The organism is Amycolatopsis sp. NPDC004378 (assembly GCF_053602455.1).
On the sequence record NZ_JBSGDR010000003.1, the window covers coordinates 1 to 44,330 of the forward strand.

The 44,330-nt window shown below is 71.5% G+C and carries 32 protein-coding genes and 1 riboswitch; of the genes, 20 read left to right on the plus strand and 12 right to left on the minus strand.

The genetic code is table 11. From position 1 onward, the window contains the following. Nucleotides 1-61 precede the first annotated feature (61 nt). From ACWEN0_RS11630 to ACWEN0_RS11645, 4 genes are read right to left on the minus strand one after another with little or no spacing between them, the layout of a single operon-like run. The gene (locus ACWEN0_RS11630; RefSeq protein WP_451972041.1) at nt 62-1,474 is read right to left on the minus strand and encodes a GH1 family beta-glucosidase; all 1,413 of its coding nucleotides are present in this window, start codon (nt 1,472-1,474) and stop codon (nt 62-64) included. Next, entirely contained in the window at nt 1,471-2,328 is an 858-nt protein-coding gene (locus tag ACWEN0_RS11635) for a carbohydrate ABC transporter permease (protein WP_451972044.1), read from the minus strand. The genes ACWEN0_RS11630 and ACWEN0_RS11635 overlap by 4 nt, the downstream gene beginning before the upstream one ends. After that, the gene (locus ACWEN0_RS11640; protein WP_451972047.1) at nt 2,325-3,314 is read right to left on the minus strand and encodes a carbohydrate ABC transporter permease; all 990 of its coding nucleotides are present in this window, start codon (nt 3,312-3,314) and stop codon (nt 2,325-2,327) included. Before ACWEN0_RS11640 ends, ACWEN0_RS11635 begins: the two co-directional genes overlap by 4 nt. Before the next feature lie 4 nt (nt 3,315-3,318). Then, nucleotides 3,319-4,617 carry an ABC transporter substrate-binding protein gene (locus tag ACWEN0_RS11645; RefSeq protein WP_451972049.1) on the minus strand — a complete coding sequence of 433 codons (1,299 nt, stop codon included), beginning with the start codon at nt 4,615-4,617 and terminating at the stop codon, nt 3,319-3,321. Nucleotides 4,618-4,867: 250 nt separating this feature from the next. Here ACWEN0_RS11645 and ACWEN0_RS11650 point away from each other — a divergent pair, with 250 nt between their 5' ends. From ACWEN0_RS11650 to ACWEN0_RS11670, 5 genes are all read left to right on the plus strand, one after another. Then, complete coding sequence (locus ACWEN0_RS11650; protein ID WP_451973286.1) at nt 4,868-5,863, plus strand: LacI family DNA-binding transcriptional regulator; 996 nt, start codon at nt 4,868-4,870, stop codon at nt 5,861-5,863. Nucleotides 5,864-6,204: 341 nt separating this feature from the next. After that, nucleotides 6,205-9,150 (plus strand): glycoside hydrolase family 48 protein, encoded by a 2,946-nt coding sequence (locus tag ACWEN0_RS11655; protein ID WP_451972051.1) that lies wholly within the window; start codon nt 6,205-6,207, stop codon nt 9,148-9,150. Between the two features lie 10 nt (nt 9,151-9,160). Beyond that, nucleotides 9,161-10,681 carry a cellulase family glycosylhydrolase gene (locus ACWEN0_RS11660; protein ID WP_451972053.1) on the plus strand — a complete coding sequence of 507 codons (1,521 nt, stop codon included), beginning with the start codon at nt 9,161-9,163 and terminating at the stop codon, nt 10,679-10,681. A 26-nt stretch (nt 10,682-10,707) separates the two neighbouring features. After that, a complete protein-coding gene (locus tag ACWEN0_RS11665; protein ID WP_451972055.1) occupies nt 10,708-12,507 on the plus strand; it encodes a glycoside hydrolase family 6 protein in 1,800 nt (599 codons plus the stop codon). An 82-nt stretch (nt 12,508-12,589) separates the two neighbouring features. Then, complete coding sequence (locus tag ACWEN0_RS11670; RefSeq protein ID WP_451972057.1) at nt 12,590-13,351, plus strand: GH12 family glycosyl hydrolase domain-containing protein; 762 nt, start codon at nt 12,590-12,592, stop codon at nt 13,349-13,351. Here ACWEN0_RS11670 and ACWEN0_RS11675 read toward each other — a convergent pair. Together ACWEN0_RS11675 and ACWEN0_RS11680 are read right to left on the minus strand one after the other, a co-directional pair. Further along, entirely contained in the window at nt 13,348-13,887 is a 540-nt protein-coding gene (locus ACWEN0_RS11675; RefSeq protein ID WP_451972059.1) for an N-acetyltransferase family protein, read from the minus strand. The genes ACWEN0_RS11670 and ACWEN0_RS11675 overlap by 4 nt on opposite strands. Nucleotides 13,888-14,031: 144 nt before the next feature. Continuing rightward, complete coding sequence (locus tag ACWEN0_RS11680) at nt 14,032-15,303, minus strand: ABC transporter substrate-binding protein (RefSeq protein WP_451972061.1); 1,272 nt, start codon at nt 15,301-15,303, stop codon at nt 14,032-14,034. Nucleotides 15,304-15,440: 137 nt separating this feature from the next. Between ACWEN0_RS11680 and ACWEN0_RS11685 the strand changes: the two genes are divergently transcribed. Continuing rightward, complete coding sequence (locus ACWEN0_RS11685) at nt 15,441-16,448, plus strand: LacI family DNA-binding transcriptional regulator (RefSeq protein WP_451972063.1); 1,008 nt, start codon at nt 15,441-15,443, stop codon at nt 16,446-16,448. 31 nt (nt 16,449-16,479) lie between these two features. Here ACWEN0_RS11685 and ACWEN0_RS11690 read toward each other — a convergent pair whose 3' ends face one another. Further along, on the minus strand, nt 16,480-17,532 hold the full coding sequence (locus tag ACWEN0_RS11690) for a lytic polysaccharide monooxygenase auxiliary activity family 9 protein (protein WP_451972065.1): 1,053 nt from the start codon (nt 17,530-17,532) through the stop codon (nt 16,480-16,482). 156 nt (nt 17,533-17,688) lie between these two features. Here ACWEN0_RS11690 and ACWEN0_RS11695 point away from each other — a divergent pair, with 156 nt between their 5' ends. Further along, nucleotides 17,689-18,882: an AGE family epimerase/isomerase gene (locus ACWEN0_RS11695; protein ID WP_451972067.1), complete on the plus strand. Its 1,194-nt coding sequence runs from the start codon at nt 17,689-17,691 to the stop codon at nt 18,880-18,882. 26 nt (nt 18,883-18,908) lie between these two features. Further along, nucleotides 18,909-19,904, plus strand: coding sequence for an L-glyceraldehyde 3-phosphate reductase (gene mgrA / locus ACWEN0_RS11700; RefSeq protein ID WP_451972069.1), 996 nt, complete (start codon nt 18,909-18,911; stop codon nt 19,902-19,904). Here the strand turns inward: mgrA and ACWEN0_RS11705 are convergent. Continuing rightward, complete coding sequence (locus ACWEN0_RS11705) at nt 19,901-21,025, minus strand: cellulose-binding domain-containing protein (protein ID WP_451972071.1); 1,125 nt, start codon at nt 21,023-21,025, stop codon at nt 19,901-19,903. The two genes, mgrA and ACWEN0_RS11705, sit on opposite strands and share 4 nt — an antisense overlap. A 421-nt stretch (nt 21,026-21,446) precedes the next feature. On the opposite strand from ACWEN0_RS11705, the gene ACWEN0_RS11710 reads away from it, so the two are divergent. From ACWEN0_RS11710 to ACWEN0_RS11740, 7 genes are all read left to right on the plus strand, one after another. After that, a complete protein-coding gene (locus ACWEN0_RS11710; protein WP_451972073.1) occupies nt 21,447-22,916 on the plus strand; it encodes a cellulase family glycosylhydrolase in 1,470 nt (489 codons plus the stop codon). A 264-nt stretch (nt 22,917-23,180) separates the two neighbouring features. After that, nucleotides 23,181-24,638 carry a hypothetical protein gene (locus ACWEN0_RS11715; protein WP_451972075.1) on the plus strand — a complete coding sequence of 486 codons (1,458 nt, stop codon included), beginning with the start codon at nt 23,181-23,183 and terminating at the stop codon, nt 24,636-24,638. After that, a complete protein-coding gene (locus ACWEN0_RS11720; protein ID WP_451972077.1) occupies nt 24,635-25,477 on the plus strand; it encodes an AfsA-related hotdog domain-containing protein in 843 nt (280 codons plus the stop codon). The genes ACWEN0_RS11715 and ACWEN0_RS11720 overlap by 4 nt, the downstream gene beginning before the upstream one ends. Nucleotides 25,478-25,512: 35 nt before the next feature. Continuing rightward, entirely contained in the window at nt 25,513-26,313 is an 801-nt protein-coding gene (locus tag ACWEN0_RS11725; protein WP_451972079.1) for a carboxymuconolactone decarboxylase family protein, read from the plus strand. Continuing rightward, the gene (locus tag ACWEN0_RS11730) at nt 26,310-27,011 is read left to right on the plus strand and encodes an HAD family hydrolase (RefSeq protein WP_451972081.1); all 702 of its coding nucleotides are present in this window, start codon (nt 26,310-26,312) and stop codon (nt 27,009-27,011) included. The genes ACWEN0_RS11725 and ACWEN0_RS11730 overlap by 4 nt, the downstream gene beginning before the upstream one ends. A 26-nt stretch (nt 27,012-27,037) precedes the next feature. Then, nucleotides 27,038-28,039 carry a zinc-dependent alcohol dehydrogenase family protein gene (locus ACWEN0_RS11735; protein WP_451972083.1) on the plus strand — a complete coding sequence of 334 codons (1,002 nt, stop codon included), beginning with the start codon at nt 27,038-27,040 and terminating at the stop codon, nt 28,037-28,039. A 638-nt stretch (nt 28,040-28,677) separates the two neighbouring features. Continuing rightward, entirely contained in the window at nt 28,678-30,063 is a 1,386-nt protein-coding gene (locus ACWEN0_RS11740) for a sugar porter family MFS transporter (RefSeq protein WP_451972085.1), read from the plus strand. Nucleotides 30,064-30,111: 48 nt separating this feature from the next. Here the strand turns inward: ACWEN0_RS11740 and ACWEN0_RS11745 are convergent, their stop codons facing one another. Beyond that, nucleotides 30,112-30,972, minus strand: a complete 861-nt coding sequence (locus ACWEN0_RS11745) for a TIGR03619 family F420-dependent LLM class oxidoreductase (protein WP_451972087.1) — start codon at nt 30,970-30,972, stop codon at nt 30,112-30,114. A 295-nt stretch (nt 30,973-31,267) separates the two neighbouring features. Continuing rightward, a riboswitch (S-adenosyl-L-homocysteine riboswitch) is annotated at nt 31,268-31,346 on the plus strand. 14 nt (nt 31,347-31,360) lie between these two features. Here ACWEN0_RS11745 and metH point away from each other — a divergent pair. Then, entirely contained in the window at nt 31,361-34,993 is a 3,633-nt protein-coding gene (gene metH / locus ACWEN0_RS11750; RefSeq protein ID WP_451972089.1) for a methionine synthase, read from the plus strand. Here metH and ACWEN0_RS11755 read toward each other — a convergent pair. After that, nucleotides 34,975-36,132, minus strand: a complete 1,158-nt coding sequence (locus tag ACWEN0_RS11755; protein WP_451973288.1) for an FAD-dependent monooxygenase — start codon at nt 36,130-36,132, stop codon at nt 34,975-34,977. The two genes, metH and ACWEN0_RS11755, sit on opposite strands and share 19 nt — an antisense overlap. A gap of 216 nt (nt 36,133-36,348) precedes the next feature. On the opposite strand from ACWEN0_RS11755, the gene ACWEN0_RS11760 reads away from it, so the two are divergent. After that, complete coding sequence (locus tag ACWEN0_RS11760; protein WP_451972091.1) at nt 36,349-38,238, plus strand: hypothetical protein; 1,890 nt, start codon at nt 36,349-36,351, stop codon at nt 38,236-38,238. Nucleotides 38,239-38,242: 4 nt separating this feature from the next. On the opposite strand, the gene ACWEN0_RS11765 is transcribed toward ACWEN0_RS11760, so the two are convergent. Next, a complete protein-coding gene (locus tag ACWEN0_RS11765) occupies nt 38,243-39,649 on the minus strand; it encodes a hypothetical protein (RefSeq protein WP_451972093.1) in 1,407 nt (468 codons plus the stop codon). 130 nt (nt 39,650-39,779) lie between these two features. On the opposite strand from ACWEN0_RS11765, the gene ACWEN0_RS11770 reads away from it, so the two are divergent. The 3 genes from ACWEN0_RS11770 (at nt 39,780) to ACWEN0_RS11780 (ending at nt 43,580) form a co-directional block, all read left to right on the plus strand. Further along, a complete protein-coding gene (locus tag ACWEN0_RS11770; RefSeq protein ID WP_451972095.1) occupies nt 39,780-40,208 on the plus strand; it encodes an LppU/SCO3897 family protein in 429 nt (142 codons plus the stop codon). Between the two features lie 3 nt (nt 40,209-40,211). Next, on the plus strand, nt 40,212-40,805 hold the full coding sequence (locus ACWEN0_RS11775; protein WP_451972097.1) for a hypothetical protein: 594 nt from the start codon (nt 40,212-40,214) through the stop codon (nt 40,803-40,805). A gap of 201 nt (nt 40,806-41,006) precedes the next feature. After that, on the plus strand, nt 41,007-43,580 hold the full coding sequence (locus ACWEN0_RS11780) for an AAA family ATPase (RefSeq protein WP_451972099.1): 2,574 nt from the start codon (nt 41,007-41,009) through the stop codon (nt 43,578-43,580). A gap of 139 nt (nt 43,581-43,719) precedes the next feature. Here ACWEN0_RS11780 and ACWEN0_RS11785 read toward each other — a convergent pair. Then, a partial coding sequence (locus ACWEN0_RS11785) for a hypothetical protein (protein WP_451972101.1) occupies nt 43,720-44,330 on the minus strand: 611 nt, incomplete at its 5' end.

Consider the following 44,330-nt stretch of genomic DNA (forward strand, 5'->3'; position numbering starts at 1 on the left):
CCCGAGTTCAAGTTCTGCGCGGTGCAGGCCCACCGCCCTCAACACCCACGACCGGGCCTGCTCAGCCGAGGCCGTTCTGCCCGATCACCCGGGAGTACCAGTGGGCGCTGCGCTTCGGCGTCCGGCGTTGCGTCGCGTAGTCGACGTGGACCAGGCCGAACCGCTTCGCGTACCCCTCGGCCCACTCGAAGTTGTCCAGCAGGGACCAGTAGAAGTACCCGCGCAGGTCGACCCCGGCCGCGAGCGCGTCGTGCGCCGCCCGCAGGTGGGAGTCGAGGAACGCCACCCGGTCGGTGTCGACGATATCGCCGTCTTCGCCCACCACGTCCGGGTACGCCGCGCCGTTCTCGGTGATGTACAGCGGCACCTGCCGGTACCCGCGGTGGACCTGCAGCAGCGACTCCGTGAGCCCGGCCGGCTGGACCTCCCAGCCGGAGTCGGTCCGCGGCGCCGCCGGGTCCGGGACGAAGTGGACGTCGCCCGCGCCGACCCACTCCGGGCCGGCCGGCTCGCTGCCCGGCACCGGCCGGCCCGCGACGCGGTAGTCGCGGTAGTAGTTCACCCCCAGCCAGTCGACGTGCGCCGCGATGATCGCCGCGTCCTCCTCGCGGACGACGTCGCCGAGGCCGAACGGCGCGAGGTCGGCGACCAGGTCGTCCGGGTAGCCGCCGCGCAGCACCGGGTCGAGGAACAGCCGGTTCTGCAGGCCGTCGATGCGCCGGGCCGCCGCGACGTCGGCGACGTTCGCCGGGTCGTGCGGGGCGACCGGGTACAGGTTCAGCGTGATGCCCGCCGGGACGCCCGGCGCGTGCCGCCGGATGATGTCCATCGCCAGCCCGTGCCCGAGCAGCAGGTGGTGCGTGGCGGCGACGGCGGCCGGGTGGTCGGTGCGGCCGGGCGCGTGGATGCCGCCCGCGTAGCCGAGCATCGCCGCGCACCACGGCTCGTTGAGCGTCGACCAGCTGGCGACGCGGTCGCCGAGGCGCGCCAGCACCGTCTCGGTGTACTCGGCGAACCGGTAGGCCGTCTCGCGCGAAGTCCACCCGCCCTGGTCCTCCAGCACCTGCGGCAGGTCCCAGTGGTAGAGCGTCGCCCACGGCTGGATCCCGGCTTCGAGCAGCGAGTCGACCAGCCGGTCGTAGAACGCGAGCCCGGCGGCGTTCGGCGCGCCGCCGTCCGGCCGGACGCGCGGCCAGGCCAGGGAGAACCGGTAGGCGCCGAGGCCGAGGCTGCGCATCAGGGCGACGTCCTCGGCGTACCGGCGGTAGTGGTCGGCCGCCGGGTCGCCGGTGTCGCCGCCCACGACCGCACCCGGACGGCGTGCGAAGACGTCCCAGACCGAGTCGGTGCGACCGTCGGCCGTGGTGGCCCCTTCCACCTGGAACGCCGCGGTGGCGGCGCCCCAGACGAATCCGGGCGGGAACTCGCAGGCTGTCTCCGCCCGAACGCTGTCGGGATGTACGGACATGTTCACCCTTTCACGGCACCTTGCATGATCCCGGCCACGATCTGGCGGCCGAGGAGGACGAAGACGATGAGGATGGGGATGGTGGCCAGGGTCGTGCCGGCCAGCACCAGCGAATAGTCGACGTAGTAGCCGCTCTGGAGCTTCTCCAGCGCGACCTGGACGGTCGGGTTGCCCGCGTCCAGGACCACCAGCGGCCACAGGAAGTCGTTCCAGGACATCATGAACGTGAACATCGCGAGGATCGCCGCGGCCGGGCGCACGGCGGGCAGGCAGACGTTCCAGAAGATCCGGATCATGCTGCAGCCGTCGACGCGCGCGGCCTCGATCAGCTCGTACGGCAGGGCGTCCACTGTGTACTGGCGCATCCAGAAGACGCCGAACGCGGTGACCAGGTTCGGCACGATCACCGACTGCAGGCCGCCCGCCCAGCCGAGCTTCGACATGGCGATGAACAGCGGGATGATGCCCAGCTGCGTGGGGACCGCGAGGGTCACCACGATGAACACGAACAGCCCGTTGCGGCCCTTGAACCGCAGCTTGGCGAAGGCGAACCCGGCCAGCGACGAGAACAGCACCGTGGTCAGCGTGACGGTGCCGGACACGATGACGCTGTTGGCGAGGGCCTTCCAGAACGGCACGGTGTCGAACACCCGCGCGGCGTTGGCGAAGAAGTTGCCGCCGGGCAGGAACGGGGGGATGCGCTCGGTGAGCATCCCGCTGTCGCGGCTGGCCACCAGGAACGACCAGTAGAACGGGAACAGCGAGCCGAGGACGAAGATCGCCAGCACGATGTAGGTCGCCTTGCGCGGCCTGCCGAGCGTGGCGACTCTCTTGCGCAGGCCACTCTGGAGGGTCGTCATTTCTTCTTCACCGCCGGGGTGCGGGCCAGCCGGCCGGTGAGGAAGAAGTTCACCAGCGCGATGAGCACGATGATCACGAACAGCACCCAGGCGATCGCCGAGGCGTAGCCGAGGTTGTAGTTCTCGAACGCCGACTGGTAGAGGTACAGCGTCACGGTCTGGAACTGGTTGCTGGAACCGCCGTTGTTCGACCCCGGCAGGGCGTCGAACAGCTTGGGCTCGGTGAAGATCTGCAGGCCGCCGATCGTCGAGGTGATGGTGACGAAGATCAGCGTGGGCTTCAGCAGCGGCAGCGTGACGTTGAAGAAGCGGCGCCAGGTGCCCGCGCCGTCGATCAGCGCCGCCTCGTGCAGCTCCTTCGGGATGGCCTGCATGGCCGCCAGCACGATCAGGGCGTTGTAGCCGGTCCAGCGCCAGTTCACCATGATCGCGATCGCGACGTGGCTGCCGAACCGGCTGGCCTGCCAGTCGACCGGGTCGAGCCCGAGGGTCTGCAGCACGCCGTTGATGAGTCCGTACTTGGGGCCGAACAGGTTCGCGAAGATGATGCCGATCGCGACGAGGCTCGCCGCGTACGGCAGCAGGATGCCGACGCGCCAGCCGGTCGCGCCGCGCAGCCGGGCCCCGAGCAGGGCCGCAAGCAGCACCGCGATGATGATCTGCGGGATGCTGGAGAGCAGGAAGATGCTGATCGTGTTGGTCAGCGCGTTCCAGAACTGGCCGTCCCCGAACAGCTCCTTGTAGTTGTCGAGGCCGATGAAGTCCGGGTCGTCGTCCCCGGCCTTCCACTTGAACAGCGAGACGTACGCGGTGTAGAGCAACGGGAACAGCCCGACGATCCCGAAGACGATGAAGAACGGCGCGACGTAGAGGTACGGCGATACCTTGACGTCCCACCGGCTCAGCTTGTGCCGGAAGGTGGGCCGGGGAGACGTTCGCTCCCCGGCCTTGCTCCCTTCCGGCGCGACTTTGTCGATGACCGTCATCAGCTCAGCGCGTGATCTTCTTCGCCGCGTCGACCAGTTGCTGCCAGCCGTCCGCCGCCGACTTGCCCTGTTCGACCGCCTGCAGGGCCGGGCTGGACGCGTTCTCCTGGATCTGGCCGTCACCGGGGCCCTTGTACTGCGGCTTCTGGACCTTCTTGGCCTGCTCGGCGAACAGCTCGCCGACCTTCGCCCCGCCGAAGTAGGCGTCGGTCTGGCTCAGCAGCGTGGGGTCGGACAGCGCCTTGACCTGGCTGGGGAACGTGCCCTTGGCCTGGAAGGCCTTGATCTGCTGCTCCGGCGCGGTCAGCCACGCGGCCAGCTCGGCGGCTTCCTTCGGGTGCTTCGACTGCGTCGGCACGGTCAGGTACGACCCGCCCCAGTTGCCGCCGCCGCCCGGGAAGGCCGCGGTGACCGCCCACTTGCCCGCGTTCTCCGGGCCGGCCTGCTCCTTGATCACGCCGAGCATCCACGCGGGGCACACCTTCGTCGCGAACGCGCCCTGCTTGAAGCCGGTGTTCCACTCGTTGCTGAACGCGGTCAGCTTGGCCGACTCGCCCTTGGCGACGGCGTCGGTGACCTTGGTCCAGGCGTCCTTGATGCCCTGGTTGCTCTCGACGGCGAGCTTGTCGTCCGTGCCGATGTAGCCCTGGGGGAGCTGGTTGACCATGGCGTTGAAGTTCTGCGCGGCCGAGTCGAACCAGGCCTTCTTGGTCTTGGCGGAGTAGTCGGCCCCGGCCTGGAAGTAGCTGTCCCAGGTGGCGAACAGCGGCTTGACGGCCTCGGGGTCGGTCGGCAGGCCCGCGGCCTGGAACATGTCCTTGCGGTAGCACATCGCGAGCGGCCCGATGTCCGTGCCGTAGCCGATGACCTTGCCGTCCTTGGTCTTGGCGGCGTCGTACTTCCAGCCGAGCCAGCGGTCGGGGGAGGCGTCGGCGGGGCCGATCTTGCTCAGGTCGTTGAACTTCGAGCCCTTGTCGAGGACGTCGGAGAGGTGGCCCTCCTCGACCGCGGCGACGTCGGCGAGGCCGGAGCCGGCGGCGAGCTTGGTGATGAGGTCCTGGTGGTAGGGGCCGCCCTGACCGGTCTTGCGGTGGGTGATCTTGATGTTCGGGTGCAGTCGCTCGTACTCCGGGATGAGTGCCTCGTAGCCGAACTCGGTGAACGTCGACAGCGTCAGGTCGACGTGCTCGTTCGGGCCCGCCGCGGCCGGGGTGTCGTCACCGCCTCCGCCGCAGGCTGTGGCGCCGAGCGCCGTCATCGTGATGCCCAGTGCGAGGACCAGGCCGTTCCGGATCGTTCTCACGTGTCCAACCACCTTGTTGACGGGAATGAGCGCTCTCACTGCTGGGAGCCCGACTGGGAGCGCTCCCAGGTGTCGCAGAGTCTGCTGGGGGCCTTCACCGGTGTCAAGAGGTCGTGACCGGAGTGTTTCCTCCGAGGAGCGCTCCCGGACATCGCCCTGGGTGACGGTTAAGCTGTGGTCGTCCGGGTGGTCGTGGTGATTGAGGGCGGTAGGCGTGGGGCCTCGAGCAGGGGATGAAGAACGGCCGACGCTGGAGGACGTCGCGGCGTTCGCCGGCGTGTCGCGGTCGACGGCGTCACGCGCGTTGAACGACGACGCGTACGTCAGTGCGACGGCGCGCGAGAAGGTCCTGGCCGCGGCCCGTGACCTGGGCTATTCCCCGAACCAGGCGGCCCGGTCGCTGGTCACCCGCCGGACCGGCGCGGTCGCCGTGGTGCTCTCGGAACCCGAGTCGCGGCTGCTCGACGACCCGTACCGCGCCGCCGTCATGCGCGCGGGCTACCGCGAGCTGGCCGACGTCGGCCGGCAGATGGTGCTGATCTTCAGCGACATCCGCGAGGACCTGAGCCGGACCGTCCGGTTCCTGGAAGGCGGGCACGTCGACGGCGCGCTGGTGTTCGCGCCGCACCGCGCCGACCCGCTGCCCAAGGCGCTGCGGCTGCTGCGCATCCCCGTGGTGTTCGGCGGCCAGGCGGCCGGCATCCGCCGGGGCGTCCACGTCGTCGACTTCGACAACGAAGGCGGCGCGCGGCTGGCCGTCGAGCACCTGGTCGCGTCCGGGCGGCGCCGGATCGCCACGATCGCCGGGCCGCAGGACCAGAGTGCCCCGATCGACCGGCTCGCCGGCTGGCGCAAGACCCTCCTCGACGCCGGGCTCGACCCCGCTGACCTGGTCGAAGAGGCCGACTTCACGCTGTCCGGCGGGGCTTCGGCGATGACGGCCCTGCTGGACCGCCGTCCCGACCTGGACGCGGTGTTCGTCGCGAGCGACATGATGGCGGTGGGCGCGTTCCGCGTGCTGGGCGCGGCCGGCCGCCGCATCCCGGACGACGTCGCGGTGGTCGGCTTCGACGACAACGCCACCCTCGCCCCGGCGATGGACCCGCCCCTGACGTCGGTCCACCAGGACCCCCGCGAGCAGGTCCACGCCATGGTCGAAACCCTCATCCAGCTGCTGGACGACCAGAGCCTGAAGCCGCGGCAGCAGATACTGCCGGTCTCCCTGGCGGTCCGCGCCTCCAGCTGACCGTGTCGGCCGGACGCCGGACTTCCGTGCGGGAAGGGTCGACACGATCGGCGGTGCGGGTGGGCTTGATCCGGAATGCACGCCTTCGGCGCTAAACGGCGTTTCCGGAGTGCGGAGCGTGCACGAGGGGCTGGGCCGTTCGGGTGGTGGGCAGACGAATGGCGGGGGCCGTTCAGGAGCGTTCAGTGAGCTGGGCGGGGCCGGGAGCGTAGGGGCGACGTCCGCGGGCGCGGTGTCCTTCTGACTCGATTCTTTACAGCCACGTTTCCGGCTGGCTACCGTCTGCGCCTGGAAGCGCTCCCAGATCGCTGGCTCCCTACGGACAAAGGAGTTCCGCAGCCATGCGTTCCTCTCCCCGATGGCGCCGTGCGCGCCGAACGCGCTGGTTACGCGGCCGCGCCCTGGCACTGGGCACGGCCGTGGTCGCGGCCGCCGCCGCGCTGGTCGCCCCGCCGCCGGCGCTCGGCGCCGACATCGCCTGCTCCGTCACCTACACCACCAACGACTGGGACACCGGGTTCACCGCCAACGTCTCGCTGCGCAACGACGGCGCGCCGTTCGACAGCTGGAAGGTCGGCTGGACCTTCCTCGACGGCCAGAAGGTCCAGCAGGGCTGGAGCGCCACCTTCGCCCAGTCCGGCGCCGCGGTCACCGCGACGAACATGTCCTACAACGGCCACCTCGACACCGGCGCCAGCACGAGCTTCGGCTTCAACGGCTCCAAGGGCGCCGCCAACCGCCCGCCCACCGACTTCTCCGTCAACGGCACCGCCTGCACCGGCGCCAACAAGGCCCCGACCGTCAGCCTGACCGCACCGACGTCGAGCGGCACCTACTACGCCCCGGCCACCATCCCGCTCGCCGCGACGGCCGCCGACGCCGACGGCACGGTGAGCAAGGTCGAGTTCTACGCCGGCGACACGCTGCTGGCCACGGACACCACCGCGCCGTTCGAGGGCAGCTGGGCCAACGTCCCGGCCGGGACGTACTCGATCACGGCCAAGGCGTACGACAACAAGAACGCTTCGACGACGTCGAGCCCGGTCAGCGTGAAGGTCCTTTCCGGACCGACGATCGTCGCGTCCCCGGCGACCGCGCAGGTCAAGCAGGGCGGGACGACGACGTTCGCCGTCAGCCTGGCCGGCGCGCCCTCGAGTTCGGTCACCGTCGGCGTGGCGAGGACGGCGGGCAGCACCGACCTGACCGCGAGCCCGACGAGCCTCACCTTCACCCCGGCGAACTGGAGCACGCCGCAGAACGTCACCGTGAAGAGCGCCGACAACGGCGGCGACCTCGGCAGCGCCACCTTCACCGCGAGCAGCAGCGGCTACACCGCCGCCACGGTGACGGTCAACGAGATCTCGTCGTCCACATCGGACTACCAGCTCGCGTTCCTGACCCAGTACAACAAGATCAAGGACCCGAACAACGGCTACTTCCGCAAGTTCGGGTCCATCCTGGTGCCCTACCACTCGATCGAGACGCTCATCGTCGAGGCGCCGGACCACGGCCACGAGACGACGTCGGAGGCGTTCAGCTACTACCTCTGGCTGGAAGCGTCCTACGGCCGGGTCACCGGGGACTGGACGCCGTTCAACCAGGCGTGGACGTCGATCGAGACGTACGCGATCCCGTCGACCGCCGACCAGCCCACCAACAGCGGCTACAACGCGAGCAAGCCGGCCACCTACGCGGCGGAGTACCCGAGCCCGAAGTCGTACCCGTCGCAGCTGCAGAGCGGCGTGTCCGTCGGGGCCGACCCGATCGCGGCCGAGCTCAAGGCGGCCTACGGCTCGGCGGACGTCTACGGCATGCACTGGCTGCTCGACGTGGACAACATCTACAAGTTCGGCCACTGCGAGGACGGCACGAACACCGCGCCCGCGTTCATCAACACCTTCCAGCGCGGCTCGCAGGAGTCGGTCTGGGAGACGGTCACCCAGCCCAGCTGCGACACCATGAAGTTCGGCGGCAAGAACGGCTACCTCGACCTGTTCACCGGCGACTCGTCGTACGCGAAGCAGTGGAAGTACACCGACGCGCCCGACGCGGACGCCCGCGCCGTGCAGGTGGCCTTCCAGGCCGAGAAGTGGGCCGGGGCGCAGGGCAAGGGCGCCGACGTCGCCGCCGTCGTCAAGAAGGCGTCGAAGATGGGCGACTACCTCCGGTACTCCCTGTTCGACAAGTACTTCAAGAAGATCGGCAACTGCGTCGGCGCGTCGAGCTGCGCCGCCGGGTCCGGAAAGGACAGTGAGCACTACCTGATTTCCTGGTACTACGCCTGGGGCGGCTCGCTCGACACGGGCAGCGCGTGGGCGTGGCGCATCGGTGACGGGGCGGCCCACCAGGGCTACCAGAACCCCCTCGCCGCGTACGCGCTGTCGACGGACCCGGGCCTGAAGGTCACCTCGGCGACCGGCGCGCAGGACTGGGCGACCAGCCTCGGCCGCCAGATGGAGTTCCTGCAGTGGCTGCAGTCGTCCGAAGGCGGCCTCGCCGGCGGCGCGACGAACAGCTGGGAAGGCCAGTACGGCACCCCGCCGTCCGGCACGCCGACCTTCTACGGCATGTTCTACGACCAGCAGCCGGTCTGGCACGACCCGCCGAGCAACCAGTGGTTCGGCTTCCAGACCTGGGGCATGGAACGCATCGCCGAGTACTACCAGGCGACCGGCGACGCCCGCGCCAAGAAGATCCTCGACAAGTGGGTCCCGTGGGCGATCGCGAACACCACGGTCGGCTCGGGCGGCTCGTTCCAGATCCCGTCCGACCTGACCTGGAGCGGCGCGCCGGACACCTGGAACGCCACCAGCCCGGGCTCGAACGCCGGCCTGCACGTCACGGTGAAGAACTTCAGCCAGGACGTCGGGGTCGCGGCTTCACTGGCCAAGACGCTGCTCTACTACGCGTCGGGGGCGAGCAACGCCCAGGCCAAGACGGTCGGGGAGCAGCTGCTCACGGCGTTGTCGGCCAACACCGACAGCAAGGGCATCGCGGTGCCGGAGACCCGGACGGACTACAACCGGTTCGACGACACCTACAACGCCACCACCGATCAGGGCCTCTACGTGCCCACCGGCTGGACCGGCACGATGCCGAACGGCGACGCGATCAACTCGAACTCGACGTTCCTGTCGATCCGGTCGTTCTACAAGAACGACCCGCAGTGGCCGAAGGTCCAGTCCTACCTGGACGGTGGCGCCGCGCCGACGTTCACCTACCACCGGTTCTGGGCCCAGTCGGAGATCGCCACGGCGTTCGCCGCCCACGTCGCCCTGTTCGGCTGAAAGGTTCTCGATGAAGCGACTGCTCGCACTGGCGGTCGCCGCACTGGTCGGGGGCGCCGTTCTCACGGCGTCCCCGGCCACCGCGGCCCCGCAAGCAACCGGGACCGGCACCGGGTTCTGGCACGCGTCCGGCTCCCAGCTCGTCGACGCCACCGGCGCGCCGGTCCGGATGACCGGCGTCAACTGGTTCGGCGCGGAGACCGGCAACTACTCGCCGCACGGCCTGTGGAGCCGCAACTACAAGGACATGCTCGACCAGATGGCGGGCCTCGGCTACAACACGCTGCGGCTGCCGTACTCCAACCAGCTCTTCGACCCGGGCGTCAAACCGAACAGCATCGACGCCGTCCAGAACCCGGACCTGCAGGGGCTTTCCGGCCTCCAGGTGCTCGACAAGATCATCGCCTACGCCGGGACCAAGGGCATGCGCGTGATCCTCGACCAGCACCGGCCGGACTCCGGCGCGCAGTCCGCGCTCTGGTACACCAGCGCCTACCCCGAGAGCCGCTGGCTGTCGGACTGGACGATGCTCGCCCAGCACTACAAGGGCAACACCACCGTGATCGGGGCCGACCTGCACAACGAGCCGCACTCGATCCAGGGTGGCGGGGGAGCGTGCTGGGGCTGCGGGGACACCGCGACCGACTGGCGCCTGGCGGCCGAGCGCGGCGGGAACGCCGTCCTGGCCGCGAACCCGGACTGGCTGGTCATCGTCGAGGGCGTCGACTGCGTCAGCGGCACCGGCGACCCGCAGTGCGGCTGGTGGGGCGGCAACCTCTCCGGCGCGAAGACGTTCCCCGTGCGACTGTCCAAACCGGACAAGCTCGTCTACTCGGCCCACGAGTACGCGACGTCGGTGTTCGCGCAGCCGTGGTTCTCCGACCCCTCCTTCCCGGCGAACCTGCCGGCGCTGTGGGACCACTTCTTCGGCTACCTGCAGAAGCAGAACATCGCGCCGGTGCTGCTCGGCGAGTTCGGCACCACGCTCGCCGACCCGCGCGACAAGACCTGGCTGCAGGAGCTGTTGAAGTACGCCGGCACCGGCGCGACCGGGATGAGCTTCACCTACTGGTCGTGGAACCCCAACTCCGGCGACACCGGCGGCATCCTCAACGACGACTGGACCACCGTCAACCAGGCCAAGCAGGCGATCCTGCAGCCGTACCTGATCCCGCCGGCCGGCGGTGGCGGCGGGACGACCGAGCCGCCGCCCGCGGTGAGCTGCGCGGTCACCTACCACGTCGACAACGCGTGGCAGGGCGGGTTCGTCGCCTCCGTGACGCTCAAGAACACCGGCTCCACCCCGCTGAAGGCCTGGTCGCTCGGCTGGACCGAGCCTTCGGGGACGCAGATCACCGGCGGGTGGGGCGCCACCGTCACGCAGTCCGGGCAGCAGGCGAGCGCCAAGGCGCCGTCGTGGGCGCCCGACCTGGCCGGCGGCGCTTCGACTTCGATCGGCTTCCAGGCCACCGGTCCGTCCACCGGCGGGCCCAGCGGCTTCGCCGTCGGCTCCACCAGCTGCACCGCCTGACCCGACAACACGAAGGAGCACACTCGATGAGGAGTGAATTCTGGTCCCCGAAGCGGAAGGTGCGGCTCGCCGCGGCTTCCTCGGTGACGGCCGCCGCGGTCGTCTCGGGTCTCTTGGTGGCCGGCGGCAGCCCGGCGACCGCCGCCACCGGCTGCAAGGTGACCTACACCGTCAACCAGTGGGACACCGGGTTCACCGCGAACCTCGCGGTGACGAACCTCGGCGACAGCGTCTCGAGCTGGGACGTCCAGTGGGACTTCGCCGGCAACCAGCAAGTGCAGCAGGGCTGGAGCGCGACGTTCAGCCAGTCCGGCAAGCACGTGAGCGCGAAGAACCCGTCGTGGGGCGGCACGCTCGCCTCGAACGCGACGGCGAACTTCGGCTTCAACGGCTCCTATTCCGGCACGAACGCCGTCCCGACGTCGTTCACGCTGAACGGCGTCGTCTGCACCGGCGGCACCGGTGGGCCGACCACCACACCGACGACCCCGACCACCCCCACGACCCCGACCACGCCCACCACGCCCACGACGACGCCGCCGCCCGGGACGCACGTGGACAACCCGTACTCCGGGGCGAAGGGGTACGTGAACCCGGACTGGTCGGCGGAGGTGAGCGCGGCGGCCGCGGCCAAGGGCGGCACCCTCGGCGGCCAGATGGCCAAGGTGGCGAACACGTCCACGGCGGTGTGGCTCGACCGGATCGCGGCCATCGAGGGCACCTCGAGCGCCCGCGGCCTGCGCGGGCACCTCGACGCGGCGCTGGCCCAGCAGAGCGGCGGGACGCCGGTGACGATCCAGATCGTCGTCTACGACCTGCCGAACCGCGACTGCGCGGCGCTGGCGTCCAACGGCGAGCTGCAGGCCGGTTCGGACGGCCTGGCCCGGTACAAGAGCGAGTACATCGACCCGATCGCGTCGATCCTCTCGGACTCGAAGTACGCGCCGCTGCGGATCGTGGCGGTCGTCGAGCCCGACTCGCTGCCCAACCTGATCACCAACACCGCGACGGCCAAGTGCGCCGAAGCGCAGTCCACCGGGGCGTACACGCAGGGCATCCAGTACGCGCTGAACAAGCTGCACGCGATCTCCAACGTCTACAACTACCTGGACATCGCGCACTCGGCGTGGCTGGGCTGGGACAGCAACTTCGGCCCGTTCGTCAACCTCGTGAAGCAGGTGTTGCAGGGCACCACGGCCGGGGTGAACAGCATCGACGGCTTCATCAGCGACACGGCGAACTACACGCCGCTGACCGAGCCGAACCTGCCCGACCCGAACCTCACCGTCGGCGGCCAGCAGCTCAAGTCGGCGACGTTCTACCAGTGGAACCCGTACTTCGCCGAGGTGCCGTTCGCCACGGCGATGTACAACGCGTTCGTCGCGGCCGGCCTGCCCAGCGGCATCGGCATGCTGATCGACACCTCGCGCAACGGCTGGGGCGGCTCGGCCCGGCCCAGCGGCGCGTCGGGGTCCACTGTGGACGCCTACGTCAATTCGGGCCGGATCGACCGGCGGCTGCACCGCGGCAACTGGTGCAACCAGAGCGGCGCCGGGCTGGGCGCGCGGCCGACGGCGTCGCCCGCGGCGCACTTCGACGCCTACGTCTGGATCAAGCCGCCGGGTGAGTCCGACGGCGCGAGCTCGCAGATCCCGAACGACGAGGGCAAGGGCTTCGACCAGATGTGCGACCCGACCTTCCACGGCAGCCAGCAGGCCAACGGCGGCAACCTGACCGGCGCCCTGCCGAACTCGCCGCTGTCCGGCAAGTGGTTCGAGGCCCAGTTCGAAGAGCTGGTCCAGAACGCCTACCCGCCGGTGCAGTAGCAAAGCTCCCGGGCCGGGCGGTGCCGCGCAGCCGCCGTCCGGCCCGGGATTCCACCCCTCCCGACTCGGCAAAGGAGCCTCCATGAAGAACCGGCTACGGGCCACACTGGCGTCGTTCGGAGCCCTGACCGTGCTGCTCTCCGGCGGCGTCGCCCTGATCGCGCCACCGGCGTCCGCGGACACGCAGCTGTGCGACAAGTACGGCTCGCTGCGCATCCAGGGCGGCAGGTACATCGTCCAGAACAACAACTGGGGCGACGACACGACCCAGTGCCTTTCGGTGTCCACCACCGGCTTCACCGTGACGACGGCGTCGCACAACCGGCCGACCAACGGCGCGCCGGGCAGCTATCCGTCGGTGTACGCCGGCTGCCACTACGGCAACTGCAGCAGTGGCAGCGGCCTGCCCCGGCAGGTCCGGTCGCTGGGCTCGCTGCGGTCCCATGTGGACTACACCACCGTCCAGGCCGGACAGTGGGACGCGGCCTACGACGTCTGGTACGACCCGAACCCCAATCCGGCCGGGCAGAACACCGGCGCCGAGGTGATGATCTGGGGCAACCACCGCGGCGCCCCGCAGCCCGTCGGCAGCGTCATCGGCACGGCGCAGCTCGCCGGGGCGACGTGGAACGTCTGGTTCGGCAACATCGGCTGGAACGTGATCTCGTACGTCCGCACGTCCGGCACGGACAGTCTCGACGTGAACCTGAACGACTTCACCCGGGACGGCGTCAACCGCGGCAAGATCAGTGACGCCTGGTACCTGACGAGCGTCCAGTTCGGGTTCGAGCCCTGGCAGGGCGAGACCGGGCTGGGCGTGCGCTCGTTCAGCGTCTCGGGCTAGCGGTCCCCGCGGCTGAGATCCTTCGAGAAGGACAGCCGGTCCAGGCCCGGCCCGTCGTAGTCGGGCTGGACCGGCAGTCCTTCGAACTCCTTCGGCCCCGGCTCGGTGACGAACCCCATCCGGGTGTGGAACGCGTGCGACGCCTTGTTGACCGGCGAGGTGATCGCCCGGACGCTCGTGCGGCCGTTGGCCCGGCTGTAGGCGAAGAACCGCTCGTACAGCGCGGCGCCCAGGCCCCGGCCGCGCTCGGCGGGGTCGACGCCGACGAAGTGGATGTAGCTCTCGGCCGGCCGGGACGGCGAGAGGAACCCGATCAGGAACGCGACGATCCGGTCGTCGCCGGTGACCAGGAAGCTGCTGCCGGTGAAGTGCTGGAACATCAGCTTCGGGAGGAGCAGGGCCCGCTGGCGGGTGCCTTCTTCCCCGCCGAGCCCGCCCCACCAGGCGTCGAGCACCGCGAGGACGGGCAGGTGGTCGTCCGGGCCGGGGTGGCGGACGGTGTGGCCGGCGAGCGGGCTCAGGTCGGGAGTCGTCACGCGGCCAGGGTGCCGCACGGGGGAGGGGCGCGCGAGCGGGTTTCACGACGTCCTGCGTTCAGACCACGGACAGGAGTTCACCGGGTGTCCTTCCCTGACGAAATGCCGCCCCGGAGCCCGGAGGTGTCCCGTACCGGCCACCACTCAGGGCACGATCCGGCGCACGCCGATCAGCACCTGCTGCCACACCGCCGCCGGGTCGGCGCCGCGCTCCACGGACTTGAGCGCGGGCGCGATCACCTCTTCCTGGATCTTGCCGTCGCCCGGGCCCTTGTACTGCGGCTTCCCGACCTTCCGGGCCTGGGCGGCGAACACCTGGCCGCTCAGCGCGCCGCCGAAGTAGCCGTTCATCTCGCTGAGCAGGTCGGGCGAGGTGAAGGCGTCGACCTGGCTGGGGAAGTTCCCGCTCACCCGGAACGCGTGCAGCTGCTGCTCCGGCGCGGTCAGCCACGCGGCGAGCGCGGCGGCCTCCTTCGGGTGCCCGCTCGCCGACGGCACCGTGAGGTAGGAACCGCCCCAGTTGCCGCCGCCGTCGGGGAACGCGTCGGTGATCGCCCACTTGCCCGCGTTGCCGATCCCGGCCTGCTGCTCGATGACGCCGAGCATCCACGAAGGACAGACCTTCGTCGCGAAAGACCCGAGGCGCAGGCCGTTGTTGCCGTCGTCGGCGAACGCCGTGAGCCCGGCCGACTGGCCTTGCTGCACCGCGGTGGTGACCTGGTTCCAGGCGTCCCGCAGCGCGGTGTTCGTCTCGAGCGTCGGGTGGTCCTGCCGGTCGAGGTAGCCGACGGGCAGCTGGTTCACCATGGCGTTGAAGTTCTGCGCCGCGGAGTCGAACCACGGCTTGCCCTTGGCGCGCTTGACGTACTTCTCGCCGGCTTCGAAGTAGCTGCCCCAGGTCGCGAACATCGTCTTGACCGAGCCGGGGTCGGTCGGGAGGCCGGCGGCCTCGAGCAGGTCCTTGCGGTAGCACATGGCGAGCGGGCCGATGTCCGTGCCGTAGCCGACGAGCTTGCCGTCCTTGCTCCGGCCCGCCTCGTACTTCCATTCCAGCCACCGGCCGGGTTTCACGTCCTGTGGGCCGACCTCGGCCAGGTCGGCGAACTTCCCGGCCTGCGCGAGGACGTCGGCGAGGTGGCCCTCCTCGACGGCCTGGATGTCGGCGAGCCCCTGGCCGGTCTTCAGCTTGGCCAGCAGGTCCTGGTGGTAGGGGCCGCCCTGCTCGGTCTTCACCTGCCGGATGTCGATCCCGGGGTGGGTGAACTCGTAGCCGGGGATCAGGTCGTCGTAGCCGAACTCGCCGAACGTCGCGAGGGTGAGCGTGATGCGCTCGGGCGTACCCGGACCGCAGCCGCCGGTCAGCACGAGCAGGACGACGGTGACGGCGACGGCCAGCCGTCTTCGGACCAACCTCATGCGCACCCCGATCCACTCTCACTCCCTCGTGACTGGGAGCGCTCCCGGACGGAGTCTCGTTTCCGCGGGCGGCGGGTGTCAAGGTGCGCGACAGCGGGTGTTCGCGCGGATACGCCGGCGGGCCGGGGAGGTGCGTGGTGAAGCGTCCGACGATCACCGACATCGCCCGGCAGGCGGGCGTGTCCAAGGGCGCGGTGTCGTACGCGCTCAACGGCCGCCCGGGCGTCTCGGAGGCGACCCGGCACCGGATCACGGAGATCGCCCGCCAGCTGGGCTGGTCGCCGAGCAGCACCGCGCGGGCGCTTTCCGGCGGCCACACGGGGACGATCGGCCTGGTGCTCGACCGGCCGTCCGAAGTGTTCTTCCCGGCCCTGCTCGACGGCTTCGAGCCGGAGCTGCTGCTGCAGGTCGCGGCCGGCCGAGACGCGGCACTGGCGGTCTACCGCCGCTGGCGCGCCGAGCGGAAGGTGGACGGCGTGCTGCTCACCGGCCCGGCCTGCGCGGCGGAACTGGTGCGGATCGGCCTGCCGGCGGTACTGCTCGGCGGGCCCGGCGGGGTGCCGGGCGTGCCGTCGGTGTGGGTGGACGACGTCGCGGGGGCCGCGGAAGCGCTGGAGTACCTGGCCGCGCTGGGGCACCGGCGCGTGGCCCGGGTCCCGGGCGCGGCGGCGTTCGCGGATCCCGTCGCGCGGGAAGCGGCGGTGGACGCGGTGGCGTGGCGGACGGGGCTCGGCGGGACGCGGAACCTCCGCACGACGACCGCTTCCGGACCGCAGGCCGTCGTGCCGCCCGGTGCCGGAGTCCTCACCGAACCCTCCGCCGACGCGGTCCGCCGTGTCCTTTCGAGCCGGCCGCGGCCCACGGCCCTCCTCTGCGACACCGACACCCTGGCCGTCGCCGCGCTGGCCGCCGCGCGGGAGCTCGGGCTGGCCGTGCCCCGCGACCTGTCGGTCGTCTGCTGGGACGACACCACGCTCTGCTGCCTCGTCCGCCCCGCGCTCACCGCGGTCCGGCGCCCGCTGGCCGAACTCGGCTCGCTCGCCGCGTCCCTGCTTCGGGACCTCCTCACCGGGGAAGACGCCGGCGACGTCTGCGCGTCCCGGCCGCGGCTGGTCACCCGGGGCAGCACCGGTCCCGTCCGCTGACGGCACCGGTGCCACCGTCCACACGCGACCCTCAGGTGCCCTGGCAGGTCGGCGACGGCTGGGCCGGGTTCGTCCCCGCGGCGGTCACCACCAGGCCGAACGTCGTCGAGCCGTCGGGGGCGATGCGGCCGTTCCAGTCGGCGTTGCGGACCGTCACCACCGAACCGGACTGGCTCAGCGTCCCGTTCCAGACGCTGCCGATGCTCTGCCCGCTCGGCAGCGTCCAGCCCACCTGCCAGCCGTTGTACGCCGTGGTGCCGTGGTTCATCACCGTCACCGTGGCCTGGTAGCCGCCGCTCCAGGCGTTGGTCACCTCGTACATGGCCATGCACGAGCCGCCCGACGGCGGGGGAGAGGTAGGCGTGGTCGGCGGCGTGCCCGGGTCCTTCACGCCGGTGACCTCGCCGTGCCCGCCGTCGAACGTCACGTCGGAGCAGCCGTAGAACGTCTCGGTGCTGTCCGAGCGCTTCCACACCGAGTAGATGATGTGCCGCCCGGACTTGTTCGACGGCAGCGCGCCGGTCCACTTGTACTGCCCGTCGACCGTGCCGACCTGGCCGGTCACCGGGGGGTGGTCCACGGTCAGGAACGGCTGGTCCTCCAGCTCGTCCCAGGTGAGCGGCGCGTTCGGGTTCCAGCCGTCCTTCGTGACGTAGGTGTAGAACCAGCCCGGGTGCGCGGCCCAGGCGTTGTAGGAGAAGTCGAACGCGGCCCCGGCGGTCAGGTGCGTCAGCGGCCAGTCGCCGACCTGGTCGAAGCCGGCGTAGCCCGGGTTGCCGCCCGAACACAGTTTGCCGTCGGGGATGAAGCCGCGCGTGCGGCCGGCGCCGTCCGAGCGCAGCACGGCGAACCAGTTGTACAGCGAGTTGGCGCCGCTGGTGGCCACGGCCGCCGCGCAGGCCGGGTTCTGCGGGATGATCTGGCCGGTCGAGCTGAGCCCGTCCTGCCAGCACAGGAAGGTCCGGCTGCCCGGTTTCATCATGGCGCCGTGCGCCTCGGCGGTGCCGGTGTTCAGCAGGACGGCCGTCAAACTCGCCAGCAGAACGGTGACGGCGGCGAGGATCGTACTTCGTCTCCTGGTCACGTCAGTCCCTTCGTCGGGTAGCGTGCTTCGAAGACTGGGAGCGCTCTCAAGGTCAGGATACGCGGTGGCGCGCACTTCCGGAACAGCCCGCGGTGGGCGTGGAAGGCGGCTTGCCCTACGTTGGCGGAAGTCGTCGGTCACCGAGAAAGGCACAGAGTGGACATCCCGTCTTCCGTCCCGGCTTGGGTGCGCGCCGAACCCGCGCGCCTGCTCGGTTTCGCCGCCCGCGCGGCGCACCCCGATGGCGGGTTCGCCTGGCTCGACGACACCGGGCAGCCGGTCCTCGACCGGCCCGTCGAAACCTGGATCACCTGCCGGATGACGCACGTCTTCGCGCTCGCGCAGCTGCAGGGCGCGAACGCCGGCGAGCAGGTCGCCCACGGCGTCGCGGCGCTCAAGGGGCCGCTCCGCGATCCGGACCACGGCGGCTGGTACGCGACGACAACGTTGTCAGAGAAGCGCGCCTACGAGCACGCCTTCGTGGTCCTGGCCGCTTCGAGCGCGGTCGCGGCCGGCGCCGAGGGCGCGGAACCGCTGCTGGCCGAGGCCCTCGACGTCGTCGAACGCCGGTTCTGGGAGCCGGGCGCCGGCCGGGTCGCCGACGTCTGGGACCGCGGCTGGACCGAGCTGGAGGACTACCGCGGCGCCAACGCCAACATGCACACGGTCGAGGCGTTCCTGGCCGCCGCCGACGTCACGGGCGACCGGGTGTGGGCCCGCCGCGCACTGTCCATTGTGGAACACCTGGTGCACGGGGAGGCCCGCGCCCACGGCTGGCTGCTCCCGGAGCACTACGACGCGGGCTGGCACGTGCTCCTGGAGCACAACCGCGACGAGCCCGCCCACCCGTTCCGGCCGTTCGGGGCGACCATCGGCCACCTCTTCGAATGGGCCCGGCTGGCCGTCCACCTCAAGCGGGCCCTCGGCGACGATGCGCCGGAGTGGCTGGTGCCCGACGCGGCCGCGTTGTTCGCGACCGCGACCCGGGACGGCTGGGCCGTCGACGGCAACCCGGGCTTCGTCTACACCACCGACTTCGCCGGGACGCCGGTCGTGCGCACCCGCCTGCACTGGGTCGTCGCGGAGGCGATCGCCGCCGCGTGGACCCTGCACCAGGAAACCGGCGAGGCCGCCTACCTCGACCGGTTCCGTGCCTGGTGCGACCACGCCGAGGCCTGTTTCGTCGACCGCGAACGCGGGTCGTGGCACCACGAGCTGGACCCGGAGAACCGGCCGGCCGGCACGGTCTGGGCGGGCAAGCCGGACATCTACCACGCCTACCAGGCGACGCTGCTGCCCGCGTTGGTGCCGGGCGCGTCGTTCGCCGGCGCCTTGATCACCCGCGGCTAGACTCGCGGCGGACCCTGAGGAGAACCATGTCGCCTTTCGTCGCGGCCGGAGACCGGTACTCGGGCATGCCGTACCGGCGGGCCGGGCGCAGCGGGCTGAAGCTGCCCGCCGTGTCGCTCGGCCTGTGGCACAACTTCGGGGACGACAAGCCCCTCGACGTCCAGCGCGCGGTGCTGCGCCGGGCGTTCGACCTCGGCGTGACGCACTTCGACCTGGCCAACAACTACGGCCCGCCGCCCGGCGCGGCCGAGACGAACTTCGGCCGGCACTACGCCGCCGACTTCCGCCCGTACCGCGACGAGATCCTGGTGTCCTCCAAGGCGGGCTACCTGATGTGGGACGGCCCGTACGGCGAGTGGGGCTCGCGCAAGAACCTCCTGGCGAGCCTGGACCAGAGCCTCGCCCGCACCGGCCTGGACCACTTCGACGTCTTCTACTCCCACCGCCCGGACCCCGAGACGCCGATCGAGGAGACCATGGGGGCCCTCGACACCGCGGTCCGGTCCGGGAAGGCGCTCTACGCGGGCATTTCGAACTACTCGCCGGAGCAGACGGAAGCCGCGCTCGCCGCGCTGAAGGAGCTCGGGACGCCCCTGCTGATCCACCAGCCGTCGTACTCGATCCTGAACCGCTGGGTCGAAGACGGCCTGCTGGACACCCTCGACGAGCACGGCGTCGGCTCGATCGCGTACTCGCCGCTGAGCCAGGGCCTGCTGACCGACCGCTACCTCGACGGGATCCCCGCCGACTCCCGCGCGGCCGGGGCGAGCCCGTTCCTGACGAGCGACCGGATCACCGAGGAGAAGCTGACGACGATCCGCGCGCTGAACGACGTCGCCAAGCGGCGCGGGCAGTCGCTGGCACAGCTGGCGATCGCGTGGGTGCTGCGCCGCGGGCGGGTCACCTCGGCGCTGATCGGGGCCAGCAGTGTCGCGCAGCTCGAGAACACCGTCGCGGCGACGAAGAACCTCGAGTTCTCCGACGACGAGCTGGCCGAGATCGAGCGGATCGTCGCGGGCTAGCAGCCGAGGCGCGTGGTGCCCAGAGCGACGTCGTCGAACCAGAGCGTGTCGGCGTCGGTGCCGTAGCTCTCCCAGCCGAGCCGCAGGTCGGTCACGGCCGGGTGCCACGCCCGGGCGAGCCACTGCTGGTCGACGTCGGCCGTGGGCACGCCGTCGACGACGAGCCCGGGTACTTCGGTGCCGCCGAGCCACGTCCGCAGCTGCCCGGCGGTGCCGTCGATCTCGAACTCGAAGCACGACCAGGTGCCGGTCGGCAGCGGGACGCTCTGCGCGACACCGGCCGGGCTCTGCGCGGGGAGCGTCGCGTCGTCGGACTCCCGGTTCCACTGCAGGGCCCGGTTCTGGCCGCCGGCCCGCAGGTCCCGGCCGCCGTCCGCGGTGTCGCGCAGCGCCATGAAGGTGACGTGCCCGGCGGGCAGCGGCGTGCTGTGCCGGACCCAGAACCGGCCGTACAGCAAGCCGGCGCCGGGCAGGCTCGTGCCGAAGAAGGCGTGGTCGCAGTAGCCGCCCTGGCCGGTGACCTTGACCGAACGGGTGCCCGAGTGCGCGACCGCGGAGTCGACGGTGACCGTACCGGTGCCCTGGCAGTTCGCCGCGCCGACGGCCCAGCGGCCGCTCGGCGCGCCACCGGTCTGCTGTTCGAAGTCGTCGCAGAACGTCGTGCCCGGGCAGGCCGCGGGTGGCGGTGTGGTCGTCGTCGGCGGGGGAGTGGTGGTCGGGTCCCCGCAGGCGACGCCGTTGAGGGCGAAGTCCGCGGGCTCGGCGTTCGTGCCGCTGTAGGTGGCCTGCAGGCCGAAGGAGACGGTGCCGCCGGCGGGCAGCGAAGCGTTGTAGGGCAGGGTTTCGGCGGTGACCGCGGTCCCGCTCTGGCGGACCGTCGCGTTCCACGCCGACGTGACGGCCTGATTGCCCGCGTAGTGCCAGGTGAGCGTCCAGGACGAGAGCGCCGTGGCGCCGTTGGTCACGGTGATCTCGGCGGTGAACCCGGTCTGCCACTGGTTGACGCGGTAGCCGACCGCGCACGCGGGGGCGGCGGTGGCCGGCGCGGCGACGACGACCGCCGTGGTGCCCGCGGCGGTGAGGAGGCAGAGCGCCGCGAGGGCGGCGGCGAACCTGGTCATCGGGCCTCCCGGGGCGCGGACAGGGGCGCCGCGGCAGGCACCGCGACGCCCCTGGGTGGTTGGCCGCGTTCTGGTGAGGCGACCTGGCATGGGAGCGCTTCCAGCCGCCGGGAAAGGTAGCGCCGGTGTGTCGTCCTTGTAAAGCGCGACCCGGACGCGGCCCGATCCGGTGGTCCGTTTTCCGCTGCGCCGCGCCGCCTGGCGGCCACTGAACGTTCCTGAACGGCCGAAGTCGTTGGCGTTCCGGAGATCCCGTGGTCGCACTGCGCTACCGGCCCGAGCCGGAGAATGCCGCCGTTGGAGTGGAATCCGGAAACCGGGGCAAGATCGCCGCGGGGTTTACACGAATCGGGGTGCGCGGTACTGTCCAGCCCTGCTGGGAGCGCTCTCACGATTCCGTTCGGTACCAAGGGAGTGATCGATGCGTTCCGGACCAGCACTGCTCGGCGCCCTCGGCGCGCTCGCCGTCGTCGGCGCGACGACGGCGTTCACCCTGGGCACGCTGTCGCCCGCGGCGGCGGCGACCGCCTGCGAAGTCGGCTACACGGTGAACGACTGGGGAAGCGGCTTCACGGCCGACCTGACCTTGAAGAACCTCGGGACGGCCCCGCTGTCCGGCTGGCGGATCGACTACGCCTACACCGGGAACCAGCAGCTCCAGCAGGGCTGGAACGGCACCTGGGCGCAGTCCGGCCGGACCGTCACGGTCACCCCGGCGACCTGGAACGGCACCGTCGCCCCGAACGCGTCGGTCACCGCCGGCGCGAACTTCGGCTACAGCGGGACCAACGCGGCGCCGGCGTCCTTCAGCGTGAACGGCGCGCCCTGCGGCGGCACCCCGCCGCCGTCCACCACGACGTCGGCCCCGCCGCCCCCGGGCGCGCCCGCCCTGCACGTCTCCGGCAACCGGCTGGCCGATGCCGCGGGCAACCCGGTGACGCTGCGCGGCGTGAACCGCTCCGGCGCCGAATTCGCGTGCGTGCAGGGAAACGGCCTCTTCGACGGTCCGATGGACGCCGCCTCGGTGGCCGCGATCAAGAGCTGGCACGCCGACGCCGTGCGCGTGCCGTTCAACGAGGACTGCTGGCTCGGCCTGTCCGACGTGGACCCGCGCTACGCCGGCGAGACCTACCGCGCGGCGCTCAAGTCCTATGTGGACCTACTACACCGGAACGGGCTCGTCGCGATCCTCGACCTGCACTGGACCCACGGTGCCTACACGGGAAACTCGTCGGCGTGCGGTGACGTCGACGCCACCTGCCAGAAGCCGATGACCGACGCCGAGCATTCGGTGGACCTGTGGACGTCGGTCGCGACGACGTTCAAGGGCGACGACGCCACGATCCTGGACCTGTTCAACGAGCCCTACCCCGACCGCGCGGTGTCCGGCCCGGCCCAGGCGTGGACGTGCTGGCGCGACGGCGGCTCCGCCTGCTCCGGCATCGGCTACCCGGTGGCGGGCATGCAGGCGCTGGTGAACGCGGTGCGCGCGACCGGCGCGACGAACGTGCTCATGCTGGGCGGGCTCGCCTACGCCAACGACCTCACCGGCTGGCTGCAGTACGAACCGAACGACCCGGCGGGCAACCTCGTCGCCTCGTGGCACTCGTACAACTTCAACGCGTGCAGCTCGTCGTCGTGCTGGGACAGCCGGCTGGCACCGGTAGCCGCGGCCGTCCCGCTCGTGGCCGGGGAGATCGGCGAGAACGACTGCGCGAGCGGCTACGTCACCGGGCTGATGGACTGGCTCGACCGGCACCAGGCGTCCTACCTCGGCTGGACCTGGAACACCTGGAACTGCTCGACCGGCCCGGCGCTGATCTCGGCCTACGACGGCACGCCGACGGCGTTCGGGGCGGGCGTCCGGGCGCGGTTCCTCGCGGCCGGGTGACCCGGGCGAGGGGTCCGGGTCACCCTGTCCGGTGACCTGACCGGTCCAGGGGGCTGCGTTCCGGGCCCTGCACGTGCATACTGTCCCCGCCGGACCGCCCCAGCGGCGTCCGGACCCGAGGTGCCGGCCGATGACCCCCAGGTCGGCCGGCACCCCTCACTCCGGCTTCTTTCCCCGCGCGTTCGTCACATCCTGGGCCCACGCTGTCACGCTGCGGTACTGTCTGCTTCGTGCACCCGTACTCCGGAAGTCGTTGGATGAACGATGAGTCGACAGGCCAAACCGGGCAGTAAGCCGTATCGTGCACAGCTGCGCGACCGCCTGGCCGCCTTGGGGTTTCCCGAAGGGGCGATGCCGGCGCGGGTCGCGGAGAACCTGATCGTCGAATGCCGGATCCCGCCCCGCACCGCGTGGCGCCTGGCGTCGGAACTTTCCCTCGACGTCGCGGCGCACCGCTACAACGCCGTCACCGGCGACCCACGCGCGGGCATGCGCGGCACCCGGATCTGGGAGTACGAGCAGTGGCCGGAGCGGGGCGTCCGGCCCACCGTCGCCGCCCTGCGCGTGCTCGCCGAGGTGTACGGCACCAGCTGGAAGTCGCTGCTCGGGCTGCGTGACCTCGAGCAGCTGCCGGCCAAGGACCTGGCCGAGTACCACGCCGACACCGCGGCGCCGTGCCCGCCGGAACCCGCGCCGGCCGCCGCCCGGCCCGCGCGCGCCGGCCGCCGCGTCGAAGAAGCGCCGGAGACCGACGTCGGCGCCAGTGCCCTCGACGACGCGATCCTGTTCACCAAGACCAACGTCGACGACGTCCAGCTCGACGACCTGTGGTCCGATCTGGACTTCCTCGGCAACGGCTACACGCGCACGGCGCCGGACGCGGTCCTCAGCCAGCTCGCGGTCGTCGAAGAGCGGACCTCGGCGCTGCTGAAGGGCCGCCAGCGGCCGAAGCAGACCCAGGACCTGCTGCTCATCGGGGCGAAGTGCACCGCGATGATGGCCTGGATCTCGGGCGACCTCGGGCGGTACGGGCTCTCCCGCCGGTACAACTCCGCCGCCTGGCTCTACTCCCAATACGCGGACGACTACCTCGCGCGCCGCTGGGTGCGCACGGCCCAGGCCCGCGTCGCGTTCTGGGCGGGCAACGGCGTCGAGTCCGCGAAGCTCGCGGCGGACGGGCTCAACTACCACGTGGGCGGCCGGATCACGGACGCGCCGCTGATCCTCGCCGAGGCCCGCGGGTGGTCGTCGGTGCGGGCGGAACAGCAGGTGCTGGACGCGATCGCGCGGTGGACCGCCATCGAGGACCCGGAGCTCGGCGCGGGCGGCGAGGACCGGTTCTTCAACATCACGAAGGACCGCCGGCACTACATGGCCGGTACTTCGCTGCTGTCCGTCGGGCAGGCGTCCGCCGCGCTGCGCGAGTTCACGACCGCGCGCGAGGCCTACGAAAAGCTGTCCCTGGAAAGCCGCTGGGAGGCCATGGAACCGATGATCCGGATCGACACCGGCCGCGCCCACCTGCTGCTCGACGATCTCGAAGGCGCCGCCGCGCAGGTCGAGCCGCTGCTGGCCACCGACGTGGCCAAGCAGCCGGACATGGTGCACGCCATGCTCGGCGTGCTGGCCACCGAGCTGGCCGGCCCGCGCTGGCGCAAGGCGGCGACCGCCCGCTACCTCGCCGAAGCACTCCCGGACGTCCGCGCCTCGGCGGGGCTGTGACGCCCGAACCGACCAGAACCCAGTGGGAGAACGTGGTACCGGACGATCCAGCGTGTCCCGGTGAACGGGACCCGGCGGCCGGGGCCGGCCGCACCCACCGCGACGTCGTCGTGGTCGCCGACCGGTTCGGCCGGTTCGCCCGCGGCGACCGGGTGCTGACGATGACGGGCCTGCTGGCGCTCATCGAAGCGGCCGGCGCGGACGAACCGTGCGGCGAGCCGGTCGAGTGGGTCGTGCACGCCGGGCAGGGCGTCGACGAGACCGACTGCGACCTCATCGAGGCCGCCACCGAAAAGGGCCGCGCTCCGGTGCGCCTGGCCGACCGGGACACCTTCCGGCAGCCGCGCGCGCGGGCCGGGATCGTCCACAAGGACCGGCCCCGCAACGTCCTGCTGTCCGGCGTGCACTCGCCGGCCGACCAGCTCTGCCGGGCGGACCTCCGGATCCACCGCGACAACGAGCTGATCCTCGACCACCACACCGGCGAGCACGTGCAGGGCATCGTGATCGTCGAGGCGATGCGGCAGATCTGCATCGCGCAGTTCGAAACGGCGGTCCGGCCCGGCCTGGGCCGGCTGGGCTACGCGGGCGTGTGGCAGCGGATCGACCTGTCCTTCCAGGACTTCCTGTTCCCGCTGCCGGCCACGGTCGAGTCGCTGATCGAGGAGTCCGACCTCGCCCGCGAGACCAACCTGAAGTTCCGGGCCGTGACCGCCGTGCGCCAGCACGGCCGCACGATCGCCACGGCCGTCATCGAGTACGCCATGATCGCGCAACGGCGCATCGACGCGCTGGAACGCCGGAAAGCCGACCAGGCCACCCGGGCCTACCTCGGGTGAGCCGCAGTCACCACGTGAAAGGGGAGGGCATCACGATGCCGGAAACGCAGGACGCGTCCTTCGCCCAGGGCCTGGAGCTCATCCAGCGGCTCGGCGGCGCGGAGCGGCCCGCAGTGCTGGACCTGTTCGCGAGCATCGGCGAGGCCGAGTTCGGGGAGCAGTGCGTCGGGTTCATCTACGGCGACGTCTACCACCGGCCCGGCCTGCCGCTGCCCGAGCGGCAGCTGGTGACGGTCGCGGCCCTCACCGCGCTCGGCTACGCGGGCTCGCAGCTGCAGTTCCACGCCAAGGCCGCGCTGAACGTCGGCTGCGGCCGCCGCCAGCTCGTCGAGGCGGTCATCCAGATCAGCTCGTTCGCCGGCTTCCCCGCCACGCTGAACGCCCTGGGCGAGCTGAAGGCCGTGTTCGAAACCCTGCCGCCCGAGGAGCCGCCGGCCGAACCGCCCGCCGACCTTCCGTGGGCCGGCATCGAGGACCGCTACGAGCGCGGCCTGGCCGCGTTGAAGGCCGTCGACGGCGAAGCGGGGGAGAAGGTCGCCGCGGCGCTCGCGGACATCGCGCCGGACCTGGCCACCTACATCGTCGAGTTCACCTTCGGCGAGCTGTACAACCGGCCGCACCTGGACCTGCGGCACCGCGAGATCGTCACGGTCGCCGCGTGCGTCGCGCTGGGCACCGCGCTGCCGCAGCTGAAGGTGCACATCCACGCCCTGCTCAACGTCGGGGGCACCGAGCAGGACGTCATCGAGACGATCCTGCACCTGGCGTTCTACTGCGGTTTCCCGGCCGCGCTCAACGCCATCGGCGCCGCGCGCGAAGTGTTCGCGCAGCGGTGACCGGCCTGCGGAAGCTGCGTGCCGTCGCGCTGGACTGCGACGGCGTCCTCATCGACGACACGTACCTGGCGATGATCGCCCGGTACGTCCGCGACCACGGCGGTGTCTACGACGAGGCGGCCGAGCGGGACGTGATCGGGCTGCGCGACATCGTCGTCGCCGAGAAGATCACCCGGCTGTGCGGGCTCGACCAGCCGGCGGAGAAGACGCTCGAGCAGCTGTGGGCGGCCCGGCAGGAGTACCTGGCCGAACACCCGATACGCGTCGCCGAAGGCGTGCGGGACTGCCTGGAGGCGCTCTCGAAGCTGCCCGTCCGGCTGGTCTGCTACGGCGGCCGGACCCGCGAGCACACCTTCGACCGGTACCTCGGGGAGTACGTCGACCTGCTCGACCCGGAAGTGCCGTACGTCAGCATCAACGAGCACCGGCCGGGCGTCGACCACATCGCCCGGAGCGTGCTCGGCGTCGGCTTCGACGAGATCGTGTTCGTCGACGACGTCAGCCGGGTGGCCGAGAACGCCCGCGCGCACGGCGCCGGGTTCGTCGGCTTCCCCGGCAGTCCGGCCCACGCGCGGCAGCGGGAGTTCATGGCCGGCTACGGCGTCCGCCACTTCGCGACCTCGCTCGCCGAACTGACCCCACGACTTCTGGAGATCGTCGACGCGGAGCTCGCGACTTCGACACACTGGCCGGGTTGAGGAGTTCCCGCACCCTTGGAGCCGCTGTGAAGTCCTTTTCCCTGCCGCGTCCCGGCGCCGAGCTCGTCCTGGCCGAGCGTGCCGTTCCCGAACCCGGTCCCGGCCAGGTGCTGGTCCGGCTGCGCGGGTGGGCGCTCAACGCCCGCGACCTGATGATCCTGAAGGGTTTCTACCCGATGCCGGTGAAGCCGGACGTCGTGCCGCTGTCCGACGGCGCGGGCGAGGTCGTCGCGGTCGGCGACGGCGTGCGCGCGTGGTCGGCGGGCGACCGGGTGGCCGCGACGTACTTCCCGAGATGGCTCTCGGGACCCGGTACCCCGGAGAAGACGGCCGAAGACCTGTCCGGCTCGCTCGACGGAGTGCTCGCGGAGTACGCCGTCTTCGCCGAGGACGCGCTCGTCGCCGTCCCCGCGCACCTGGACTTCGCCGAGGCCGCGACGCTGCCCAGCGCCGGTGTGACGGCGTGGCGCGCGGTCGTCGAGGAAGGCCGGGTGGCGCCGGGCCAGACCGTGCTGACCCAGGGCAGCGGCGGGCTGGCGACGTTCGCGCTGCAGTTCGCCGTGCTCGGCGGCGCCCGCGTGATCGCGACGTCCAGCTCGGACGAGAAGCTGGCCCGCCTGCGCGCCCTCGGCGCGGCCGAGACGATCAACTACACGACGACGCCGGAGTGGGGCGTGGCGGCGGCGGAGCTGACCGGCGGCGGCGTCGACCACGTCGTCGACGTCGGCGGGGGCGGCACGATCGGCCAGTCCATGCTCGCCGCCCGGCCGGGCGGGCACGTCAGCGTCGCCGGCGTGCTCACCCACGAGGGCGCCGCCGACCCGGTGCTCGTGCTGGTCAAGCAGCTGACCCTGCGCGGGTTGACGAACGCGTCGAGGGAGACGTTCCAGGCCATGAACCGGGCCGTCGAGCACAGCGGGCTGCGGCCCGTGATCGACCGCCGGTTCGCCTTCGAAGAGGTCGCCGACGCCGTCAAGCACCTCGAGTCAGGCACCCATGTCGGGAAGGTCGTGCTGGAGAGCGCCTGAGCCGCTCGCGGCCAGGGGTAACTTTTGGCCGCCCGGCTGGGTAGATCCGTACCGCCGCGACCACGTATTCGCAGCTCAGCGGGGTTTCGGGATGGAAGAAAGTCCTCTTTCGGCAGGAATGGCGGCCGGTGACCACAACCGGGAGAGTGATAGCTACCAGGGCGTCGCCCGAGCAGGCTGCGGATGCTCGGGCCGGCCGCTCCGGGCTGGGGGCGCGGGGAGGGGGTTTCAACCGCCTGGGGGTGGGTTGAAACCCCCTTCCCGCCTGCGCCGCCGACCCGCCCGAACGGGTCCGGCGCGCACGTCCGGGTTCACCGTCTCCCCGACCTTGCGGTGAGCCCGGACTCTGCCCGATTTGCCCGGCTCCCGGGATTCCCCTTCACGGCCTTCGCCGACCTGCTGCGCCGCGATTGTCCATAGTGGATTGATCGAACCCGCGCGCGTCGGCGGCCGTGTCCATTGTGCACTGATTCGCGACTGCGGCAGACGGAGTATTGGTGTGCGCCCCAACGTGTCACATATGTGAACGGCGATCACGTTTCTGAATTGTTATCGACGACTGTCTTGCCCGGCTATTTCCGGCGTGTGAATGTGGACGCCGCTGGCTGGACTGGACCTACGAAAGAGGCGACCCGGCAATGACGCAGACAGCCCCGGCGCGGCACATCAGCCGGACCACCTTGTACTTCTTCGGCGCGCTCGGTGGCATCTTGTTCGGCTACGACCTCGGCGTGATTTCCGGGGTGCTCCCGTTCATCGGGAAACTCTGGGGGCTGACCAGCTGGGACAAGGGTGTGATCACCGCCAGCCTGTCGGTCGGTGCCATCGTCGGCGCGCTGTTCTCCAGCCGTACCAACGAAGCCCTCGGCCGGCGGCGCACGATCATGGTCGCCGCGGCGATCGTCATCGTGGGCACGCTGGCGGCGGCCTTCTCGCCGACGTTCGCGCTGCTCGTGGTTTCGCGGCTGGTCATCGGCCTCGGGATCGGCCTTTCGTCGTCGACCGTCCCGACCTACCTGTCGGAGCTGGCGCCGGCGCGGTTGCGCGGCGCGATGGGCGCGCTGAACCAGATCTTCATCGTGCTCGGCATCCTGATCGCGTTCCTGGTGAGCTACTGGCTCGGCCCGAACTCGGCCTGGCGCTGGATGTTCGCCGGCGCGATCGTCCCGGCGGCGGTGCTGCTCGTCGGGCTGGTGTTCCTGCCGGAGACGCCGCGCTGGCTGGTGAAGAACGGCCGGGAAGAGGAGGCCCGGCGAGTCCTCGCGAGCGCGCACGGCACCACCGTGAACCTCGACGAAGAGATCGAGACGATCAACGAGGTCATCCGGCTCGACACCGAAGAAAAGCCGCGCCTGCGCGACCTGTTCTCCGGCTTCGTGCGGCCGATGCTGGTGGTGGCGCTGCTGCTCGCGATCGGCCAGCAGTTCAGCGGGGTCAACGCGATCAACGCGTACTTCCCGACGATGCTGATCGGCCTCGGCTTCGCCACGCAGGCCGCGCTGCTTTCGGGCGTTCTGCTGGGCGTCACGAAGTTCCTGTTCACCGCGTGGGTCGTGTTCGTGGTGGACCGCTGGGGCCGCAAGCCGCTGCTCCTGATCGGCAACGTGATCATGGTGATCACGCTGGTGGCGGCCGGGTTCGTCGTGCTGAACGTCCACGACACCGGCACGCGCGGCATCCTGATGCTGGTGATGATGGTGCTGTACCTGGTCGGCTACGAACTCGGCTGGGGCGCGGTGGTCTGGGTGATGATGTCCGAGGTGTTCCCGCTGAAGTTCCGCGCGGCGGGCATGGGTGTCAGCAGTGTGGTCCTCTGGGCGGCGACCGGCATCGTGAGCGCGGTGTTCCCGATCATCTCCGACCCGAAGTCGCTCGGCATCGGCGGTTCGATGTTCCTGTTCGCCGGCATCAACGTGGTGCTGTTCGTGCTCACGAAGTGGCTGGTGCCCGAGACGAAGGGGCGTTCGCTCGAGCAGATCGAGCTCGACCTCCGGGCGCGCCAGGGCGTCGCGGCCAAGAGCTGACCCCGGGGGGGGCTTGACGGCGGGGCACGGGATCCGTGCCCCGCCGCTTCAGTGCGCGGGGGCGGTGACGAGCCCGAGTTTGCCCGCCAGGCGCCCGATCCAGGCTTCGACCTCGTCCGGCGAACGGTCCGGCAGCCCGAAGATCGTCTCGGTCACGCCGAGGGAATCCAGGTGCGCCAGGCGTTCCGGGTCCGGCCGCTCGCCGAGGGCGCAGATCCGCGGCGCCCCCGCCCGGCCTTCCGCGAGCCAGATCTCCTTCAGCAGGGCCACGTGCCCGTCCAGGTCCGTGTCCGCCGGCGTCGTGATCCAGCCGTCCGCGTGCCGCGCGATCCAGCGGAACGTCTTCTCCGTCGGGCCCGCGCCCAGCAGCACCGGGATGTGCGGCTGGACCGGCTTGGGCCACGCCCAGCTCGGTCCGAACGAGACGAACTCACCGGCGTAGGAAGCCTCTTCCTGTGTCCACAGTGCACTCATCGCCTCGAGGTACTCGCGCAGCGCGGTGCGGCGGCGGTGGCCCGGGACGCCGTGGTCGGTCAGCTCGTCGACGTTCCAGCCGAAGCCGGTGCCGAGCGTGACGCGGCCGCCGGAGAGGTGGTCGAGGCTCGCGATCGTCTTGGCGAGCGTGATCGGGTCGCTCTCCACCGGGAGGGCCACCGCCGTCGACAGCCGGATCCGCGACGTCACCGCCGCGGCCGTCGCCAGGGCCACCCACGGGTCCAGGGTGCGGCTGTAGCGGTCGTCGGGCAGGGACGCGTCGCCGGTGCGCGGGTGCGGTGACTCGCGTTTCACCGGGATGTGCGTGTGCTCGGGCACGTAGAAGGTGGCGAACCCCGCGGCTTCCGCGGCGCGCGCCGCGGAAGCGGGGGTGATGCCCCGGTCGCTGGTGAACAGCACGATTCCGTAGTCCACGCGTGGAGCGTATTAGAACGTGTTTCAGTTTTCAAGGTGGGTCGGGACCGCGAAAAGTACCAACGCGAACGCGGAGAGTAACGTCGTGGGCCGCTCGAACGATGGTGGAGGAGCCCGGGGTGAGCAGGCGGGGAGCAGAGCGCCCGCGCCCGGTGCGGCAGGGTGGGCGCAACCGGGAAAGACGCGGAGGCAGGGTGAACCCGAAAATCCATTGTGGACTCACGGTGTCCCAGTCAGTGGACGCGCCGGCGGGGCGGGATGGCGTGCGCGCACCCGGTTCCAGTACCGTGGACCACAGGTCGAGAGGCGCTGCAACGGACCGCCGGGTCCGCCACGCTCGACCGGGAACCACCGACCAAGGGCGCCTCCCGGATGAGGGAGGCTGCCGATGAACCCCAATGAGTCCGAAGCCACCGCGCGCCTGCGCGAGCTGCTCGGCCGGCGGGTGGCGGTGCTCGACGGTGCCTGGGGCACCATGCTGCAGGGCGCCGGGCTGACCCCGGCCGACTACCGCGGCGACCGCTTCGGCGAGCACACCCACGACGTCACCGGTGACCCCGACCTGCTGAACCTCACCCGCCCGGACGTCATCCTCGACGTCCACCGCCAGTACCTCGCGGCCGGCGCGGACATCACCACGACGAACACCTTCACGGCCACCAGCATCGGCCAGGCCGACTACGGCCTCCAGGACCACGTCCGCGAGATGAACGTCCGCGGGGCGCAGCTGGCCCGCCAGGCCGCCGACGAGCTGGGCGGGAAGTTCGTCGCCGGGTCGATCGGGCCGCTGAACGTCACCCTCAGCCTGTCGCCGAAGGTCGACGACCCCGCCTACCGCGCGGTGACGTTCGAGCAGGTCAAGGCGGCCTACGCGGAGCAGATCGCCGGGCTCGCCGAGGGCGGCGTCGACCTGCTGCTGATCGAGACGATCTTCGACACGCTCAACTGCAAGGCCGCGATCGCCGCCGCCCGCGACGTCGCGCCGCACCTGCCGCTGTGGATCTCGGTGACGATCGTCGACCTGAGCGGCCGGACGCTCTCGGGCCAGACCGTCGAGGCGTTCTGGAGCTCCATCGAGCACGCGAAACCGCTGGTCGTCGGCGTGAACTGCTCGCTGGGCGCGGAAGAGATGCGCCCGCACGTCGAGGAGCTCGCCCGGATCGCCGACGCCTACGTCGCCTGCCACCCGAACGCCGGGCTGCCCAACGCCTTCGGCGGCTACGACCAGACCCCGGAGGAGACCGCCGGGCTGATCGGCGGGTTCGCCCGCGAAGGCCTGGTCAACCTGGTCGGCGGCTGCTGCGGCACCAGCCCGGCGCACATCGCGAAGATCGCCGAAGCCGCGAAGGACGTCACACCGCGGGAGGTGCCCGCGCCGCGCACGCACACCCGGTTCAGCGGGCTCGAGCCGTTCGGCATCGGCGCCGACACCGGGTTCGTGATGATCGGCGAACGGACCAACGTCACCGGCTCCAAGCGGTTCCGCCGGCTCATCGAGTCGGGCGACCACCAGGCGGCCGTCGACGTCGCGCTGGAGCAGGTCCGGGGCGGGGCCAACCTGCTCGACGTCAACATGGACGCCGACCTGCTCGAGTCCGAGGAGGCGATGACGACCTTCCTCAACCTCATCGCCACCGAGCCCGAGGTCGCGCGGATCCCGGTCATGGTCGACAGCTCCAAGTGGAGCGTGCTCGAAGCCGGCCTGCGCTGCCTGCAGGGCAAGGGCGTGGTCAACTCGATCAGCCTCAAGGAGGGCGAGGAGCCGTTCCTCGCGCAGGCCCGCACCGTCCGCAACTACGGCGCCGGCGTCGTCGTGATGGCCTTCGACGAGCGGGGCCAGGCCGACACCGCCGACCGCAAGGTCGAGATCTGCGCCCGCGCCTACGACCTGCTCACGCAGGAGGCCGGCTTCGCGGGCGAGGACATCATCTTCGACCCGAACGTCCTCGCCGTCGCCACCGGCATCGCCGAGCACAACGGCTACGCGAAGGCGTTCATCGACGCGTTGCCGAGGATCAAGGAGCGCTGCCCCGGCGTCCACATCTCCGGCGGCATCTCGAACCTGTCGTTCTCCTTCCGCGGCAACGACGTCGTCCGCGAGGCGATGCACTCGGCGTTCCTGTTCCACGCCATGAAGGCCGGCCTGGACATGGGCATCGTGAACGCCGGCCAGCTCGCGGTCTACGAAGACATCCCGAAGGACCTCCTCGAGCTGGTCGAGGACGTGCTCTTCGACCGCCGCGAAGACGCGACGGACCGGCTGGTCAGCTTCGCCGAGAACGTCAAGGGCAGCGGCACCAAGCGCGTCGTGGACCTCTCGTGGCGCGAAGGCAGCGTCGAGGCGCGGCTGTCGCACGCGCTGGTGCACGGCATCGTCGACTACATCGAGGACGACACCGAAGAGGCGCGGCAGCAGCTGGCCCGGCCCCTCGACGTCATCGAGGGGCCGCTGATGGACGGCATGAAGATCGTCGGCGACCTGTTCGGCTCCGGCAAGATGTTCCTGCCGCAGGTGGTCAAGAGCGCGCGCGTGATGAAGCGGTCCGTCGCCTACCTCGAGCCGTTCATGGAGGCGGAGAAGGAGAAGGCGCGCCAGGAAGGCCGGCTGGCCTCGAGCGGCGGCCAGGGCAAGATCGTGCTCGCCACGGTGAAGGGCGACGTCCACGACATCGGCAAGAACATCGTCGGGGTCGTGCTCGGCTGCAACAACTACGAGGTGATCGACCTCGGCGTGATGGTGCCGGCCGCGAAGATCCTCGACACGGCCGTCACCGAAGGCGCCGACGCGGTCGGGCTGTCCGGGCTGATCACGCCGTCGCTGGACGAGATGGTCGCGGTCGCGACCGAGATGCAGCGGCGCGGGCTGAAGCTGCCCCTGCTGATCGGCGGCGCGACGACGTCCCGTCAGCACACCGCGGTCAAGATCGCGCCGGCCTACGACAACGCGACCGTCCACGTGCTGGACGCGTCGCGCGTGGTCGGGGTCGTGTCCGACCTGCTCGACCCCGACCGGTCGATCGCGCTCGCCGAGAAGAACCGCGCCGATCAGGAGGTGCTGCGCGAGCAGCACGCGAGCAAGCAGCGCCGCCCGATGCTCACCCTCGAGCAGACGCGGCTGAACCGCGAGCAGGTGGTGTTCGCCGACCTGCCGGAGCCGCTGTTCACCGGCACGCGGGTCGTCGAGCCGGCGATCGCCGAGCTGCGCGAGATGATCGACTGGCAGTTCCTGTTCCTGGCCTGGCAGCTCAAGGGCAAGTACCCGGCGATCCTGGAGCAGCCGGTCGCGCGTGAGCTGTTCGACGACGCGAACACACTGCTCGACCAGATCATCGCGGACGGCAGCTTCACCGCGAAGGGCGCGTACGCGTTCTGGCCGGCCCACAGCGAGGGCGACGACATCCTGCTCGACGGCGAGTTCTCGCACGTCGCGTTCCCGATGCTGCGCCAGCAGACGTCGAAGCCGGAGGACCGCGCCAACCGCTGCCTGGCCGACTACATCGCGCCGGAAGGCGACCACCTCGGCGGCTTCGCGGTCGCGATCCACGGCGCCGAGAAGTTGGCCGCGAAGTACGAAGCCGAGCAGGACGACTACCGCGCGATCATGGTGAAGGCGCTGGCCGACCGCCTCGCCGAGGCGTTCGCCGAGCACATCCACCTGCGGGCCCGCCGCGACTGGTTCGAGCCCGACGCCGAGCCGAAGCTGGAGGACCTGCACGCGGAGCGCTTCCGCGGGATCCGCCCGGCATTGGGCTACCCGGCCAGCCCGGACCACAGCCAGAAGCGCGAGCTGTTCGCGCTGCTGGAGGCGGACCGCCTGGGCATGGACCTGACGGAGTCGTTCGCGATGACGCCGGCGGCGAGCGTGTCCGGGCTGATCTTCGCGCACCCGGACTCCCGCTACTTCACCGTCGGCCGCCTCGGCCGCGACCAGATCGAGGACTACGCGCGGCGCAAGGGCGTCGAGGTCGCCGAGGTCGAGCAGTGGCTGCGGCCGAACCTGGCCTACGAACCCGACGCGTAGTCCTTCAGCTCGATGTCGGTGGCGAACTTGTCGGTCGCCTTCAGCATCAGGCCGAGCAGGAACCGCGACTTGAACGTCCAGTCGCGCATCTTGATGCGGAACGGGGACGGCGGCGCGAGGAACGGGCCCGCGCTGCCGCGTTGCGAGATCTTCGCGTAGCCGCGGAACTGCTCCTCGTAGCGGGCGAAGGCGGCGCGGTGGTCGCCGTCCGCGGCGAGGAGCTCGCCGGCGAGCACGTACGCGCCGACGACGGCCAGGCCGGTGCCGAAGCCGCCGAGGGTGTTGCCGTAGGCGGCGTCGCCGAGCAGGACGACGCGGCCGCGTGAGTAGTGGTCGATGGTGACGCGCGCCAGCGAGTCGAGGTAGAACTCGCGGGCCTGCGGGATCTTCGCGACCAGCTCGGGCACCCGCCAGCCGGCGCCGCGGTAGGCCTCGGCCAGCAGTTGCCGCTGCCGGCCGGTGTCCGCGCGGTCGTAGTCCAGCTCCGGTGACGCGAAGACGAAGAACGCCGACGCCTTCGGCCCGCCGACCGCGGTCATCCGGCCCGGCTCGTTGTACATGACCGGGTCGCCGTCCGCGACCTCCGCGCCCAGCTCGGCCAGGGCGTAGTAGTGGCCGAGGAACGTGACGTAGTCGCGTTCCGGGCCGAAGGCCAGCCGCCGGACGGCCGAGTGGATGCCGTCGGCGCCGACGACGAGGTCGAACCGGCGGGGCTCGGCGTGGGCGAAGGTGACGTCGACGCCGTCGGACGTCTCGGCCAGCGACGTGATGGTGTCGCCGAAGAGGTACTCGCAGTGCGGTGCGGTGTGCTCGTACAGGATGTCGGCCAGGTCGCCGCGGCGGATCTCGATGTCGCCGCCGGTGAACTCGCCGGGGATGACCGCCCGCGCCCGCCCCTCGGCGTCGACGATCGTCTGGTCGGTGCCGCCGGTCTGGCGGGCCAGGACGTCATCGAGGATGCCCATGCGCTCGAGCACGGTCCGGTGGGTGGCGCCCTTGAAGTCGACGGCCTGCCCGCCGGGCCGCACCGCCGGGGCGCGTTCGACGACGGTGACGGTGCAGCCGTAGCGGGCCAGCCAGAGGGCGAGGGCGGGGCCGGCGATGCTGGCGCCGGAGATCAGGACGCTGAGGTGCTTCATGCCGTGGTTCTTCATGCCGCCGAGCTTCGCGGCCGTCGCTTACCGGTCCCTGGCGAAGCGCTGACGGCCGCCGTCAGCGACTGTCGCGAGTGGACTGCGCGCGGTCCGTCACGACGGAAAATTCCCGGCCGTGACCCCGGCTTTCCCGCCGGTTTCCGCGTGTTGACCGCGATCCGATCGGCGGGCACCATTTCCGGCGGGGGAGAGGGGTCGGCGATGCCGGTCAGCGAACTGCCACCTGCGGCCACCACACTCGGCGAGCTGCTGCGCAACGGGGAGCGGGCCCTCGAGGCCGACGGCGACCTGCGCGCCGGCCGGGAGTGGTTCGACCGCGCGTACCGCGCCGCGGAAGCCGAGGGCGACGGCACGGCGATGGCCCGCGCCGCGCTGGGCATGGGCGGGTTGTGGGTCCACGAGCACCGGAGCGCGCCCGCGGCGGCATTGCTGCAGGCCCGGCTGCGCGCGGCGCGCGCGGCGGTCGACCCCGGGTCCTCGCTGGCCTTGCGCCTCAAGGCCCGGCTCGCGGGCGAAGCCGACTACGTGGCCGGTGAGAGCAACGAGATCCTCGCGGTCCTCGAAGAGGCCAAGCGCGCGGGCGACCCGGTGGCCTGGGCCGAAGCCGCCAGCCTGGCCCACCACTGCCTGCTCGGACCGGACCACGGCGGCCAGCGCCGCGCGCTGGCCCAGGAGCTGATCACCGAGGGCTTCCGCACCGGGCGGCGCAGCGACCTGCTGATGGGCATGCTCTGGCGCACGGTCGACCTCTTCCTCGACGGCGACCCGCACGCCCAGCGCGGGCTCGCGGACCTGCGCGGCCTGCTGGCCGACCGCGACCACCTCGCGGTCGGGTTCGTGCTCGACGCGATCGACGTCATGCTCAGCATCCGCGCGGGCCGGTTCGCCGACGCCGAAGCGCGCGCCGCGGCCTGCGCGGAACGCGGCGAGCAGGCCGGGGACGCCGACGCGACCGGCTGGTTCACCGCGCAGCTGGGCGCCATCCGCTGGTACCAGGGCCGGGTCGCCGAGGTGCTGCCGGTGGTGCGGGAGACGGTGAACTCGCCGACGCTCAGCGCGGTGGACAACGCGCTCGTCGCTGGCCTGGCCGTCGCGGCGGCGGCCGCCGGGGACGAACGCGAAGCCGCCGGAGCCCTGGCCCGGCTGCGCGGGCGGGACCTGGCCCTGCTGCCGCGGTCGAGCAGCTGGCTCGTGTCGATGTACGGGATCGTCGAGTCCGCGTACTTGCTCTCGGACGTCGAATCGGCTCTGGCCGCGTACGCGCTCCTGACGCCTTTCGCGCGGCTGCCGATGACGGCGAGCCTCGGCGTCGCCTGCTTCGGTTCGGTGCAGCACGCCCTGGGCGTCGCGATGCTGACGGCGGGCCAGCCCGAGCGCGCCGCCGCGCACTTCCGCGCGGCCGTGCGCGACAACCTCGCGCTGGCGCACTGGCCGGCCGCGGCACTCTCCCGCGCGCGGCTCGCGCAGGCACTGGGACCCGCGTCGGCCGAAGCCGACCGGGAGCTGGCCGCGGCGACCCGGGAGGCCGGGCAGCTCGGGATGGTGCTGCCCGCGCTGCCGGTGCGCGGCCCGGACCGGCGCGTGACGTGCCGGCGGCACGGCAGCCACTGGGTGTTCGCCCTGGGCGGGCGGTCCGTGCAGGTGGAGCACAGCGTCGGCATGGGCTACCTCGCGACGCTGCTGGACAACCCCGGCCGCGAGCTGACGGCCGTCGAGCTGGCCTCGGGGCCGGGCGTGCGCACCGCGCCGGCGTCGGCGCAGCCGGTGCTCGACCAGGAGGCGACCAGTCACTACCGCCGCTGGCTCGCGAACCTGGAGGCCGAGCTCGACGAACACGAGGCCAACCACGACGCGGGCCGGGCGGAGAAGGTGCGCGCCGAGCGCGACTGGCTCGTGGGCGAGCTGTCGGCGGCGGCCGGGCTCGCGGGCCGCGTCCGCGAGTTCGCGGGCGCGGAGGAGAAAGCGCGGATCGCCGTGGGCAAGGCGATCCGCCGGGCGCTGACCCGGATCGCGGCAGCGGACACGGTCATCGGCGACGTCCTGCGCGACGGCGTCCACACCGGCGCCCGCTGCTCCTACGACCCTTCGTGACCGCCTACTGCACCGCGCCGTTCTGCGTCACCATCGTCTCGTACCAGGCGTCGTACGGGTGGTTGGAACCCGGGTAGTTCGCCGGCGGGCTGGTCGCGTCGCTCGCCGAGTCGAAGTCCCAGCCGCGCACGAGCTTGCCGGACTGGCGGGCCGAGGTGATGAACGCCGACTCCGTCGCGGGTGCCCCGTAGAACAGCGCGCCCTGCTGGAGCTCCGCGCTGTCGCCCTTCTGGAACTCGTCGAACGCGACCTGCCGGTAGCGGATCCGGTCGCCGGTGACGCTCGCGGTGTCCGCGCGCAGCGTGTTCGACGGCGTCGGGCCGTCCGCGCCCGTCCACACCTTCACGCGACGGCTGCCGTTGGTGGCGGTGTCCTTGGCGTACCGCGCGTCCGACGTCTTGGCGTTGCCGGTCCACGCGACGGCCGTGGCCGACAGCGTGCCGTTCCACGTCCAGTTCTGGCTGTTGCTCTGGCTCTGGTGGATTTCGCGCACGTGCGTCGCGTCGGTGAAGGCGACCGTCGGCTGCACGCCGTTGTCGTACTGCTTGCTGGCCTGCCAGGTGATCTCACCGTCCGAGCCGAGCTTGCCGACGTGCGACCAGAGCGTCGTCGCGGTCTGGGACTGGTGGACCTCGACGAGGTCGCCGTTGTCGTTCAGCGCGACCGCCGGCGTCTGGCCGCTGTCGTACTTCCCGTGCCGCAGCCAGGTGACGCGGCCGTCGGCGCCGTAGGTCCCGGTCCAGTACCAGAGCGCGCCGCCGCCCGAGTCGTGCACCTCGACGATCTGGCCGCGGCCGTTGACCGCGACGGCCGGGTGGTAGCCGACGTCCCGCTTGTACTCGCTGCGGCTGCCGCCGTCGCCGGACAGCAGCGGCAGCACGCGCCCGCGCAGCGCGTCCACGGTCGGCGAGCCCGCCGGGTAGTCCTGCGCCCGCAGCAGACGGCTGCCGAACACCGACTCCAGCTCCTGGTTGACCGCCGCCAGGTTGCCCTCCGCGAAGTTCGCGTTGTCGGTCAGGTCGTCCTTGAGGTCGAGCATGACGACGATCGGCGCGGCCGAGGGGTGCGCCGCCGACCACGTGTCGACCGTGGCCAGCCAGTCGCGCAGATTGTTCGACGCCGGGTTGCCGCCGCTGTGGTCGACGGCGTTGCCGGGGGAGTCGTGGCCGACGCCGTAGTCGTGGTTCGTGGCGTAGCCGTTGTCGTGCACGTCGAGCTCGATGAACCGGACGCCGTGGTCGAGCTGGTAGGCGATCGACTTCTTCGCGCCGTCGACGTCGCCCGAGTAGCTGTTGTGCGTGGCGCGGAAGACCGAGGCGGTGAAGGGCGGGCTCGCGGCTTCGGCCGTCCCGCCGGTGAGCAGCGCGGCGGTGGTCAGCGCGGTGACGGCCAAGACGGGCAGTCGGGTCATCCTCGGGTCCTCACGTCGGGAGCGGGGCGGTCCCCATCCTGGCCCGCGCCGCGGAACGGCGGGTGGAACGTCGTGGAACGCGAGTGGAACGCCTAGAAGGGGTCAGCAGGACGTCGAGGGAGGAATCGTCATGACCCACGCGGGTGGACCCCAGTACCCGGACCCGACCGGACCCGTGCCACCGCCCCAGGCCGGTCCGCCGCCGGGGCCGCAGCCCGCCGCGCCGAAGAAGTCGAAGCGGCGGCAGAAGATCGTGCTCACCGTGTTCCTGATCCTGGTCGCCGGGGTCCTCGCGCTGGTCTGGGTGGCCACCCGGTCCAACGGCGAGAACGCCCAGGTCGGCAACTGCGTCACCGAAAGCGGCGAGAACTACGTGAAGATCGTCGACTGCGGGACGCCCGAAGCGACGCTCAAGGTCGTCGCGCGCGTCGAGGACAAGACCCAGACCGAAGCGCAGATCAGCGCGTGCACCCCGTACCCGGACGCCGACCAGGTGTTCTGGGAGGGCAAGGAAGGGGAGACCGGCGTCGTGCTCTGCCTGGCGAAGACCGGCAAGTGACCGATGGCGGCCGGGAAGTTCTCGTTCACCGGCTCCGGTGAGGTGCGGATCCGCTGCGGCGGGCGCACGCTCGCCGCGGCGGGCGACGTGATCGTGATCGGTGACCGCGTCTTCCGGCTCGCCGAGGTCGACCGGGTCGCCTACCACGCGGCGGCCCGGCCGCACCAGGCCAGCTACGCGCTCGGCCTGGCCCGCGGCCCGGTGCGGAGCCGGTTCGTGTTCGACGCCTTCCGCGGCGGCAGCGAGCTCGAGGACGCGCGCGAAACCTGGCGGCGGCTGGTCGAGCTGGTCGAGTCCGCGGCGTGCCCGCGGATCGCGCGGGCCGCGGTCGACGCGATCACGGCCGGGGCGACCGCCCGGTTCGGCGGGCACCCGCGCATCGACGCCGACGCCGAGGGGCTGCGCCGGTGGTTCGCGCCGAAGGTGCCGTGGCACGGAGTGCTCGGCACCGACCTGCGCGCGGGGCAGGTGCGCGTCTGGACCGGCGGGCCGGAGCCGGAACTCGTCACGGCCATGGCGGGCTGGAACGCCGTGGTCCTGCCGCGGGTCGTCGGAATGATGGTGGGCCGCGAAAAAGAATCACCGGGAAACCAATGATCACGGTTTCCGCAATTCCAGCGGGAAATGCTCACGAAATCGGACATCGAGTGTCCGTTCTGCCGGGTTCGTCGCACCGCTTGGCGATTAATGCCAAATCGCTGCGCGGATTCGGTACTCCGCCGGAGCGGGCGTAGTCATTATCCGATGAACGGGTGCGGGGGCACCGGAAAGCCCGCGAGGGGTGGGGAGGCAGTGGGTGTGGCGAACGACTGGCCGCTGGTCGGCCGCGAACAGGAGCTGGCGTTCGCGCGCCGGGCGCTGGCCGACCCCGAGGTGTGCGGTCTGCTGCTGACCGGGCGCGCGGGCGCCGGCAAGACGCGGCTGGCCAAGGTGCTGCTGACCGAGCTGGCCGGTGCCGGCGCGCGCACGCACTGGGTGCGCGCGATGTCGTCCGCTTCGACCATCCCGTTCGGCGCGTTCGCCCACCTCCTGCCCGGCAGCGCGGACGGTTCGGGGGACCGCGCGCACCGGCTCAACCAGGTCGCCGGCCACCTCACCCGCGGCGCGGAGGGGCGGCGGCTCGTCCTGTGCGTGGACGACGCGCACCTGCTCGACGACCTGTCCGCGACCTTGGTGCACCAGCTGGCGGCGACCGCGTCGGCGTTCGTGATCGTCCTCGCGCCGCACGGCGTGAGCGTGCCCGACCCGGTGTTCGCGATGTGGAAGGACCGCGTCGCCGAACGCCTCGACGTCGGCGAGCTCAGCCGTCCGCAGACGACCGAGCTGATCACCGCGGCCCTGGGCGGCCGGCTCGACGACGGCGCCGAGCACCGGCTGTGGCACCTGACCCTCGGCAATCCCCTGTTCCTGCGCGAACTCATCCAGGGCGGCCTCGACAGCGGCGCGCTGTCGGCGGAGGACGGCGTGTGGCGGTGGAGCGGCGCGCTCACCGCGACCCCGCGGCTGGTGGAGCTGATCGAAACGCGCACCGACCGCGTCGACGCCGACGAGCGGCGGCTGCTCGAACTGCTCGCCTTCGGCGAGCCACTGGGCAGCGAACCGCTCGTGCGGCTCGGCGCCGCGCGGGTGCTCGCCTCGACCGAGCAGGCCGGGCTGGTCGTCTCGGAACGCACCGGACGGCGGCTCAACGTCCGGCTCGCGCACCCGCTCTACGCCGAGGTGATCCGGCGCCGGACGTCACCCTTGCGCCAGCGTGACACCTACCGGATCCTCGCGCAGACCCTCGACCTCACCGGCGCGCGCCGTGCCGAGGACAAGCCCCGGCTGGTGCGCTGGCGGCTGGCCGCCGGGCTGCCGACCGACCCGCAGCTGGTCCGGGCGGCGGCGGAAACCTTGCTGCGCAAGGACTTTCCGCAGGCCGAACAGCTGGCGGCGGAAGCCGCCCGGATGGGCGGCGGGTTCGCCGCGAAGTTCCTGCTCGCCCAGGTCCGGATCGCGGGCGGCCGGCACGCCGACGCCGACTCGCTGCTCGCCGAGCTCGCGGGCGAGACGGTGTCGGACGCCCAGCACGCCCGCGTCGCCGCGACGCGGGCCAGGAACCTGGCGTTCGGCCTCGACCGCTTCGAGGAAGCTGCCGCCGTGCTCGACACGGCAGAAACGGGCGTGTCCGGCACTTCCGACGAACTGGTGACCGCCCGGGCCGCCCTGCGCGCGGCGGCGGGTGCGGCCCGCGAAGCCCTCGACCTGCTCGGCCCGGTGCTGGACCGCAACCGCCGCGGCGACGCGCTGCGGCTCGCGGCCCTGGTGGTCGCGGCGGGAGCGCTGGCTTCGGCGGGGCGGACGGAGGCGTGTCTCGGCGTCGTCGACGAGGGGCTCGCGATCGCGTCCCGGATCTCGGACGCGTTCGCCCCCGGCGCGCGCGTCCGGCTGGAGCACGCCCGGATCGTCGCGCTGTGCCGGGCGGGCCGGCTGGAAGAGGCCGAGGACCACGCCGGCGACGACTACCGGGACGCCGTCCGGGACCGCTGGGGCCCGGCGGTCGCGGGCGCGGCGGCGTCACTCGGGACGGTGGCGCTGGCCTACGGCAACGTCCGCGGCGCGATCCGCTGGCTGCGGGAAGCCCTCGCCGCCGACGTCCACGACCAGCCGTACGAGTTCCGTCCGGCGGTCGCCGCGGCGCTGGTCCGGGCGACGGCGATGGGCGGCCGCGTCTCGGACCCGCACGGCGACTGGGACGGCGCCTGGGTGGCGGCGGCTCGCGGCGAACTCTCCCGGGCGGCGGACCTCGCGGCGTCGGCGGCCACGGCGGCGGAGGAGGACGGCCGCCTCGCGGTGGCGGCCGAGATCCGCCACGACCTGGTCCGGCTCGGGTTCGGCTCCCGCGACCCCGGGCCCGGCTCGGGAACCCTGGCCGAGTTGTACTCGGCACACGCACGGGCGGTCGCCGACGCGGACGCCGAAGCCCTGGACGCCGTGGCTTCCGGCTTCGCCGACGTCGGAGCGAGGCTGCTCGCCGCGGAGGCCGCGGCCCAGGCCTCCCGCGCCCACCGCGCGGAGGGCAGGAACGGCAGCGCGGCCACGTCGGCGCAACGGGCCCGCGCGTGGCTCGCGTCCTGTGAGGACGCCGCGACCCCGGCGCTGGGACTGCTGGACACCCCGCTCGACTTGACGGTCCGCGAGCTGGAGATCGCCCGCCTGGTGGCCACGGGCTTGACGAGCCGAGCGGTCGCCGACCGGCTGGTGGTCTCGGTGCGAACGGTCGACAACGTCCTGCACGGCGTCTACGCGAAGCTGGGTATTTCCGGCCGCCGCGAGCTCGCCTCGGTGGTAGGCCCCCCGGAGCCGGCGAGTAGTCCCGGCGACGGTCCATAGGTAGATCGCGCCGGAGACAGCGGCGAAGCCGAGTAGGCCGCTACTCATGACCCGGGCGCCCGCCGGCCCAAGACTGGATGACAACGGAGGGGCACGGGCTTCACCGATCCGAATGTCAGGAGTGCACAGGATGACGACTTCATCGGGCGACGTTTTCCAGAACGAGCAGGGTTCCGGCGGTGGCGACCAGTTCAACGAGCAGGCGGCCAACGGTGGTCGGGGGGACATTTTCCAGAACGAGCAGGGTTCCGGCGGTGGCGACCAGTTCAACGAGCAGGCGGCCAACGGCGGTCGGGGGGACATTTTCCAGAACGAGCAGGGTTCCGGCGGGCACGGTGGGAACCAGTTCAACGAGCAGGCCTCGACCGGCGGTCGCGGCGACATCTTCCAGAACGAGCAGGGCTCCGGCCGCGGCGGGAACCAGTTCAACGAGCAGGCCTCGACCGGCGGTCGCGGCGACATCTTCCAGAACGAGCAGGGATCCGGCCGCGGCGGGAACCAGTTCAACGAGCAGGCGTCGGCCGGTCACCACGGTGACGTGTTCCAGAACGAGCAGGGTCACGGTGGTCGTGGCGGTGACCAGTTCAACGAGCAGGCTTCCACGGGCGGCCGGGGGGACATCTTCCAGAACGAGCAGGGTCACGGTGGTCGTGGCGGTGACCAGTTCAACGAGCAGGCTTCCAACGGTGGTCGCGGCGACATCTTCCAGAACGAGCAGGGTCACGGTGGTCGTGGCGGCGATCAGTTCAA

Excerpts from the sequence above, each read along its gene's own strand:
- ACWEN0_RS11635 (WP_451972044.1), bottom strand. The coding sequence starts at position 2,328 with ATGACGACCCTCCAGAGTGGCCTGCGCAAGAGAGTCGCCACGCTCGGC.
- ACWEN0_RS11640 (WP_451972047.1), bottom strand. The coding sequence starts at position 3,314 with ATGACGGTCATCGACAAAGTCGCGCCGGAAGGGAGCAAGGCCGGGGAG.
- ACWEN0_RS11655 (WP_451972051.1), top strand. The coding sequence starts at position 6,205 with ATGCGTTCCTCTCCCCGATGGCGCCGTGCGCGCCGAACGCGCTGGTTA.
- ACWEN0_RS11660 (WP_451972053.1), top strand. The coding sequence starts at position 9,161 with ATGAAGCGACTGCTCGCACTGGCGGTCGCCGCACTGGTCGGGGGCGCC.
- ACWEN0_RS11665 (WP_451972055.1), top strand. The coding sequence starts at position 10,708 with ATGAGGAGTGAATTCTGGTCCCCGAAGCGGAAGGTGCGGCTCGCCGCG.
- ACWEN0_RS11670 (WP_451972057.1), top strand. The coding sequence starts at position 12,590 with ATGAAGAACCGGCTACGGGCCACACTGGCGTCGTTCGGAGCCCTGACC.
- ACWEN0_RS11680 (WP_451972061.1), bottom strand. The coding sequence starts at position 15,303 with ATGAGGTTGGTCCGAAGACGGCTGGCCGTCGCCGTCACCGTCGTCCTG.
- mgrA (WP_451972069.1), top strand. The coding sequence starts at position 18,909 with ATGTCGCCTTTCGTCGCGGCCGGAGACCGGTACTCGGGCATGCCGTAC.
- ACWEN0_RS11705 (WP_451972071.1), bottom strand. The coding sequence starts at position 21,025 with ATGACCAGGTTCGCCGCCGCCCTCGCGGCGCTCTGCCTCCTCACCGCC.
- ACWEN0_RS11710 (WP_451972073.1), top strand. The coding sequence starts at position 21,447 with ATGCGTTCCGGACCAGCACTGCTCGGCGCCCTCGGCGCGCTCGCCGTC.
- ACWEN0_RS11715 (WP_451972075.1), top strand. The coding sequence starts at position 23,181 with ATGAGTCGACAGGCCAAACCGGGCAGTAAGCCGTATCGTGCACAGCTG.
- ACWEN0_RS11725 (WP_451972079.1), top strand. The coding sequence starts at position 25,513 with ATGCCGGAAACGCAGGACGCGTCCTTCGCCCAGGGCCTGGAGCTCATC.
- ACWEN0_RS11740 (WP_451972085.1), top strand. The coding sequence starts at position 28,678 with ATGACGCAGACAGCCCCGGCGCGGCACATCAGCCGGACCACCTTGTAC.
- metH (WP_451972089.1), top strand. The coding sequence starts at position 31,361 with ATGAACCCCAATGAGTCCGAAGCCACCGCGCGCCTGCGCGAGCTGCTC.
- ACWEN0_RS11755 (WP_451973288.1), bottom strand. The coding sequence starts at position 36,132 with ATGAAGCACCTCAGCGTCCTGATCTCCGGCGCCAGCATCGCCGGCCCC.
- ACWEN0_RS11760 (WP_451972091.1), top strand. The coding sequence starts at position 36,349 with ATGCCGGTCAGCGAACTGCCACCTGCGGCCACCACACTCGGCGAGCTG.
- ACWEN0_RS11765 (WP_451972093.1), bottom strand. The coding sequence starts at position 39,649 with ATGACCCGACTGCCCGTCTTGGCCGTCACCGCGCTGACCACCGCCGCG.
- ACWEN0_RS11770 (WP_451972095.1), top strand. The coding sequence starts at position 39,780 with ATGACCCACGCGGGTGGACCCCAGTACCCGGACCCGACCGGACCCGTG.
- ACWEN0_RS11775 (WP_451972097.1), top strand. The coding sequence starts at position 40,212 with ATGGCGGCCGGGAAGTTCTCGTTCACCGGCTCCGGTGAGGTGCGGATC.